56 protein-coding genes (2 of these 56 cut by a window edge) are annotated in these 57,671 nt (G+C 48.3%); 23 read left to right on the plus strand and 33 right to left on the minus strand.

Features of this window, described 5'->3' with window-relative positions; all coding sequences use genetic code 11:
- From P397_RS0116160 to P397_RS0116170, 3 genes are all read left to right on the plus strand, one after another.
- Nucleotides 1-1,583, plus strand: the 3' portion of a protein-coding gene (locus tag P397_RS0116160; protein ID WP_233550710.1) for a CDP-glycerol glycerophosphotransferase family protein. The gene continues 184 nt to the left of window position 1, outside the view; 1,583 of the gene's 1,767 nt are visible here — the last part of the coding sequence; its start codon lies off the left edge, out of view; its stop codon occupies nucleotides 1,581-1,583.
- Nucleotides 1,580-2,638, plus strand: coding sequence for an acyltransferase family protein (locus P397_RS0116165; protein ID WP_028107191.1), 1,059 nt, complete (start codon nucleotides 1,580-1,582; stop codon nucleotides 2,636-2,638). Before P397_RS0116160 ends, P397_RS0116165 begins: the two co-directional genes overlap by 4 nt.
- 167 nt (nucleotides 2,639-2,805) lie before the next feature.
- Nucleotides 2,806-4,002, plus strand: coding sequence for an MFS transporter (locus P397_RS0116170; protein ID WP_026834231.1), 1,197 nt, complete (start codon nucleotides 2,806-2,808; stop codon nucleotides 4,000-4,002).
- 55 nt (nucleotides 4,003-4,057) lie between these two features.
- Here the strand turns inward: P397_RS0116170 and P397_RS0116175 are convergent, their stop codons facing one another.
- Genes P397_RS0116175 through P397_RS0116185 form a run of 3 tightly spaced genes read right to left on the minus strand, consistent with a single transcriptional unit; the run spans nucleotide 4,058 to nucleotide 5,758 of the window.
- Entirely contained in the window at nucleotides 4,058-4,591 is a 534-nt protein-coding gene (locus P397_RS0116175) for a DM13 domain-containing protein (RefSeq protein WP_235184013.1), read from the minus strand.
- A 45-nt stretch (nucleotides 4,592-4,636) separates the two neighbouring features.
- The gene (locus tag P397_RS0116180) at nucleotides 4,637-5,089 is read right to left on the minus strand and encodes a DUF4385 domain-containing protein (RefSeq protein WP_028107193.1); all 453 of its coding nucleotides are present in this window, start codon (nucleotides 5,087-5,089) and stop codon (nucleotides 4,637-4,639) included.
- A 45-nt stretch (nucleotides 5,090-5,134) separates the two neighbouring features.
- Nucleotides 5,135-5,758 carry a TetR/AcrR family transcriptional regulator gene (locus P397_RS0116185; protein ID WP_026834234.1) on the minus strand — a complete coding sequence of 208 codons (624 nt, stop codon included), beginning with the start codon at nucleotides 5,756-5,758 and terminating at the stop codon, nucleotides 5,135-5,137.
- 111 nt (nucleotides 5,759-5,869) lie between these two features.
- Here P397_RS0116185 and kynU point away from each other — a divergent pair, with 111 nt between their 5' ends.
- The 4 genes from kynU to kynB are packed head-to-tail and all read left to right on the plus strand — an operon-like array spanning nucleotide 5,870 to nucleotide 10,036.
- Nucleotides 5,870-7,147, plus strand: a complete 1,278-nt coding sequence (gene kynU, locus P397_RS0116190) for a kynureninase (RefSeq protein WP_028107194.1) — start codon at nucleotides 5,870-5,872, stop codon at nucleotides 7,145-7,147.
- 9 nt (nucleotides 7,148-7,156) lie between these two features.
- Nucleotides 7,157-8,539: an amino acid permease gene (locus P397_RS0116195; protein ID WP_028107195.1), complete on the plus strand. Its 1,383-nt coding sequence runs from the start codon at nucleotides 7,157-7,159 to the stop codon at nucleotides 8,537-8,539.
- Between the two features lie 20 nt (nucleotides 8,540-8,559).
- Complete coding sequence (kynA, locus tag P397_RS0116200; RefSeq protein WP_028107196.1) at nucleotides 8,560-9,399, plus strand: tryptophan 2,3-dioxygenase; 840 nt, start codon at nucleotides 8,560-8,562, stop codon at nucleotides 9,397-9,399.
- A gap of 13 nt (nucleotides 9,400-9,412) precedes the next feature.
- Nucleotides 9,413-10,036 (plus strand): arylformamidase, encoded by a 624-nt coding sequence (gene kynB, locus P397_RS0116205; protein WP_028107197.1) that lies wholly within the window; start codon nucleotides 9,413-9,415, stop codon nucleotides 10,034-10,036.
- 44 nt (nucleotides 10,037-10,080) lie between these two features.
- Here kynB and P397_RS0116210 read toward each other — a convergent pair whose 3' ends face one another.
- Nucleotides 10,081-10,731: a cyclase gene (locus P397_RS0116210; protein ID WP_028107198.1), complete on the minus strand. Its 651-nt coding sequence runs from the start codon at nucleotides 10,729-10,731 to the stop codon at nucleotides 10,081-10,083.
- Nucleotides 10,732-10,882: 151 nt separating this feature from the next.
- On the opposite strand from P397_RS0116210, the gene P397_RS0116215 reads away from it, so the two are divergent.
- The gene (locus P397_RS0116215; protein WP_028107199.1) at nucleotides 10,883-11,374 is read left to right on the plus strand and encodes a hypothetical protein; all 492 of its coding nucleotides are present in this window, start codon (nucleotides 10,883-10,885) and stop codon (nucleotides 11,372-11,374) included.
- A 69-nt stretch (nucleotides 11,375-11,443) separates the two neighbouring features.
- On the opposite strand, the gene cydC is transcribed toward P397_RS0116215, so the two are convergent.
- Both cydC and cydD read right to left on the minus strand, forming a co-directional pair.
- Nucleotides 11,444-13,162 carry a thiol reductant ABC exporter subunit CydC gene (gene cydC, locus P397_RS0116220; protein WP_028107200.1) on the minus strand — a complete coding sequence of 573 codons (1,719 nt, stop codon included), beginning with the start codon at nucleotides 13,160-13,162 and terminating at the stop codon, nucleotides 11,444-11,446.
- Nucleotides 13,159-14,889, minus strand: a complete 1,731-nt coding sequence (gene cydD, locus P397_RS0116225; RefSeq protein WP_028107201.1) for a thiol reductant ABC exporter subunit CydD — start codon at nucleotides 14,887-14,889, stop codon at nucleotides 13,159-13,161. The genes cydC and cydD overlap by 4 nt, the downstream gene beginning before the upstream one ends.
- Nucleotides 14,890-15,100: 211 nt before the next feature.
- Here cydD and P397_RS0116230 point away from each other — a divergent pair, with 211 nt between their 5' ends.
- Together P397_RS0116230 and P397_RS0116235 are read left to right on the plus strand one after the other, a co-directional pair.
- A complete protein-coding gene (locus tag P397_RS0116230; RefSeq protein WP_028107202.1) occupies nucleotides 15,101-15,583 on the plus strand; it encodes an RrF2 family transcriptional regulator in 483 nt (160 codons plus the stop codon).
- A gap of 15 nt (nucleotides 15,584-15,598) precedes the next feature.
- Nucleotides 15,599-15,988, plus strand: coding sequence for a nuclear transport factor 2 family protein (locus P397_RS0116235; RefSeq protein WP_028107203.1), 390 nt, complete (start codon nucleotides 15,599-15,601; stop codon nucleotides 15,986-15,988).
- 48 nt (nucleotides 15,989-16,036) lie between these two features.
- On the opposite strand, the gene ypfJ is transcribed toward P397_RS0116235, so the two are convergent.
- Complete coding sequence (gene ypfJ / locus P397_RS0116240; RefSeq protein ID WP_028107204.1) at nucleotides 16,037-16,882, minus strand: KPN_02809 family neutral zinc metallopeptidase; 846 nt, start codon at nucleotides 16,880-16,882, stop codon at nucleotides 16,037-16,039.
- 204 nt (nucleotides 16,883-17,086) lie between these two features.
- Between ypfJ and P397_RS0116245 the strand changes: the two genes are divergently transcribed.
- Complete coding sequence (locus P397_RS0116245) at nucleotides 17,087-18,613, plus strand: methyl-accepting chemotaxis protein (RefSeq protein ID WP_028107205.1); 1,527 nt, start codon at nucleotides 17,087-17,089, stop codon at nucleotides 18,611-18,613.
- A gap of 140 nt (nucleotides 18,614-18,753) precedes the next feature.
- Nucleotides 18,754-23,214, plus strand: coding sequence for an MFS transporter (locus P397_RS17490; RefSeq protein WP_051524071.1), 4,461 nt, complete (start codon nucleotides 18,754-18,756; stop codon nucleotides 23,212-23,214).
- 47 nt (nucleotides 23,215-23,261) lie between these two features.
- Here P397_RS17490 and P397_RS0116255 read toward each other — a convergent pair whose 3' ends face one another.
- Nucleotides 23,262-24,416, minus strand: coding sequence for a glycosyltransferase (locus tag P397_RS0116255; protein WP_035414293.1), 1,155 nt, complete (start codon nucleotides 24,414-24,416; stop codon nucleotides 23,262-23,264).
- Between the two features lie 50 nt (nucleotides 24,417-24,466).
- On the opposite strand from P397_RS0116255, the gene P397_RS0116260 reads away from it, so the two are divergent.
- From P397_RS0116260 to P397_RS0116270, 3 genes are read left to right on the plus strand one after another with little or no spacing between them, the layout of a single operon-like run.
- Nucleotides 24,467-25,654 (plus strand): lipopolysaccharide biosynthesis protein, encoded by a 1,188-nt coding sequence (locus P397_RS0116260; protein ID WP_028107207.1) that lies wholly within the window; start codon nucleotides 24,467-24,469, stop codon nucleotides 25,652-25,654.
- Nucleotides 25,651-26,790 carry a glycosyltransferase family 4 protein gene (locus P397_RS0116265; protein WP_028107208.1) on the plus strand — a complete coding sequence of 380 codons (1,140 nt, stop codon included), beginning with the start codon at nucleotides 25,651-25,653 and terminating at the stop codon, nucleotides 26,788-26,790. Before P397_RS0116260 ends, P397_RS0116265 begins: the two co-directional genes overlap by 4 nt.
- Nucleotides 26,787-27,653 carry a glycosyltransferase family 2 protein gene (locus P397_RS0116270; RefSeq protein WP_028107209.1) on the plus strand — a complete coding sequence of 289 codons (867 nt, stop codon included), beginning with the start codon at nucleotides 26,787-26,789 and terminating at the stop codon, nucleotides 27,651-27,653. Before P397_RS0116265 ends, P397_RS0116270 begins: the two co-directional genes overlap by 4 nt.
- Here the strand turns inward: P397_RS0116270 and P397_RS0116275 are convergent.
- A complete protein-coding gene (locus tag P397_RS0116275; RefSeq protein ID WP_026834250.1) occupies nucleotides 27,637-28,248 on the minus strand; it encodes a response regulator in 612 nt (203 codons plus the stop codon). The genes P397_RS0116270 and P397_RS0116275 overlap by 17 nt on opposite strands.
- A gap of 35 nt (nucleotides 28,249-28,283) precedes the next feature.
- Between P397_RS0116275 and P397_RS0116280 the strand changes: the two genes are divergently transcribed.
- Nucleotides 28,284-29,615 carry a sugar phosphate nucleotidyltransferase gene (locus P397_RS0116280; RefSeq protein ID WP_028107210.1) on the plus strand — a complete coding sequence of 444 codons (1,332 nt, stop codon included), beginning with the start codon at nucleotides 28,284-28,286 and terminating at the stop codon, nucleotides 29,613-29,615.
- Between the two features lie 33 nt (nucleotides 29,616-29,648).
- Here the strand turns inward: P397_RS0116280 and P397_RS0116285 are convergent, their stop codons facing one another.
- From P397_RS0116285 to P397_RS0116295, 3 genes are all read right to left on the minus strand, one after another.
- Nucleotides 29,649-30,608, minus strand: coding sequence for a type I phosphomannose isomerase catalytic subunit (locus P397_RS0116285; RefSeq protein WP_028107211.1), 960 nt, complete (start codon nucleotides 30,606-30,608; stop codon nucleotides 29,649-29,651).
- 170 nt (nucleotides 30,609-30,778) lie between these two features.
- Nucleotides 30,779-31,414, minus strand: coding sequence for a peroxiredoxin-like family protein (locus P397_RS0116290; protein WP_026834253.1), 636 nt, complete (start codon nucleotides 31,412-31,414; stop codon nucleotides 30,779-30,781).
- A gap of 54 nt (nucleotides 31,415-31,468) precedes the next feature.
- Complete coding sequence (locus P397_RS0116295; RefSeq protein ID WP_026834254.1) at nucleotides 31,469-32,521, minus strand: YcjF family protein; 1,053 nt, start codon at nucleotides 32,519-32,521, stop codon at nucleotides 31,469-31,471.
- Nucleotides 32,522-32,645: 124 nt separating this feature from the next.
- Here P397_RS0116295 and P397_RS0116300 point away from each other — a divergent pair, with 124 nt between their 5' ends.
- On the plus strand, nucleotides 32,646-33,248 hold the full coding sequence (locus P397_RS0116300; RefSeq protein ID WP_028107212.1) for a hypothetical protein: 603 nt from the start codon (nucleotides 32,646-32,648) through the stop codon (nucleotides 33,246-33,248).
- 78 nt (nucleotides 33,249-33,326) lie between these two features.
- Nucleotides 33,327-33,884 (plus strand): hypothetical protein, encoded by a 558-nt coding sequence (locus tag P397_RS0116305; RefSeq protein ID WP_028107213.1) that lies wholly within the window; start codon nucleotides 33,327-33,329, stop codon nucleotides 33,882-33,884.
- Nucleotides 33,885-33,963: 79 nt separating this feature from the next.
- Here P397_RS0116305 and P397_RS0116310 read toward each other — a convergent pair whose 3' ends face one another.
- From P397_RS0116310 to P397_RS0116355, 10 genes are all read right to left on the minus strand, one after another.
- A complete protein-coding gene (locus tag P397_RS0116310; RefSeq protein WP_028107214.1) occupies nucleotides 33,964-34,443 on the minus strand; it encodes a GNAT family N-acetyltransferase in 480 nt (159 codons plus the stop codon).
- 63 nt (nucleotides 34,444-34,506) lie between these two features.
- A complete protein-coding gene (locus P397_RS0116315; RefSeq protein WP_028107215.1) occupies nucleotides 34,507-35,868 on the minus strand; it encodes a DUF4179 domain-containing protein in 1,362 nt (453 codons plus the stop codon).
- The gene (locus P397_RS0116320; RefSeq protein ID WP_028107216.1) at nucleotides 35,843-36,382 is read right to left on the minus strand and encodes a sigma-70 family RNA polymerase sigma factor; all 540 of its coding nucleotides are present in this window, start codon (nucleotides 36,380-36,382) and stop codon (nucleotides 35,843-35,845) included. The genes P397_RS0116315 and P397_RS0116320 overlap by 26 nt, the downstream gene beginning before the upstream one ends.
- Before the next feature lie 104 nt (nucleotides 36,383-36,486).
- A complete protein-coding gene (locus P397_RS0116325) occupies nucleotides 36,487-36,927 on the minus strand; it encodes a GNAT family N-acetyltransferase (protein WP_028107217.1) in 441 nt (146 codons plus the stop codon).
- Between the two features lie 109 nt (nucleotides 36,928-37,036).
- The gene (locus P397_RS0116330) at nucleotides 37,037-38,008 is read right to left on the minus strand and encodes a Gfo/Idh/MocA family protein (RefSeq protein WP_028107218.1); all 972 of its coding nucleotides are present in this window, start codon (nucleotides 38,006-38,008) and stop codon (nucleotides 37,037-37,039) included.
- Nucleotides 38,005-38,706, minus strand: a complete 702-nt coding sequence (locus P397_RS0116335; protein ID WP_028107219.1) for a YjjG family noncanonical pyrimidine nucleotidase — start codon at nucleotides 38,704-38,706, stop codon at nucleotides 38,005-38,007. The genes P397_RS0116330 and P397_RS0116335 overlap by 4 nt, the downstream gene beginning before the upstream one ends.
- A 3-nt stretch (nucleotides 38,707-38,709) precedes the next feature.
- The gene (locus P397_RS0116340; RefSeq protein ID WP_028107220.1) at nucleotides 38,710-39,180 is read right to left on the minus strand and encodes a DMT family transporter; all 471 of its coding nucleotides are present in this window, start codon (nucleotides 39,178-39,180) and stop codon (nucleotides 38,710-38,712) included.
- 12 nt (nucleotides 39,181-39,192) lie between these two features.
- Nucleotides 39,193-39,861 carry a Crp/Fnr family transcriptional regulator gene (locus tag P397_RS0116345; RefSeq protein WP_026834263.1) on the minus strand — a complete coding sequence of 223 codons (669 nt, stop codon included), beginning with the start codon at nucleotides 39,859-39,861 and terminating at the stop codon, nucleotides 39,193-39,195.
- 12 nt (nucleotides 39,862-39,873) lie between these two features.
- The gene (locus tag P397_RS0116350; protein ID WP_026829591.1) at nucleotides 39,874-40,299 is read right to left on the minus strand and encodes a DMT family transporter; all 426 of its coding nucleotides are present in this window, start codon (nucleotides 40,297-40,299) and stop codon (nucleotides 39,874-39,876) included.
- 127 nt (nucleotides 40,300-40,426) lie between these two features.
- Nucleotides 40,427-41,044, minus strand: a complete 618-nt coding sequence (locus P397_RS0116355) for a GntR family transcriptional regulator (protein WP_028107221.1) — start codon at nucleotides 41,042-41,044, stop codon at nucleotides 40,427-40,429.
- Nucleotides 41,045-41,230: 186 nt separating this feature from the next.
- Here P397_RS0116355 and garR point away from each other — a divergent pair, with 186 nt between their 5' ends.
- From garR to P397_RS0116370, 3 genes are all read left to right on the plus strand, one after another.
- Nucleotides 41,231-42,121 carry a 2-hydroxy-3-oxopropionate reductase gene (garR, locus tag P397_RS0116360; protein WP_028107222.1) on the plus strand — a complete coding sequence of 297 codons (891 nt, stop codon included), beginning with the start codon at nucleotides 41,231-41,233 and terminating at the stop codon, nucleotides 42,119-42,121.
- Between the two features lie 3 nt (nucleotides 42,122-42,124).
- Nucleotides 42,125-43,564 carry a four-carbon acid sugar kinase family protein gene (locus tag P397_RS0116365; protein WP_035414296.1) on the plus strand — a complete coding sequence of 480 codons (1,440 nt, stop codon included), beginning with the start codon at nucleotides 42,125-42,127 and terminating at the stop codon, nucleotides 43,562-43,564.
- 86 nt (nucleotides 43,565-43,650) lie between these two features.
- On the plus strand, nucleotides 43,651-44,994 hold the full coding sequence (locus P397_RS0116370) for a GntP family permease (protein WP_026834267.1): 1,344 nt from the start codon (nucleotides 43,651-43,653) through the stop codon (nucleotides 44,992-44,994).
- A gap of 42 nt (nucleotides 44,995-45,036) precedes the next feature.
- Here P397_RS0116370 and P397_RS0116375 read toward each other — a convergent pair whose 3' ends face one another.
- From P397_RS0116375 to P397_RS0116385, 3 genes are all read right to left on the minus strand, one after another.
- Nucleotides 45,037-45,375 (minus strand): zinc ribbon domain-containing protein YjdM, encoded by a 339-nt coding sequence (locus P397_RS0116375; protein ID WP_028107224.1) that lies wholly within the window; start codon nucleotides 45,373-45,375, stop codon nucleotides 45,037-45,039.
- A gap of 152 nt (nucleotides 45,376-45,527) precedes the next feature.
- A complete protein-coding gene (locus tag P397_RS0116380; protein WP_026834269.1) occupies nucleotides 45,528-46,379 on the minus strand; it encodes a PPK2 family polyphosphate kinase in 852 nt (283 codons plus the stop codon).
- Nucleotides 46,380-46,453: 74 nt separating this feature from the next.
- On the minus strand, nucleotides 46,454-47,311 hold the full coding sequence (locus P397_RS0116385) for an SDR family oxidoreductase (RefSeq protein ID WP_028107225.1): 858 nt from the start codon (nucleotides 47,309-47,311) through the stop codon (nucleotides 46,454-46,456).
- Between the two features lie 125 nt (nucleotides 47,312-47,436).
- On the opposite strand from P397_RS0116385, the gene P397_RS0116390 reads away from it, so the two are divergent.
- A complete protein-coding gene (locus tag P397_RS0116390) occupies nucleotides 47,437-47,790 on the plus strand; it encodes a winged helix-turn-helix transcriptional regulator (protein ID WP_028107226.1) in 354 nt (117 codons plus the stop codon).
- 48 nt (nucleotides 47,791-47,838) lie between these two features.
- Here the strand turns inward: P397_RS0116390 and P397_RS0116395 are convergent, their stop codons facing one another.
- The 6 genes from P397_RS0116395 to P397_RS0116425 form a co-directional block, all read right to left on the minus strand.
- A complete protein-coding gene (locus tag P397_RS0116395) occupies nucleotides 47,839-48,831 on the minus strand; it encodes an NAD(P)/FAD-dependent oxidoreductase (protein WP_026829596.1) in 993 nt (330 codons plus the stop codon).
- A 65-nt stretch (nucleotides 48,832-48,896) separates the two neighbouring features.
- The gene (locus P397_RS17665) at nucleotides 48,897-49,793 is read right to left on the minus strand and encodes a phosphotransferase enzyme family protein (RefSeq protein ID WP_051524074.1); all 897 of its coding nucleotides are present in this window, start codon (nucleotides 49,791-49,793) and stop codon (nucleotides 48,897-48,899) included.
- The gene (locus tag P397_RS0116405; protein ID WP_028107227.1) at nucleotides 49,790-50,272 is read right to left on the minus strand and encodes a GNAT family N-acetyltransferase; all 483 of its coding nucleotides are present in this window, start codon (nucleotides 50,270-50,272) and stop codon (nucleotides 49,790-49,792) included. Before P397_RS0116405 ends, P397_RS17665 begins: the two co-directional genes overlap by 4 nt.
- 13 nt (nucleotides 50,273-50,285) lie before the next feature.
- Entirely contained in the window at nucleotides 50,286-50,846 is a 561-nt protein-coding gene (locus P397_RS0116410; RefSeq protein ID WP_028107228.1) for an isochorismatase family protein, read from the minus strand.
- A gap of 372 nt (nucleotides 50,847-51,218) precedes the next feature.
- Nucleotides 51,219-51,818, minus strand: coding sequence for a short chain dehydrogenase (locus tag P397_RS0116420; protein WP_028107230.1), 600 nt, complete (start codon nucleotides 51,816-51,818; stop codon nucleotides 51,219-51,221).
- Nucleotides 51,819-51,879: 61 nt separating this feature from the next.
- The gene (locus P397_RS0116425; protein ID WP_028107231.1) at nucleotides 51,880-52,452 is read right to left on the minus strand and encodes a hypothetical protein; all 573 of its coding nucleotides are present in this window, start codon (nucleotides 52,450-52,452) and stop codon (nucleotides 51,880-51,882) included.
- Between the two features lie 119 nt (nucleotides 52,453-52,571).
- On the opposite strand from P397_RS0116425, the gene P397_RS0116430 reads away from it, so the two are divergent.
- Entirely contained in the window at nucleotides 52,572-53,834 is a 1,263-nt protein-coding gene (locus P397_RS0116430; protein WP_028107232.1) for a hypothetical protein, read from the plus strand.
- Nucleotides 53,835-53,987: 153 nt separating this feature from the next.
- Here the strand turns inward: P397_RS0116430 and P397_RS0116435 are convergent, their stop codons facing one another.
- A complete protein-coding gene (locus P397_RS0116435) occupies nucleotides 53,988-56,549 on the minus strand; it encodes an AAA family ATPase (RefSeq protein ID WP_028107233.1) in 2,562 nt (853 codons plus the stop codon).
- Nucleotides 56,550-56,911: 362 nt separating this feature from the next.
- Nucleotides 56,912-57,671 carry the 3' portion of a glutamine--fructose-6-phosphate transaminase (isomerizing) gene (gene glmS, locus P397_RS0116440; RefSeq protein ID WP_026834279.1) on the minus strand. The gene runs 1,037 nt beyond the window's last position, so only the last 760 of its 1,797 coding nucleotides appear in the window; its start codon lies beyond the right edge, outside the window; its stop codon occupies nucleotides 56,912-56,914.

The following is a 57,671-nucleotide window of genomic DNA, read 5'->3' on the forward strand; positions in this document are numbered from 1 at the left end:
ACATCCAGTCCGAAGCCGCAGAGGAGCCGATTCCGCTCGAGCGGGCTGTCATTTTCCGCAACAAACGAAACAAACGGACGTTTATCCTCCGTTTCCCGTTTGAAGGAGATTGGACAGAAGAAACATTCCGTGGTGAACTTGACCTCAATCACATTACTCCGACCGGTCGTCCGTTGCCAATGGGTTATTTTGATGCCTTTTTTGCCATTGTCCAAGGCAAATCGATCTTACATGAAGCACCATTTGGTGATACACGCGCCTTGATTCCGGTCATCTACCGCGTGGACACAAAACATAGCAACGCTCTGCTCAAACTGGAGTATGAACTGGTCGTCCAGTATTCGGAATACAGTAATACTTTAGGTTTCCATTCCCTTAAGCAAGGGGAGACGAAACGTTTTGTCCGATTGATTGAAAAATACAACAAGTCGAAAAAAAATTGGCGGAAACGGGCTTTTAAATTCCGTCGGTTTACCTTCAAGACGATTTACAATGTGACGAAATGGACGCAACCAATCCAAGACAATAAAGTTATTTTTGCTTCTGATTCAAGAAGTGATGTCAGCGGGAACTTCGCCTACATCTTGAACGAGATCGAACGACGTGACTTGAACCTCGATGTCAAAACGTTTTTCAAACCGAACCTTCAATCGAGACGTGATTGGCGTGATAAATTTACGTTACCATATCATCTCGCGACGGCGAAGACGATCTTAGTGGATGATTTTTATCCGATGATCTATCCGCTTAATATCCGCAAAGGCAGTGATCTGGTCCAAGTCTGGCATGCCGTCGGCGCCTTTAAGACATTCGGCTACAGCCGTCTCGGAAAACCGGGTGGTCCAAGTGCCAACTCACTCAGTCACCGGAACTACACGAAAGCCATCGTCAGCTCGCATCATGTCGCCCGTCATTACGCTGAAGGGTTTGGGCTGCGGGAAGACCAAGTCATCGCAACCGGTATTCCGCGAACGGACATGTTCTTTGATCAAGATTACATCGCAGCTGCCAAGGAGCGGATTTATGAAGAATATCCGATCTTTAAAACAAAAAAAGTCATTATGTTTGCACCGACATTCCGTGGAAACGGCGCAAAGAGCGCACACTACGATTTCAGCCAACTGGACTTGGATGCGCTTTATGAAGCCTTCCACGAGGACTATGTCTTCGTCTTGAAGATGCACCCGTTCGTCCGTCGACGCCTCGAGATTCCTGAAGTCTACGCCGACTTTTTCCTTGATTTGACCGATCACCGGGAAATCAACGAGTTGCTGTTCGTTTCTGATATTCTGATCACGGACTATTCGTCCACTTGTTTTGAATTCTCACTGCTCGACCGCCCGATGTTGTTCTTCGCGTACGACTTGGAAGACTACATCTCAAAACGAGACTTCTATTATGACTTCGAAGAATTTGTTCCGGGTCCAATCGTTCGAACATCCGAAGAATTGATTGAACGGATTAAAAACGAAGACTTCGAGATGCAAAACGTCAAAGCATTTGCCGAATACTTCTTTGAACATCAGGACGGGAAGTCAAGCGAGCGCTTCGTCGACCAAATCATTCTTGGAGAAAACAAATGAATCCAACACCAAAACCAGTGACCGCTTCTTATGATCATTGGCTCGGGAACTATAAAGTCTTACTAATTTTCATGGTCGTTTTTGGTCATCTGATCGAGACGTTCCGTAATCTGGATGGAAATGATTCCGTTCAAGTCGTCTACAACATCATCTATCTGTTGCATATGCCGGCTTTCATCTTCATGAGCGGTTACTTCTTTAAAGAAGTGCGGCCGAAACGGATCATTTCGTTTGTTGTCCTCTATCTCATCTGGCAATCGATTCATGAAGTGTATCTCGCTTATGTCAATGATAAGGGGTTCGACGGTCTCATTGACGGATTGCTTCATCCGCTCGTCCCGAGCTGGACGCTGTGGTATCTGCTCGGAATCATCATCTGGCAAATCGTGACGCCCGGTTTCCTGGCATTACGTTATCCGTTGTTGATCAGTGTGGCGTTCGCCTTACTCATCAATGCCAATCCGGGGTCGATCACGAACTTCCTGTCACTCCAAAAAGTCGTCAGTTTTTACCCGTTTTTCTTGATGGGTTACCTTGTCAAAACACAGGGATGGCTTGCAACGGGTCTGATCCGGGAACGCTTGACGTCACCGATCGGTCGATTGACCGGACTGATTGTCTCCGTTTCGATTGCCGTCGCGATGGCCGTGTGGACGAAAAATGGTTTTGATACCGTCTGGCTGTTTTACCGCGATACGTACGGTGAGTTTGACGTGCCGCTTGTAAAAGGGGCATTGATCCAACTCTTTTTGTACGCGGTCAGTACCGTGATGATCTTTTCCGTCCTGATGCTCGTGCCACATCGGTCATTCGGGGAACGATTTGATCAGATCGGAATTCAGACCTTGGCGATTTACTTGTTACACTCGTTCATCGTCCGCCTGTTCCGGGATTCTGTTCCGCCATGGATCGTCGAGTCGCCCCTGCTGTTAATCGGCTTATCTTTCTTGCTCGCCCTGTTCTTCGTCTGGATTTTATCGAGTCGTCCGGTTGTTCGACTGTTTCGACCGTTATTATCACCAAACGTCAACTGGCTGTTCAAGAAAACATCGTAAACTTTTCTTCCCAAAAAGCACCTGATACCAGGACCAGATCTCGCTTCTTGAGATTTGGTTCTTTTTTGAGGGGGCGATAAAATTGACAGGATCTTTCCCTTGAAACTAAGATAGTAGAGGTTGCCACAATAAACGCTTACACAAGCGTGCAGAAAGAAGGGATCCCCTTGCAAGCGGATCAACGTAAAAAATTAACGGTCCTGATGATCAATATGTTCATCGCCGTCGGGAGCTTCGGGATCATCATTCCGATTCTGCCCGCTTATCTAGCCTCAATCGGTCAAGGCGGTACCGCCGCCGGTTTGATGATCGCCATCTTTGCCGGAGCACAGCTCGTCATGTCACCGGTTGCCGGAAAATGGGCTGACCAGTACGGTCGCCGCAAGATGATCATTTACGGTTTGATCGGATTGACCTTATCGATGTTCGTCTTTTATTTTTCAAATTCCGTCACCATCCTCTACATCTCACGGGCGATTGGCGGTGTTGGTGCAGCACTGTTGATTCCGGCGATTTTTGCTTATGTCGCGGATATCACGACGATGGATCAGCGGGCAAAAGGAAACAGTTACGTGTCTGCTGCCATGTCGCTCGGAATCGTCATCGGTCCCGGGATCGGCGGCTTCCTCGCCGAGTTTGATCTGAAGCTGCCGTTACTTGTTTCGGCACTCGTCTCGCTTCTGGCCGTCTTATTCAGTGTCATCCTTCTTCAAGAAAGTGACGTTCATGACGCGACGGCGATGGCACCCGACGAAGGGTCGATGTGGAGCAAGCTCGGCGCGTCGTTCCATAAACCGTACTTCGTCCCGCTCGTCATCACACTGGTCATGAGTTTTGGTTTGATGGCATATGAGTCCGTTCTTGGTCTGTTCGTCGACAATCAATTTGGCGCCTCTCCAAAAGACATCGCCATCATGGTGACGTCGACCGGAATCATCAGTGTCATCGCTCAGATTTTCGTCGTCGATAAACTGTCCCGCAGTCTCGGCGAAGGTAAAGTCTTGAACATCTTCCTGTTGATTGCGACGCTTGGCTTCTTGTTGTCACTCCTGACAGCAAGTTACGGCGGCTTCTTCGCCGTCACACTCGTCATCTTCCTTGCGACGTCGATCCTGCGTCCTGTTTTGAACACGATGATTTCAAAACTCGCCGGAAACGAACAAGGATTTGCGATGGGGATGAACAACGCCTACATGAGCATCGGAAACGTCCTCGGTCCGACACTGGCCGGACTGTTATATGATGTCAACATTCTTTATCCGTTCATGCTCGGACTTGTCTTCTTGGCTGTGACTTTGATTGGTTCTGTCATCTGGCAACGCCGCCAATCCCGGCTGATCAAAAAAATCGAACAAACGTCTTAATACCAGACAAAAAGCAACTTGCTTCCAGTAGCACATACGGAAGCAAGTTGCTTTTTTATTTACCTGTTGCTTTTAAATCCCCCGTGCCAAAATCAGCATCAAAGGCGCGACACCAGATGACGACACGACTGTATTTCATCAAATCGACGTTTTTCGGGAGGACGTAGTTTTGGTCTCCCTGATTCCCTTTTAGCGCTCCGAGCCGGATCCCGTCTGCTGTCTCCTTACCTGGCTCGACCAAGTAAACAAACAAGTCCGGTCCGTTCGTCGTTTGAAAATCTTCGAACCGTAGATACACCGCATCGTCTGCCGGTACCGTTTTAATGTTTCCGGACGTTTGATAATTTTTTTCACCGTCCACGAACGTTCCGGAGAAGTCAGCCGGTGCTTCTTCGGGAGCCGGTGTTGTAGGTTCCGACTGGTCCGTCTCGGATGCTGGTGTCTCCTCTTCTTGTTTTACCGTCGAAGAACTCGGCGGCAACTCTTCGTCCACGGCTTGATTCAAGAACAATGGCGACACGAGCCACCAACTCAACGCCAATACACAGACAACCACGATTGCCAATATGATTTTTGATCCGTTTCGCACCGTCTTCACTCCATTCCTTCACTTGAAGAATCCCTGACCGTTCGTTTAGCCGTATTGTTTCTGATGGGCTTTTTTTAACGCTAAATATTCTTCATCCGCCCGAATCAAATCCCACTTTTCTTGAAAAATCTCAGCTGACTTTGCTTTTTCGGGATCAATTTTCCGCTCGTTTAATTCACCGGTCGCTTTGTTTTTATATTTGCGTCCGCCTTTGTAATTCGTGTACCGGCGCGCCCGTGTGTGTCCCATCTGAATGAACTTCCGCGCCATGTCCATTCCGACGAAGTCTCCGGCCGCTTTATAATCGAGATACATCTGATAGATTTTTTCAGAAGATTCCTTCGCAATCTCCGGCGTCTTGAATCGCCAGTGCGGCAAAATTTCTCCTTTATAGGGTTCAACGAGCAGGACACCCTGCTCCCCCCGTCCGACCCGATACTTGTCCGGTTCTTTCCGAAAATCCGTCGTCTCAAAATCCAAATCGTAATCAAATGCCATGCGCATCGCTCCCTTTCCCTAAAGGATTCCCGGGAACAGCCCGCTTTAATCGTGTGGATACAGTCCGGTCGTATAAACAGCCGTCAAGGTTTTCGCAATCTCGTCAATCGTCGCTGTCGTCTCTTCCCGGATGACTTCAAACAGATACATTTCGTTCGCAAAAAACCACCCGCGGGCAACGAGTGTCGGATTGAGGTCCGAACGGGCGAGTCCTGTCGCTTGCGCATAACGAATGTCCCGACTGATCCGTTCAATGAAGCGTTCGCGGATTTGTTTCCACTTGGTCCGGATCGCATACGATACGCCGATTGCCTGTTCGACGATCCGGAGCAGCTCGCGTTCTTGTTCGGCAAGCTGTAAGAAAGCCGTCGCCTGCTGTTCGATTTGCTCCCGTGCTTCCTCGGCGGTTCGGGGCTCAAACGGCTGTTCTGCGACCTGATGGAACTGATCCATCACGGTTTCAATCAAAACGATCAGCAGTTCATCCTTCCCTTCAAAGTGAACGTAGGCCGTTCCGTAGCCTACTCCGGCCCGCTTAATGATTTGTGAAATCGTCGTCGTTTGAAAGTCGTTTTCAAGAAAAACTTCCCGGGCTGCCACCAACAGTTTTTCCCGCGTCCGGATCGTCCGAAGATGCCGTTTATCGATTTTCATGTCGTCTGAGTTCATGATTTTCCCCACCTCTCCTGCTTCTCTATCCGATAATATTGACACAATGTCAATTTGTTTGCTACGCTTTTGTCAAAATTGATTACTGATTCATTTTAAGGAGGAACGGACATGCCATTGACCGCTAAGCGTGAAGAAGCAATCGAACGAGACGAACAGGATCGACTGGCCCCTTACCGGAACGAATTTTATCTGCAGGAGGGCTCGATTTACATGGACGGCAATTCACTTGGATTGTTGTCAAAACGTGCGGAAGCGACGTTGCTGGAATCGCTCGCCGATTGGCGGGAACTTGGGATTGACGGTTGGATGAAAGGACGCCATCCGTGGTTTGAACTGTCGGAAAAACTGGCTGCCTTAAACGCACCGCTCGTCGGTGGAAGCGCGGATGAAGTCATGGTGACCGGTTCGACGACGGTCAATCTGCATCAACTCGTGGCAACGTTTTTTGCCCCGTCCGGACAACGGACAAAGATTTTAGCCGACAGCTTAACATTCCCGTCTGATATTTATGCGCTCCAAAGCCAGTTGCGGTTGCGCGGACTCGATCCGGCAGAACATCTCGTCCAAGCCGAGAGTCGTGACGGACGATTTCTCGATGAAGCGGATATCATTGCCGCGATGACGGAAGAGATTGCGTTGATCGTCTTACCGACCGTCCTGTACCGGAGTGGTCAGATTTTAGATATGGAACGTTTGACACGGGAAGCCCATGCCCGCGGTATCTTGATCGGCTTTGACGGCTGTCATTCCGTCGGTGCGATTCCGCATGCCTTTCATGACTGGGGCGTCGACTTTGCCTACTGGTGCAACTACAAACATTTAAACGGCGGTCCGGGAACGGTCGGCGGACTCTTTGTCCATGAACGCCATTTCGGCACGTTGCCGGGTCTGACCGGCTGGTTCGGCTCCCGTAAAGATAAACAGTTTGATATGGATCATACGATGACTCCCGCCGAAAACGCCGGTGCCTTCCAGATCGGAACGCCGCACGTCTTGAGCCTTGCCCCGCAAATCGGTGCACTCGAGCTGTTTGCAGAAGTCGGGATTGAAGCGGTCCGGACAAAGTCACTCGCACTGACGGACTACATGATGACGCTCGTCGATCAGGAATTGACGCCGTATGGCTTTGTGATCGGGAATCCGCGTGACGACAAACGGCGTGGTGCTCACTTGAGTCTCGAACATCCGGAAGCGGCACGGATCTGTAAAGCATTGAAGGCACATCACGTCATTCCTGATTTCCGGGCACCGAATATTGTCCGCCTGGCCCCTGTTGCCTTGTATAATAAGTTTGAAGATGTCTATGAGGTCGTCTCAATTTTGAAAACGATCATGGATGAAAAACAATATGAACAATTTAAGAACGAACGCGAAGTCGTCGCGTAAGGAGGAATTATGAAAGAACACCCTACTGAACTACGGCGTGATTTAAAAACACGCCAACTGACGATGATTGCGATGGGTTGTGCGATTGGAACAGGACTCTTTCTCGGAAGCGGTCTCGCCATCAGTCTCGCCGGACCAAGCGTCCTCGTCAGTTATGCGATCGGCGCCTTCATCGTCCTGCTGTTGATGGGTTGCCTCGCAGAAATGACCGTCGCCCACCCGACCTCCGGCTCATTCGGAACGATTGCCGAACAATACATCAGTCCGTATGCCGGATTTCTTGTCCGCTACTCCTACTGGGTGGCAAACGTCCTGGCGATCGGCGTTGAAGTCAGTGCGATCGCCATCTATATGAAATATTGGTTCCCGGATGTTCCCGGGTACGTCTGGATTTTAGTCTTTGCGGTAGCCTTGATTTATATCAACGCCACGACCGTCAATACGTTTGCGACGTTTGAATACTGGTTCTCCGTCATTAAGATCAGTGCGATTTTAATGTTCATGATTCTCGGTGCCTATCTGGTCTTCGGCAGCAACTCACCGGACATCGGACCACAAAACTTCACGAACGACGGCGGATTCCTGCCGTTTGGTTTTTCCGGTCTCTGGATTGCCGTCTTCATCTCGTTGTTTAGTTTTCTCGGAACGGAACTGATTGCCGTCACGGCCGGCGAAGCGAAAGATCCGGACGTCGCGGTCCCAAAAGCGCTGAAGGCCACCGTCTTCCGCTTATCGACGTTTTATGTCATCACGATTGCCTTGATGCTGATGATCGTGCCGTGGCAACAGGCGGGCGGCGTTGATCAAAGCCCGTTCGTCAAAGTGATGGAGATGTTATCGATTCCCGGAGCTGCCGGCATCATGAACTTCATCATCCTGACGGCTGCCTTGTCCGCGATGAACAGTCAGTTGTATGCGTCGACACGCATGATGTACTCGTTGTCGAAAGCAACGTACGCACCGCGGATTTTCAGCCGCTTGAATACGAAAGGTGTTCCCTTGTTTGCGCTTGCCGTCTCGACACTGGGGATTTTCCTCGCCGCTGTCATCAGTAGCCAGTCGAGCGTGTCTTATCCGTTCATGATGGGGATTTCGATGTTCGGAGCAATCTTCACCTGGTTCATGATTTTCATCTCCCACCTCTATTTCCGGAAAGCCTGGGAACGGGATGGTGGGCGGAAACTGCCGGTCCGCATGATGGGCTATCCGTACTTGACGGCACTCGGGGCCATCCTGCTGTTTGCCCTCGTCATCACGACCTGGTTCACGGATTTCCAAATCGTCTTGAAATTCGGAGTTCCATGGTTACTGTTCTTGACGATTGCCTATGTTTTTTGGAAACGCAACAATCCGCCGCAAGCGGATCAAACGAACCGTTCACAATCACTTTGATGTAAAGGGGATCGATTGGAATGAAACAGACGGATGCGACACAAATTGAAGAAACGATTCAAACCGACTTCAAAAAAGATATGTCTTACGGGGATTATTTACAGCTCGACTCACTTTTGATGAGCCAGCAACGCTTATCGGACCACCATGATGAGATGCTGTTCATCGTCATCCATCAGACAAGCGAGCTGTGGATGAAGTTGATTTTGCATGAGATGACGGCCGCCACTAAAGCGATTGCCGACGATCAGCTCGAGCGGTCGTTTAAGATGCTCGCCCGAATCTCGAAAATTCAACAACAACTGATTCAATCATGGAGTGTCCTGTCGACGCTGACACCGGCTGAGTATCTGGAGTTCCGTGATTCGCTTGGACATTCGTCGGGATTCCAGTCGTACCAAAACCGGCAAATCGAGTTTGCCCTCGGCTTTAAGAATGCACAGATGCTTCGGGTCTATGAGCATGAAACGGCGCTGTTCGCTCAATTGACGGCAGACTTGAAGACACCAAGCATCTATGACGAGACCGTGCGGGCGATGAAACGACGCGGCTTGCCGATTGATGCGGCGATCCTCAACCGGGATGTCACGCAAGACTGGGAAGCCGACGCGAGTGTTGAAGCGGCCTGGGCCATCGTCTATCAAGACGTCGAACAGTACTGGGATTTATATGAACTTGGTGAAAAGTTACTCGATATCGGCAGTCAGCAACAAATGTGGCGCTTTAACCACATGAGCACCGTCGAACGGATCATCGGTCAAAAACCGGGCACAGGCGGTTCATCCGGTGTCAGTTACCTGCGCCGGGTGCTCGACCACCGGTTCTTCCCGGAACTCTGGTCGGTCCGGACAAAACTTTGAGGAGGAATGTGAAATGAACCGTTGGATTGATGTCTCACAACCGTTAACCTCGTCGATTACGACATGGCCGGGCGATACGAAGTTCAATTACACGATCAATTGGAGTAAAGCCGACACCGGTTCCGTCAACGTCGGTCAAGTCACGATGAGTCTGCATACCGGCACCCACATCGACGCACCGTTTCACTTTGACGATTCCGGTCAAAAAGTGATTGATCTTGATCCGGACCTCTATATCGGCCATGCCCGCGTCATCTATCTGCCCGGTCGAACAGAGATTATCGCAAGTGACCTTGATGCGTTTGATTTAACCGATGTCCGCCGACTGATCATCAAAACGGACGGCTGGGTCGATAAGTCGATTTTCCCGGAAACGATTCCGGTCCTGACACCGAGTCTTGCCGAACGTCTCGGAGCACTCGGCATCGAATTGATTGGACTTGATTTGCCGTCTGTTGACGCGATCGACAGTAAAGAGATGAGTGCCCACCATGCCCTCGCAGCACACGGTGTCCACATCCTGGAGGGGCTCGTGCTCGATGCGATCACACCGGGTGACTATCATCTAAACGCCGTTCCGCTTCCGCTCGTCGACGGTGACGGCAGTCCTGTCCGTGCGTTGATGCGACCGTATTAAAAAAACCGACAGAATTCTCTTCCAAGAGCTTTCTGTCGGTTTTTTCAGTTTTCCTTAACCGATACGGGGAATAAAACTTCTTCCGTCCGTTGCATCATCTGTCCGAGTACTTGAAGGGACGGACCGACCTCAAAATCGAGATCAAGGGAATGATTGGCCCCCTTGATTTTTTCTAGTACGAGGTTCGAGCTGCGACAACGTTCAAATGCTTCCGGACTGTACTGATGATCCTGATCCCCGATGACCAGTAACCCGGGCTGCCGGCTGTTCGCAATCGCTTCGACGATTGCCGGATCTTTTAACAAGGGTGTCAGCAAAACGATTGTCGCATCCGGAAAAAGTCCCCGCCGGATCAAGGAAACCAGAGGTACTGTTCCAAGTGATTTGGCAATGAAGTGAATCGTTTTATATGTACGTGGCCGTAACACCTCATCGATGACCGCTTCAATCCGCCGACTCATCTCCGCATCTCCCTGCTCGTCCGGCAAACTGAACAGGTCGTCCGAGACATACTGAATCTCGATCACGTTGACTCCCCGCTTTAGTAACATCATCCGACTGAAGTAAAAGTACGGATGGTCATAGGCATAGCCTGCGCCGGACAACATAAAACAGACCTCGTTCGAATCGGAATAATAATGATTATAGGCAATCGCTTGATCCCCCACTTGTGTCTGACAGCGGCGAATTTCCATTGGTGCTCCCCCTTTAAATTTTTCCTTACTTTACCATCAGATACTTAAATCGTCCATTAAAATCCCATTTCCCTATCGTCCTAGCTTTTGCCCTTGTCCGGTCAGGCAATCGAGTACACTAAAACTACTACATCTTTTCCAGGAGGTTCTCATGCCGATTCGCTATTTTTCACGCCTCTCGATTGGTTTACTGTTGCTTGCAGCCGGTTGCTTTTGTTTTGGTTATGTCATGACACCCTATCCGCATCAATCGTCCGGCAATGGCAATCCCGCTCTCCTGTTGATTCCGCTTCTCCTGGTACTGGCTATATTTACTACAATTACGATGGCACGTCTGTTCCTGCACCTTGCGTTTCGTCCGATTTGGCTGATGTTTATGACGCTGCTAAGCGGACTGTACCTCATCGGCGGTTCGTTGTATCAAATCATCCGGTACCAAGCTTATCAAGAAGAGCTGATCCGGATCGTCGTAGAGAACACGGATGATTTTGAGTATGCCGAGTCCCTCACCGACGCATTTAGTATCTTCATGAATGCTCAAGTGTTTAATCTCAATACTTTTTTCTTGTATGTTTGTCTGATTGTCATCTTAAGCAGCCTGACTGTTGGATCAAAGCGTCTGTTATCAAAACTCCGTTTTTAAATAGCCAGCTATGATTCCACAAAAAAAGCCACATCCCACGCTGACAAAGCGAAGGATGTGGCTTTTGGTTCAGCGGACCAGTTGATCCGGTGTAAAGACTGACTGTTCAACTTGTTTTAAAGCATAAAAAGCACCTTGTCGTGCCATCAAATCGGCATACGTGCCAACTTCGACGACTTGACCTTGCTCCATGACAACGATTTGGTCCATCTCCTCGAGTCCTGCGAGACGGTGACTGACCAGCAACAACGTTGCATCCGCCGCACGTGCGAACAAGTGCTGTAAGATGGTCTGTTCCGTCAAGGCATCGACCGATGAGGTCGGTTCGTCGAGCAGGTAGAGCGGAGCTTGTCGTAAGAAAATCCGGGCAATCGCCAGCCGTTGTTTTTCACCGCCGGACAGGTTTTCCCCTTTTTCGAGCACCCGGTCGTCTAGAGCGAGCAACGAAAGACCCACTTGATTCAGTGCTTCAATCATCTGATCATCCGTTGCCTCGCTACTGGCCAGCTTCAAATTGTCGCGGATCGTTCCATAAAAGAAATGGTTTTGTTGCAAGACGACATTCGACTGTCGCCATACTGCTTCCGGATCAATCTCTTGACCTGGCGTTCCTTCAATCCGGATCCCGTCTGCCGGATACATGCGCAACAACAGTTGCAGTAAGGTCGATTTCCCAGAGCCGCTCGCTCCGACGACTGCTGTTTTGCTGCCGGCAGGAAACGTCACGCTGACGTCTCGTAAGACCGGACGTTCCTGATCGGGAAACGCAAACGTGACCTGTTCGGCCCGGAGTTCCGGTGCCCGCGTCAGCTCAAACGGACGATAGTTCGGTTCAACCGTCGCTTCGACCACATCATCGAGCCGTCGCGCCGCGTGGCGGCTGTCTTCAAAGAAGCCCGGCAAAATCGCCATTGGGGCTGCATTTTCAAACACCGTCAACGAGGTCATGACGAGTAAGGCCAGGAAAACACCTTCGAGCTGACCGTCAGCGACCAGATAAGCACCAAGACCAAGGACAATCCAGGAAATGATCAAGGTGGCAAGTGTGTTCCATGCAAGATTCGAGACGGCGTGCAGACCGTTACGTTTTTCTTCCGCGACGTATCGCGCTGCGACAGCATTCAGTTCTGCTTCCTTGTTTCCGAGTTGTTGGTAAATCTTTAAGTCCCGGTATCCTTGGAAGAGTTCCGTCACTTCCGTCGACAGTTCCCCGCGCCGTGCCCGAACGGACCGCGCAAAGCGTTGTTCCCGGTAGGCAAACCAGCCGGGAATGATGAATCCCGTCAACAGAAGACCGATCACGAGGACAAGCGCAACACTGAGCGAAAAGAAGCTGACGAAAAAGATCGTACAAAGAAAAACGAGCACTAAGATGATCGGTGGATAAACAACACGTAGAAACGTATTTTGCAGACTTTCGACATCTCCGACGATTCGTGCGAGCAAGTCGCCGCTCCGGTACTTGGCAAAGATGCCTGGTGCGAGCGGTTCAAGTCGTTTATAAAACGTCGTTCGTAAATCACTGAGAATCGTAAACGTCGCCCGGTGCGAATAATAGCGTTCGGCGTAACGACTCGCCGCCCGCGTCAAGCTGGACAGTTTCTGTAAGGCAATCAAGACAGCCAGTGTCTGGATCGGTGGCAACAGTGCTGCTTTCGAGATTAAAAATCCACTTGCCGCAAACAACCCGACCGCTGTGACTCCAGCCAGAACACCGAAGAAAATCGAGAAGACGATGTCTCGTTTTTGGTGCAACATCAAGCGAAAAATTCCCATCAACTCTTTCATCGTGTCTCCTCCCCTCGTTGAACGGCACGCATCATCGCATACTCCGATTCACGTCCCATCAACTCTTCATGTGTCCCTCGGTCGACAATCCGTCCTGCTTCCAGAATGACGATTTGATCCGATTGTTCAATCGTATGCAACCGATGGGCGACCGTGATGACGGTCGCTTCACGTCCTAAAACCGTGATTGCTTCCTGCAACAACCGTTCCGTCTTGACGTCAAGACCGGTCGTCGGTTCATCAAACAAGATGATGTTTGGTCGTTTTAAGAACGCACGCGCCAAAGCGACGCGCTGCTTTTCTCCGCCGGATAATCCGCGTCCGCCTTCCCCAATCACCGTATCGAGTCCGTTCGGCAACTGTCCGATCAGTTCCGTCAGACCGGCGTCAGATGCGGCCTGTTCAATCGCTGAACGGGATGCTTCACGCAATTCACCAATCGCGATATTTTCCGCAAGTGTCCCGGCATACAAATACGGATGCTGGGAGATATAGCTCAGTTGGCGGAACCAACTTGCTTCGGTGATCATCTGACGGGGTTGACCGTCAAGTAACAGTTGTCCGTCCTGCGGATCGGCGAGACCCGCGAGCAACTGAAGGACCGTCGATTTACCGGCACCGCTGCGACCGATCAACGCGACCTTCTGATGCGGTTCGATTGCAAGATTCAGTTCGGTCATCGCAAACCGGGCATCGCGGTACGAAAAAGCGACGTCCTTTAATTCGATCTGTGGTGGACGGGCTGCCGGCAGTTCCGTCTGTCCGAAGACGACGCTCCGGTCATCTTCCGTCAGTTCCGCCGCAATCTGTTTCGCAGCCGCGACACTGCCCCGTCCTGTATGGAACGCTGCGCCCATTTCCTTTAACGCCAGATAGTATTCCGGCGCCAATACCAACATCAAAAAGGCCGGGACAAAGGTGATGCTTTGGAACAGAATCAAACGTAAGCTGACTTCAAGCGCAATCATTCCCATACTGAGCATCGAGATGAATTCGAGCATCAATGATGACAAGAAGGCAAGTTTCAGCACCGTCAACGTCGCATCCCGAAAGTCGAGGCTGCTCCGTTCGATGACGTCCTGTTGGGCCTTCGCCCGACCAAATAATTTCAACGTCGTCAGTCCCTGTAACGTATCCAGAAATGTTCCGGAGAAAGCATTCATCTTCTCCAGCTGCGTATCGGCCCGATTTTGGGTCATGATTCCGATGACGATGTAAAACAACGGAATGAACGGGGCTGTAATCATCATGACGAGTCCCGTGACCCAGTCATAGCTGAAGGCTGCGATCAGCACCATCAGCGGGACGATTGACGTCTGGATGACTTTCGGCATGTACTGACTGTAATAACTGTCCATCTCATCGACGGAATCCAGCAAGACACTGACCTTTTTTCCGGATTGTCCTTCGAGCATCGATTCAACGGAGTTTTTCGTATATTTCGCAACAAGTGCCTGGCGTAAGTCCTGTTTGACCCGTGCCGCAAGATTCGTCCCGAGACGTCCGTTCCAGTACGTGACGCCGACACGCAGGACAAGCATCCCGAGCAGGACACCAAGCAACGGAATGACTGCCGCGAACGGATCCCCTTGCAGGAAAATCCGATCGACGATGATGACGATCAAATAGGATTGACCGATGACGGCAACACCCATTAAGACGGCCGCCAGCATCAGTTGTATTAAAATTGAACGTGGAATCGTGATGATTCCTTTAAGTGGATTCATAATCAAACGCCCTTTCACAAAGTGTGAACGACTTTTAGTGAATATTTTCACATATCGTACATTCAGTATACCGAATCCATTCTATTGATGCCACGGGTATGCTGTCGAAAAGGTGTGACGGTTTTGTGAGAGACATTTTACTGGACAATCCATTGATCCGGTTGTATCGTGGACAATAGTTATCCACGTTATACAAAAAGGAGAATGTCTTATGCAAATGAAGACCGGTGTTGAGCAATCCATCTATGCCATGCTGTTATTGACGTTTTTACCGGATAAAGGGGTCCTGCCGGGCGAATTCATCAGCCAACAACTCGGTGCTTCCCCGACCTACTTTCAAAAACTGCTCCGCAAGCTTGTTCATGCGGATCTGCTGATGTCCGTTCCCGGAGCCAAAGGCGGGTTCCGGCTGAAAGCTTCGCCGGAACAAATTCGTGTGTTTGATGTCTACGAAGCAATTGAAGGCAAACAATCTTTGTATGCGTCAAGCGGAGTCTTTGAAGATTTGATGGGGATCCAAAATCAAAACATCTGCTTATTGTCCGACTTGATGGCGGAAGCCGAACAGTCGTGGCAATCGACGCTCAAACGCGAGACGATCGATTCGATCCGCCGTGAAATTTATTTGAACTGTCCGCCCGACCATCTGACAAAACTGCAAAGCTTAATCGAAGAAAAAATGATTCGCAATTAAAAGGAGATTATTATGATGAACACTACTACACTCGACCGCTATTTTGATTTATTTGATGCTTCCCGGACCGACGAACAAGCTTTCACTGATCTTGTTTCCCTGTTCTCGGACGATATCACCTTCGTCTTAAACGGACAGGAACAACACGGGATCGACGCCTGGAAACAGTTTGTCCGGATGGTCTTTACCGCCAATCAGGACATCAAGCACATGTATGCGGGATGGTTGCCTTCCGAAACAGGCGATACGATGGAAACACGCTGGGCCGTTTGCGGTAAGCGGGCGGACGGATCGGTCTTCACGCAAGACGGAACGGATATCGCCCGATTGGATGCAGACGGAAAAATCGTCTACCTCGCTAATGTCCCGGATGATACTACGATGTTCAACCAATACAACGATTAATCTAAAACAGGCATCACTTCTTTATGAAGTGGTGCCTGTTGCTCATGCTTATAAGTTCTTCGCTTTGAAGGTGTCGCCGCCTTCAATCGTTCCGTTGTCAAATCCTTTTTGGAACCAACGTTCCCGCTGCGCAGACGTCCCGTGCGTAAAGCTTTCCGGCACGACATAGCCTTGTCCTTTCTCCTGTAACGTATCGTCGCCGACGGCATTCGCGGCACCAAGCGCCTCTTCCAAATCGCCTTCTTCCAGCAGATTTTGTCCTTGCGCGTGATGCGCCCAGACGCCCGCATAATAATCCGCCTGCAGTTCAAAACGAACGAGATACTTGTTAAATTTCTCTTCGCTCATCTTTTGACGAAGCGGCATGATTTCGTCTGATGTTCCGAGCAAGGTCTGGACATGGTGCCCGACTTCATGGGCGATGACATACGCCATCGCAAAATCACCCGGTGCGCCGTATTTCGTTTGCAACTCGTCATAAAAACTTAAATCGATGTATAATTTCTGATCCCCCGGACAATAAAAAGGCCCGACAGACTTCCCGGCTTCTCCACATGCGGAACTGACTTGATCCGTATAGAGGACAAGTGTCGGTTCTTGATAGGTCATGCCGTCCTGCTTAAACTCTTTTGTCCAGACTTTTTCCGTGTCCGCCAAGACAACGGAAACGAAATCAGCCGCTTCTTTTTCTTCAGCCGTTTCCTGGTATTCCGTCTGATTCCCGTTCTCTGATTCTGTTAATCCCCCTAACAGATCAGCCGGATTGCCTCCCATCAAGGTCACGACAATCAGAATGATGATTCCGAGTCCGCCGCCGATTCCGGCGACTCCTTTTCCACCCATCCCCCGCCGGTCTTCAACGTTCGAACTTCTTTCTCTGCCCTTCCATTTCATACACGTTCCTCCTACAAGTCTCAATGCATTTCTATACCCCATATCGTAGTCGTTTAGCCGTAAAATCAGATTTTAACATTTAATTTTGTTTTAAGTATCTTGAAGCTAAACAATCTGAATTCCTCGACCGATAGTGGTATACGTTTAGCATGTTTACTCGTGATTTGTTTCACTTTTAACTAAAAAATGGGGGAATTTTATTTTATGAAACGTCGAAATCAACTTATGCTTGGAATCAGCCTTTTTGTCGTCGTCTTGTCATTGATCATTCATGGTTTACACCGCTTCACAGCATTTGCGGACGGATATCAAATCATCCGTGGAAACGTCAGTGCCGCCTCACCAATCATGCTGACTTGGATTGCTTTGTTACCGGTGTTCTGTTTGCTTGCTGCTGCAGTCCTGTACCGGATGCACCCGCGCAGTAAACACGTACCGCTTTTGTTGACGCTGACGTTAACTTTTTCCAGTATGTCGATGATCGCTGGCGGAAACGGGCTCGTCGAATACCATTTCTCGATTTTTATGGTGTTGGCCTTGATTGCCTACTTCCGTCGGATTGATTTGATTCTTGTCAGTACCGTTCTGTTTGCCATTCAACATTTTGCCGGCTTCTTTTTTGCACCGGCGTTGATTTGCGGGACGACCGGTTATCCGTTCAGCATTCTGATGATTCATGCCGTCTTCCTGATTTTGACGAGTGCTGCGCTCATCATTCAAATCAGTGTTCAGAATAAGGAACGTCAAGCGGCGTCACGTCGTGAAGCGGAGGCAACGACGCTGATCACGAATGTCAGTCAACAGATTGAATCCCTGGTCGGTAGTTTGAAGACCAATACGATGCATTTACAACAGGCCGCTGTCCAATCGGTTGAAGCGACCAATCAAATCGCGACTGCCATTGCGCCGATCGTCCATTCTGCCGACGGCCAACACCAATCGATGCAACAAGGAACGGATCAGTTGCATCAGATTAATGCCGCTATCGCAACGATTCAGGCGAAAATGGCGCGGACGGCCACGACGACGGAAAATATGACGAAAACCGCTTTGACCGGAAACGAAGAAATGCATCTGATGGACCGCCGGGTGGAAGCGATGGTCGAATCGACGAACGGTCTGCATACTTCTGTTACAGCAATGGCCAGCCGATCGGATAAAATCCAAAAAATCCTTGCCAGTCTGGAAGCGATTGCCGGCCAGACCAACTTGCTGGCGTTAAACGCCGCCATCGAAGCCGCACGTGCCGGTGACGCCGGGCGTGGCTTTGCCGTCGTCGCGACGGAAGTTGGTCACCTCGCGGTCCAGTCCCGCAGCTATGCCAATGAAGTGACGGAAGTTTTACAGGCATTGATTGCCGATACCGATCAAATCAAGGAAACGGCAGCCAGTTATACGACGACACTGTCGGAAAACCAGCAGATGACCAAGCGTGTCCGGCAAACGTTTGCCGACATCACGCAACTGGTCCAGGAGGTCGAACAAAGCATCAGCTCGATTCAAACAGCCCGTCAAGGGGTCGGGGTCCAGATGCTTGATATCGAACAGCGGATGGAGACGACCCGAACTGCCTCGCTGGAAGTCCGCCATGGCATTGAATCGACCGCCGCCTCACTCGAACAACAAACGACCGTCCAACACGAATTTGAAACGATGACCCAGTCACTCGGTCAGATGACAAGTTCTTTGGAACAATTGGTTGATGAATTGACCAATCACATCGAACGGTAATGTAAACCATGCAGGCTCCTCCTTCAGACGGAGGAGTCTGTTGTCATTTTTGTTAAAATTAAGTGAAGCTGTTCTAGGAATCATCCCGGTACATCCCGAATAGTAAAAGAATTGACCTTTTTTAAGAGAGGAGTTCTTTGATGCAGACCTCACTACAATCACTACTCGATGCTGCCCGCAGATTTGGTCGAACCTACCGCAAAGATGCTCTCGTGTTAACCGGCGTTCTCGTTTTGATTGTTCTGTACGGCGCCCCCCTGCTGAAACCGGGAATGGTCGTCTTCAGTGATATGTCATTTGGTCTCTCGTCCAATCGGTATCTCGAGGAAATTTTTGGCGCCTGGAACAACCGGTGGAGTACGACGACCTTGTTGAACGTCGCCCGTCTGATTTACATCTTTCCTTTTTATCTGCTCAGTCTGCTGTTTGGTGCGTCCGGTCCGATTCTGATCAAGTCGTTTATTTTTGGCTTGTTGATCGTGTCCGCTGTTTCGATGTTCGCTTTGACGAAACGGTTGCATTCGGTCTACGTCTCACCTCACTTCTCTTTTTTATCACTCGTCGCCTTTGGTCTCGCCGCTTTGTTTTATGCCTTGAATCCATGGGTCATCACGCGGATCCAGCACATCTATCTCTTATGTGGCTACTCCGTCTTTCCACTTGCCTTGTTGTTGTTTTTTAATATATTTGATCCCAAGTTCCGCGAACAGCTGAATCCGAACTTTTCCTTATCCGACCGGCTGTCGCGCCGGACATGGATCGACATTACCGGACTGTCCGTTGTCTTTGCTTTCATGGCGGCCGGCATCCATTACTTTTTCTTCTCCTTGATCTACATGGGGATCATGGTCGCCCTGATTTTTGCGAAGACCTTCTGGACACGTCGAAAGGAGCAAATCATTCAACCGTTGATCGGTTTTTATGTCCGCTCCACGATTGCCTTTTCGCTTGTTTTCCTGTTGTTTAATTCATACTGGTTTTTCATGTATGTCGGTTCCATCTTGACCGGATCACAAGCTTCGCAACATAACATCAATGTCTCCGATACGTTGATGTTGTTCAGTCGTCATTCTTCATGGACGAATGTATTTTATTTAACGAGCTACTGGTGGCCGATGTTTGATCTGACGACGTTACCACTCAGTTTCTGGTTAGGCGGCGGTGTTATTCTGTTATTGATTTCGCTTGGTGCGTTCGTCTCCTATCGTCAGCCGATCCTGTTATTCTTCAGCGGGCTCAGCATCCCGTTGATTGTGTTTGCGACAGGGACGCACGAGCAGGTCGCCGACCTCTTTGTCTTGTTCGTCACGAAGACGCCGCTGATCGGCGCCATGTTTCGGGACCCTAACAAGTTAGTCGGATTGCTGATGGTGAGCTATAGTTTGTTGCTCGCTTCAAGTCTCGCAACCGTATTCAACCGCCCTTCCAAAACGTTGCCGCTCCCGATTTACCGCCTGCTTGCAATCGGGACGACGGTCATCGCTCTCGGTTTGTTTTTCTGGCCGTACCGCGCCGTTTACATGGAAGGTTTTTATCATCCGGTGAAGATGCCGAAAGAATATACCGCCGTTCAAAAACTGATTGACGGGAAATGGCTTCAGTTTCCGATTGCGGATGAAATGACACAACCGAGTACCGGGGTCGCGACACCGACCTGGAATAAAAATCCGCATCCGGACGGCGAAACCAAAGCAACCGGCGATGTCCACGTCTACGGTTCGCAGGCAAACACCGTCTTTCACCACGAAGGTACCACCCAGACGGTCCGCTACATGATGACGTTCATGCAGTATTTGCTCGATACGGGTCGCTCCGATCAAGCCGGACAAATTGCACAGGCGTTTGGCCTGCAACAGTTCGCGTACCGGACGGAGTATACGGGCATGAAGGAGCGTCAAGCCTTCAACAAAAAGATTCTCGCCACCCAACATGATCTACTCGCGACGAAACAAGTGGGTCTGTTTACGTTATTCGATTTAATCGAACCACTCGACAGTCGGACCGTTCCGCAACTGATTTTGACACCGTACGGACTTGAACGGTCGGTTACATTCTCCACATTGGACGACTACGCCCTCGGTCCCCAGTCGATTTTATATGCGACGCAAGCTCATCAGGACGGGTTATCCTGGTTGAAACAAGATGACATCATCGAAATGGCGGAAGAAAACGATGTGTTGCTGAGCCAGGTTCCGGAACAGTACTACTGGAAACCGTTTGAGGCAATCGACTCCGCCAACTCGTTCCTGAACTGGGGCAAAACCTTTTTGGCAAACAGTGATTGGCGCTGGTATTTACGGACACAGGGGATCGCAAATCCGTCGTTTGATCTCGACTTCGGGGATGGAATCGGGTTGTCTTTCGCCTCGGCCAAGATCAATGCCCCCGTCTATAAACTTGATCAGTTGAAGACAAAACAAGTCGCGTCGTTCAACTCAATGCTTGAGGACGAGACGTTTTTCAAAGCGGATAATCCGGACATCGTCGACTTGTCGCCGAATCCCTTATCAAAAGAAAACAATCTGCCTGTCCTGCACGCAGAAGTCGCAGAAGGCGATCCGAAATACATTTGGCAAGTCGCAAAATCCGGCAAGCTGGACGCCTTACCGAACAATGCGTACCGGTTTGATATCACGGCGTCCGGTCGTGGCGTCGACCGGTTGCATGTCAAAGTCCGGTTTTATGATGCACAGGAGCGTGAGCTGAATCAGACGTATGTCGTCGCCCCACGCGATTCCGGTGACCTTGACGCGATCCATCTGCAAGGCGAATATGTCACCCCGAAAGACGCCAAGACGATGCGGATCGATTTGCTGAGTTTTCAGCGTCCGGAGCGGAAAACGTACTGGTGGGTCCACGACATCAAGATTTTCAGTTTCGAGGACTACATGGTACCGAACACGATTGAGATGACAAAAGAGACTACCCGCGGTCGTTATGCCGGTTACGCACGTGTCTTATTGAACCAAAACGGCGGCCAGCTTGACTTTGAATTCAACGATCAAACATTCTCGGTCAAGACGAAGCAAGCGGCAGGGGCAAAACTCGTTTGGGTGCCGCTTGGAAACCTCATCGCAGAAAACAGCAGTTCGACACTCCGGATCACGAATACGGCCGGCTTTAATGCCGTCCAAAATATCGTCTTGATTCCGAAAGCAGAATGGACGAAAGTTCAGGAACGACTGGACGAGAAGCTCGCCATCACCAAAACGTTGATGGTGCTCGAAGCAGAAACCGCCTTTGATTACGAGGGACATCTTCAATCCGAACGCAACTATCCCGGATTCAGTTTCGGAAAGGGTGTGGCTGCTCAAAACGGTGCGTTGCGTCGAACGATTGATGTACGTGAAGACGGCACTTACGACATCCAACTGAAGGCGACACGACCGACGAATCCAAAAGGACGTCTGACCGTCTTGCTGCGTGATGGAAAAGAAACAATCTACCGGCGTGTCTTGACAGCGCAGGATTTCAAGACGGCAGACATCCGAAAACAAGCGATTGGTCAAGAAACGGTGACCTTCGATCCGTTGCACCGGGATTTTCCGTATCAACTCGAATCCTTGCCGGATGTCTACTCGGCACTTCATCAGATTACGCTGGAAGACATTCCGTTGACGGGCGGTCGTTATGAAGTTGAACTGGTGTATGCGAGTGCCGTTCCGTCACTCGTTACGATGGACGATCTGCATCAATTTGATCCGAATGAAATCGTCACCGACAAGCCGCTTACGGAACCGGAAGCAGCCGCCAATTGTGCGACGTGTGTCTCGATCACGGACGATATGTTCAGCGGGAGCGAAAAAGACGGTACGTATCGCATGGAATATGAAGCAACTTGTTCGTGTGACTGGTATATCTTCGCCTCTCAAAAAATCAAGGCACGTCCGAATCATGAATACTTGCTGCAGTTTGATGCGGTCAGTAAAAATGTCCGGCAACGCCACTTGAAAGTTTTTTATCTGGATGAAAAAGACCGTGTCATCGGGACTGATTTCATCAATGAAGTCGAGGAAGACAAAAAGAGCCGCTGGAATCATTACGAACAGATGATCATTCCTCCGAAAAAAACGGTCCGGATGCAGCTCCATATCTGGACACGCGGCAACGAAAAAAAGGCGGGCAGCTTACAGCTTAAAAATCTGGAGTTTCTCCCTTACGATCAACTGATCCTCGTCGACCAGTTCGTGATGGCAGAACAGACCGGAAAACCGCTGTTTGCCAAAACACCGGCCGAGAAACTCGGCATCACTCCATCCTTGATGAATCGACACATCACAAGTGATGCGTCCCTTGGTCGTTTTACAGTCAACGATTCGCCGACACCGCTCTTTGAGTTACGGGACGGCGTAGAACCGATGCGGGGCAACATCGCGCTGAACGGCGTCAGCCAACTGTACCGCTCGACTCAATCAACGGCCGATGTCACCGTCGTCTTACGTCCCGTCTATTACGTCGGACTGACGGTCCTATTGCTCGCATTCCCCTTGAGCGGGTTGCTGATCTGGTGGATGACGGGTCACCGGTTCGTAGCGGTTCGTCAACGGTTCCGCGCAAAACTGTCCTCAACGATTCGTCGCCCTAAAAAAACGAAGACATGACAAATACCCTGTACCGACCCGTTGCATAGCGAGCCGGTACAGGGTATTTAACGATGGCGTCGATACAAAGCAATCATCGTCTTTAAAAAAGCAATCGAGTCCTTGACCAGATTGACGTGTGATCCTTCCCGCTCGATACAGGTCACAGGCTGTTGGAACACACGCAACCGCTCTTTTTTCGCGGCATACATCAATTCCAGATCAATCGCCAGACCACTCTCGACGTTTAAATACGGCAGGATCCGCGGGACGACACGACGATTGATGATTTTTAGACCGGTCTGTGAATCCGTCACCCCTTTTGGTAAAAAGGTCCGTGTCAGATTCCGTTTGGCAAAACTGAGCAAACGCCGGACAAGACCGCGGTCTTCGATCGTCAGGTCCTTCGTTCCGATGACGATATCATAATAATCGTTTTGGGCAATCGTCAACAGACGGGCGATGTCTTCTGTCTTAAACGAATTGTCGGCATCGACGAACACGTAATAATCACTCGAGATATTTTTCATCCCTTCGATGAAAAGTCCCGCTTTCCGAGTATTCCGTTCCACCTGATGGACTTCCAGATATCCGACTGTAAACAGTGTATCCGTCGCTTCCATGACGATGGACCGGTAGTCATGTAACAACGCCTTTGAACGGTCGGAAGAGGCATCATCAAAGAAGTTGATCGAGGCATGAATGTAATCTTCACTGATCAGCTCTGCCAAGGCTTCTAAAAATTGTTTTACATGCATAAAACGTTTCTCTTCGTTAAATATTGGTAATATAAAGGCTATAGTGTCTTTTAAAATGGGATATTCAGGATGGATGATATGTTGGATTTCAGCAAACAGTTCATTCGGGTAGCCCGCCCGGTAGGAAAAGGTGCGTAAAATGCCGTCCCCTTTTACTGCTTCGTAGGGGAAATCCCCTTTCATCCGCACGACATCTTTGATCAGCAGAATTTTGGCGCGCGAACGGATACTGCGGATTTGATTCACGATTTTCAACTCGTCTTCACGCGTCTGATAGTCGACGACATACAACTTGATATCATGTTCACCTTCCGCACTCTGCACTTCTGTAATGGCAATTTGTTCAAATGAAGCAGGACATTTACCAGGTTGTGTATAAAAGAGTACAGGATAATAGGAAATCAGGGTTTCGTAAGGAATGTTCCGTCCGTGGTCCGTAAAGACTGCGATATGACCTTGATTCATACTGATTCATCCTTTCCGTATCATTCAAACGATTGATGGGAGGTGTTCCGATGACTGGTTTTCTAAACCGTCATGCGGTAATTTTGATTTTTCCGGTTCTCGATATTTTATTGAACATCGTCAACTATGCCTATCACTTGTTGTTAGCCCGTCAATTATCAAGTGTCGACTATGGATTTTTAAACGGTTATCTCGCTTTACTGGGTCTGCTTCTGATCATCGGAAGCGCCTTGCAGTGGACGGTCACACGCGATCTCAGTCAACATTTAACGAATCATTATCGTGTTTTACGAAACCGGTTGTTGGCTGTCGTCGGAGTCATTTTACTTATCTTACTGTATGTCTTACCTAACCTTCTACCTTTTACCAGAATAAACCTTCTTCTTGTTGTGCTTACAGTCTTCTTCCATATCTTATTATCTTTCCGGCGTGGTGTCATTCAAGCGCAAGAACGTTTTTACGCCCTGAACCTTTCGTATTATGTTGAATCGTTAACAAAAGTGATGGCCACCTGGTTCTTGCTTCAGTATACGAATGTGACGCTTGCCTTAACCTTTATCTTGATCGGGATGCTGATGGCTTATCTTGTCAGCCTGCTTCAGACACCGTTCCCAGAGAGTACCGGTCCAACCCGGTGGCACGGTTTGACACATATGATTCACACCCAAGTCGTCATGACCCTCTTCTTTACACTCGACAGCCTGCTCGTGACACGGTTTTTCCCGACATTTGCCGGCGACTATTCCGTCGCCTTGCGGTTCGGTCAGTTGTTGTTGTTTGTCGCCCTTTCCTTATCGCAGCTTCTTTTACCGCGCCTTAGCAGCCTTAATCACCAACAGTCCTTTCACATTTGGGAACGTAAGTTGTACCTGTTTCTATTAAGTGGTCTTGCCTGTGCCGTCCTCTTTTACGTCACAGTGGTCCCGTATCTCATTCCCTGGTTATTCGGATCCGGTTATGACTTAGCCGGACAGTATGTCAAATACATGGTGCTCGTCTACGCCGGCATCACCCTGATCCAGTACGAAGCACTTGTCCAATTTTCGCTGCACCGGACAAGCTATCTGAAATGGTTCTGGGGGATTCTCGTCTTATTGGTCCTCTCCCTTATGTTCGTCCGCCAAACGGTTGAAATTTGGTTGACCGGGCAAGCGGTCGTCTTGTTAGGAAGTGCCTTTGTCCTGAGATTCATTTTGCCAAAACAGCGATTGATTGCGAAAAAGGAGGAGCATTTATGAAACCCCATCTCTTATTTTTATCGTGGCGTGACATCAAACACCCGAAGGCCGGTGGTGCCGAGGTCTTTACACACGAAATGCTTCGCCGTGTCGCGGATGACTATACGATCACGCACATTTCCCCCGCCTTTGAAGGGGGACATGACGTCGAATTTTTGGACGGCATCACGTATGTCCGCCACGGTACACTCGCAACCGTCATTCCGTATGCGGCTTCTTACTATTACAAACACGCTTCATCGATCGATCTCGTCGTCGATCAGGTCAACACCCATCAGTTCTTCACGCCGTTGTATGTTCCACGTGCCAAGCGTGCTTTGTTCATTCATCAGTTCACGCGTGAAATCTGGCAAATCAACGTCAAGCGCCCGTATGCCTGGCTCGGCGAACAGACCGAGACGCCCCGGCTCCAGTTGTATCGTCACGGACGCGCCTTGACGGTCAGTCAGTCGACGGCGGATGACTTACGCTCCATCGGCTTCTCCAAACAACAGATCACGATTCTGCCCGAAGGACTCGATTTTGTTCCCTGGAAAGAAGACGCCTGGCAGCCGAAAGAGGCGGTCCCGACCTTTTTATACGTCGGACGGATGTCTGCTTATAAAGGAATCGACGATGCCATTCAGGCCTTCGTCATCCTAAAACAAGAATTTCCGACAGCGAAGTTTTGGGTCATCGGTAAAAAAGATGAGCGCTATATCCAACAGCAGCTGGACCCGCTTGTCCCGGAAGAGATTCGGGGAGACATTACGTACTTCGGCTTTGTCAGCGCAGAGGAAAAGCTAGAACGAATGAGTCGGGCGACCGCCCTTCTCTTCCCTTCCAAACGGGAAGGCTGGGGATTGACGGTCAGTGAAGCGGCCGCTGTCGGCACACCGACGATCGTTTATGACGCCCCCGGTTTACGAGATGCCGTCCAGTACGGGATGGCGGGTTATATGACTGTCGCCCAGTCGCCCGGTGCGCTCGCTTCCGAAATGCGTTCCTGCATTCAAGACACCGAACAATACGACACGATTCGTTATGCTGCCTATCGCTTCGCCCAGACGTTGCACTGGGATAACACCGGTCAACATTTTCGAAACTGGCTCCAGAACGAACTTCCACTACCTGATGTGAAGGAGGAGTATGTATGATTGGAATCGCGATGTCGACGTATCAAAATGAAGCCATTATCGAAGAAACGATTCGTTCTCTCCAAGCCCAAGCTTCACCTTTTCGTTGTATCATTGCCGACGATGGATCGACTGATCAAACGGTCGAGACAATCAGACGGTTAACACAACACGATGAACGCTTTGAGGTCATCGCGTTGCCGCATGGCGAACGCGGGATTGCGCGAAAGACGGCCATCGATCGTCTAAAAGCACTCGACGTCGATTATCTGTATATCATCGATTCGGATATGGTGCTGTCGGATGACCTCTTGAAGAGTTGTCTGTTGTACCTCGAAGCCCATCCGGATATCGGAGCACTTGTCATCCCGGAACAGGCATACAGCGACCATTCGAATTTTTTCAGCCAGGTCAAAGTGTTCGAACGGAACCTGTTTAACATTCCGACCGATCAGCTTGATGCCAATTCGATCGAAGCCGCCCGTTTTTGGCGGCTCGACGCCTATGTGACTTCGGGTGAAATTGATCCGACACAAATCAGTTTTGAGGAAACCCAACCCACCATCCGTTACCTGGAGCAAGGAGGGCAAATCCGGCGGGCGACCTTCACTTTCGTCCGGCACAATGAAAAACAGGTCGAACTGACCGACCTGCTCCAAAAGAAACGCTATTACTTTGACGTCATGCCGACGACGCTTCAAAACGAAGACGGCGGACTGGCAAAGGCGTTGCAACGCTGGTACTTTTTCCGACCTGTTTTGTATCATAAAACGAATCTCAAAAAATACGTGCGTCATCCGCTTCTCGCTGCCGGTGTGATCTACATGTACATCCGCCTCAGCTTCATCGGAGTCGAGTCGCTTGTCTTCAAACGTGTTTCATGACCGTTCCATTCATTGATTGGTACAAGATATAGGTTCCGAATTGCGTCGGAAACTCAAAACGGTGCAAGCCGTTCATTTCATCATCCGGCGCTTCTTGATTCGGAATTTCCAGCGCACGGCGACCAACAATCGTTCCATCCTCAAAAAATAAACAATAAGGACGATTGGCATTGGTTAAAATCCCGTTAAACATGACACCGATATTGTTTTTCCGGTGTTTCGTCTCCACCACTTCCGCTCCGATTTTTTTCATGATCCGAAGAATCGTTTCGTCAACTTTCAACGGTTTCGTCATCAAGCGGCTGATGTTGCCCGAATTGACGGCAGCGAGCAACGTATGCAATTGCATGTAATCCGTCAGAACAATTTGTTTGGTCAACGGGTACAAGCGCGTGACCTTTTTCAGCAGTTCAACCCCATCGAGTTGCGGCAAGCGTAATTCAGTCACGATGACATCCACGTCTTGTGCTTCGAGGACCGATAAAGCTTCTTCTGCCGAGGCGGCTTCTGCTACTTCTTGATTCTGTTCCAGTAACTTCCGTTGCAAAATCTTTCTTGTCGGCTCGTGCGCATCAACTAATAAGTACAGTGCCATCTTTAAAACCTCCAGTTCAGAAAGGGTGTTGGATGATGTATATTCTCTTATTATCAGGTGGATCCGGAAAACGACTTTGGCCGCTGTCGAACGATTTGAATTCCAAACAGTTCCTGCGCATTCTTGAAGATGCCGATGGACACAAACAATCAATGATGGAACGGGTGTTTCAACAGTTAGAAGCGAGCGGTTTAGCGGACCGGACCGTCATCACGACGACGGAAGCCCAACTCGATGCGATTGAACATCAACTCGGCACCAAGGTGTCCGTCATCCATGAACCGTCTCGGCGGGATACGTTCCCGGCCATCATGCTCGCAACGAGTTATCTGGCAGAACGGATTGATCCAACGGAAACGATCATCGTCATGCCGGTTGATCCTTACGTCGACGCTTCCTTTTTCCAGCGGTTTTCTGCGCTCGATGCGGCCGTCCAGGCCCACCCTGACGCGCTTCATTTAATGGGAGTCGAACCGCTTCATCCAACTTCTAAATACGGCTATATCATTCCTGAATCGACAAGCACGATGTCTCCGGTCCAACAATTTCGTGAAAAACCCTCCTTGGAGACTGCAGTCGAGTTGATTGATCAAGGAGCGTTGTGGAATTGCGGGGTCTTCGCCTGCCGGCTTGACTTCTTGACGGAACGACTGAACGAGCAACAGGTGCCTGTTACGTATCAGGCATTACGAACGGCGTATGATTCGCTTGAGAAAACATCGTTTGATTATGCCGTCGTCGAGAAAACAACCAACTTATTTGTTCATCGGTATGAAGGATACTGGAAAGATCTCGGGACGTGGAATACGCTGACGGAAGAAATGCCGAGTTCGATTCATGGCAATGCGCGGTTGATCCATTCCACCAATACGCATATCGTCAATGAATTACAAGTTCCTGTCCTCGGAATCGGTTTGACCGACTTAATCGTTTCAGTCAGTCCCGATGGTGTGCTCGTTTCGTCAAAGAAGGAAACGCCCCATCTTAAAGATTATCTTGTTGATCAAGAACTGCCTCCGCAATTTGAATGGAAACGCTGGGGGTATGCGACGATTCTTCATCAACAACAATTGGACGACGGGCGATATGCCGTGACACGCCGGCTGCATATCCAAGCCAACCATCAGATCAGCCATCATTACCATGCTCAGACAGACTCGACGTGGAGCATTCTTCAAGGACAAGCCGAAGCAATCATCGATGGGAAACATCAATTGCTTGGTCCGACTTCCGTCGTCCACATTCCACGCGAGGTGCCGCATACATTAAAGACATTGAGTGACTTGATCATGATCGAAATCAAATACTCCATCGACTGGACGGAGGAAGACAACTATCCGCTTCCGATTTCACTCGGTTCGAATTAACGGTGGCACGTATCGCAAAGGCGATACGTGCTTTTAACTTGGAAACACCTCACTGGTCACGCACGCCAGCTGTCCGGAGATCCGGTATTCTCCTGCCGAACAGGGAATGAAATACTGATCGCCTTTTTGTAACTGGCGTTGTTCGGAACCGTCAGCTGCACATACTTCACCTTGACCTGACACGACGGTCAGCAATCGAAACGTCGGGCTGTCGGATAAGCAGTACTCCGTCCCCTTGATGTCATGATGGATGACCGTGAAGAAAGGGACTTCCAACAATGTCGTTTTCGTTCCGGAAGCCGTTGTCTCTCGAATCGGTCGGATGGTCAACGGTTCATCCGGAATCGTCGTAACGGCGATTGCTTTTTCGAGGTGCAGCTCACGGCGGTTTCCATCGGCGTCGAGACGGTCATAATCATACAGTCGATACGTCCGGTCACTCATTTGTTGAATTTCGAGCAACACGATTCCCGGTCCAAGGGCATGAATCGTTCCACTCGGAATGTAAATGAAATCCCCTTTTTGGACAGATTGATGACGAAGGCAGGCATCCCACTCCTTCCGCTCTGCACACGTCACGAGTTCTTCGCGACAAGACAGATGGTGACCAACAATGACTTCCGCTCCTTCCTCCGCCTCGAGGATATACCAACATTCATTTTTTCCGTACGGTTCGCCTTCCAACCGTTTCGCATCTTCATCATTCGGATGGACTTGAACGGACAAATACGAGGAAGAATCGAGCAGCTTAACGTGTAAAGGAAACGCCTCCAGTGCGTATGGACCAAATAAACTTGTCCGGTGGGTCTGCCACAATTGATCGAGCGTCTGTCCTTGATAAGGACCGTCCACTAAAGGAGTTCGTCCGCTCGGATGTGCCGAAACCGTCCAGCATTCTCCGATTGATCCTGCCGGTAAATCGAAATGAAACAACTCTTCAAGACGACGACCACCCCAAATCCGTTCTTTGAATACTGGCTCGATTTTATACATAGACACAGCGAACTCCTTGATTGAAAAAGGAGTAACGCCCACCTCCATTTCTTCAATTCGTTACCTTTCTATACCCATTTATATACATTTATCAACAAAAGAATGGCACACTACGACAAAAAATCCCGCCTCGATGATAGACGGGATTTCGTTCTTGTTTCATGCGATTTTTACAACGCTTCGATGATCGTCAGCGGATCTGTCCGTTTTGTATAATCAGCCGGGACGTCCGCAAATGAAACTTTACCAGACGGCTGAATGATGAACGTTGCTGGTTTTGGCAACTGCCAGTCCTCGTTGCCGTTATGACCGGCAACGTCAAGACCGGATGCCTTGTACACGTCAATTAAATAGTCGGGCATATCAAACACAAGGTCGAACTGACGGGCGACGACGTTATCGACATCACTCAACACCTGAAAGGCCAGGTCATTTTTTTCCTGTGTCGAGAGCGAATGATCCGGTGTTTCCGGACTGATCGCCACAAGCGTCGCTCCTTTTGCCTCAATTTTTTCTAATTCCCGTTGGTAGGCCCGGAGCTCCAAATTACAATATGGGCACCAACCGCCGCGATAAAACGTCACGATGACGGGACCGTCTTGCAGCAGCTCCTCTAACGACACCGACTGACCGGATGCATTCGGCAATGTGAAGCGGGGTGCCTCATCTCCGACAGTCAATCCTTTGGCGCCGTCTGATGCGGCTAACTCATTTGTCGCTTGTGCCATCAACCGTTGCTTTTCCTGCGGCGCTTTTTGACGAAACTGTTCTTGATACGCGCGGATTTCTTCTAATAGTGTTGACATGACTTTCCCTCCCTGCTTTCGTCCTAGCATAGCAGGGAGGGGAAAATCTGTCCGTTATTTTGCTCCGTCTGATTTTTTGCGGAACTTTTTGATGAAGCCCATCAAGCTTTCCGGCGTCAGTTCTAATTTATTTTCGTAAGCGTACTTCGTCCCGTATCCGAGTGCAAGTGTCGCCGTCGAGGCGACGCCGGCTCCGATGACGGCCCCGTACCCGGGAACCATCTTCGCCAGTTGCCGGAACGCCGTTTTTCCGGAGTTGCCGACAATCGTCACGACCAGCAACTCCTTTGCACTTTCCTTCGAAAGATTCCGCTCGTACAAGTTCGACAGTTTCAGCATCAGCCCGATTTGAATCGATGTCAACGGAATGATGTCGGCTCCCGGAAACGGGACGGCCCCAATCGCTCCTGCCGCGGTCCCTGCTCCGACGATCCAGTTGTTCGCGATTTTCCCCCGCAACGCCGGATCGATCTCGCGAACAAACAGATTATCCTTGTTGAACTTTTTTAGGATGTCGAGCACCTCTCGCCGCAGACGGTCAATGTTCGTCCCGTCCATCGCGGAGACCGGCACGACTTTGGGTCCCGGTAACTTCGATTCGATATGCGTCAGAATCGTCGTGAGGTCATTCGTCGCATCGATTTTCGTGACGACGATGACGATGTTTTTATTGTGGGCATAAATCTTCTTGAAGTTTTTTGTTTCCGTTTCCGATAAGACGGTTCCGGCGGCGTTCAAGAAGTAGAGGATGACATCCGCACTTTGGTAAAACTTCCATGTCGTGTCCGAGTTTAAGCTGTTCGCATCGTTCAGTCCCGGCGTATCGACGAAGACGACCTTATCTTCCGGATGTTGCCGGATTTGATCAATCCGCGTCGTTTCCCCCGGCTTTGCTCCAACGGTCGCCACTTCCCGACCAAGGATCGCATTCAGCGTCGAGGATTTGCCCGCATTGACGTCCCCGATCAAGGCGACGGTCACTTCCTGTTCAAGTGACTGGTTAAAGTCGCGGCGTTCCGACTCAAACGATTGGTCAAACACTTCTTCGAGTTTTCGTTTTCGTTTCTGCTCATTGGTCTCAAGACCTTCTCCAAAAAAATCATCCATCTTTATCCCTCCTGAAAATACCTGCTGTCGGTCTTTTCCCGTTCTCCATTGAAATCATCCCCCAAAAGCGATACGATTAATTATGGATAATGTTACCAAAAAAAGATGAAATGAGGCGTTTTTCATGAAGAAATGGCTTTACATACCACTTGCGGCGCTTGTCTTGACCGGATGTAATCAAGAACAGGCACAAGAATCCGTTCCAAAAAAAGCAGCATCGGCTGACTACACATCGAGTCTGACGATTTCTCCCGTCCCCATCACCGAAGGCGAAGAAAAATTTGCGGCGCTTGGCAATCAACAGATCGGCAGCGTCCAGTTAAAAGGAAAGTTGACGAAGACACACTGGCTTAAAGGGGTCGAATACCTGCCGAATAAAAAAGAACGGTCTCTCTTTACACTCGAGCTTGAACCCAAAAGCTATGACACACAAGTCCGCTTTGCCCAGTCTTTCTCCGACGATAAGATCCACCTTGGCATCGACGTGGATGACACGACAGTCCAAGGGGACCATACCTTTAAACAGCTTGATGATTACATGGTGCGTGGTGCTGATTTCCGATCCGGTCCTTCTGCCGCTACCCCGTACAATCTGTTGATGGTCTATCACATGACAAAAAATAATGGGATTCGCGGCTTTAATTTAAACGAGGTCACCCGTCCGGCTGACGTCCCGCTTAAAAAGGGTGAACGGATTTTCGGGATCGTCTTATCGAATCACAAGTAATGATATCCGCGTCTTGTCTTTCTCGACAAGACGTTTTTTGTTTGTTACCGTAATCCTTTAAGAAAGGATGCTTTTTCCATGAGAAAATTTTGGATCGTCTGTTTATTATCTGCTTTTTCCCTCAGCGGCTGCCTTGCTCCCAAAAATGAAACACTAACGGTCACACCGCTCGAATTGAAAGCCGGTGAAAAAGCCTTTGCGCAAATCAATGATCAGGATATTGTTGCCTTTCATTTGGAAGGTAAATTAAAAAAACCATACGTCCTGAAAGGTGTCGAATACTTACCAAACCATAAAGAGCGGACTCTCTTTTCAATGGAGATTCCGCCTAAAACATACGACTCGACGTTGCGGATCGTGCAATCTTCTTCGGCCAAATACACTTGGTTCGGCGCTAATTTGAATGGTGTGAGCCTGCGTTCACACGAAGCGTTGAAAATAAAACCGGATGCCGTCAACACACAAAATCCGTCAAGTGAGTTCACGCTGGAAGATTACAATGTCCTGTTCCTCCGTCAGTTGTCCGCAAGCGGAAACCTCTCGTCGAATCCATTTAACGATATTCATGGTCCTGAGAACATCACGATGAAAAAAGGTGAACAGATTTTTGCCTTTGTTCTGACCAAAAAGAACTGATGATGTTAAAACAGCCCTCACCACACAAAAAGGGAAGACGGATGTGACATCCGTCTTCCCTTTTTCCTCTCATCTGCTTTTACATCTGACTTCTGCGTTCCAGTAAAATCGTATCCCGCCAGACACCCGCCAATTGTCCGATCCGTTCCCGCCGGCCGACTTCCCGGAAACCAAACCGTTGGTGCAGCTTTAAACTCGCAGTGTTTTCCGGAAATATTTGCGAGTGCAACGTCCAAATGCCCGCCGCTTCACTCGCTTCAATAACAGCATGCATCAATGCGGTCCCGATGCCTTTGCCGCGTGCGTCTTCGTCAATATAAAGACTGACTTCCGCCACCCCCTGATAGGCGGGAATCGACGAAAACGGACTGATGGCGACCCATCCGAGCACCTTCCCGTCTTCTTCCGCCACAATCCGGCTGTGTATGTGATGATGGGCATCCCAGTAGTCAAACGGCGGTACTTCCGTTCGAAACGTCGCATTCTGCGTCTCGATGCCCTGTTGGTAAATCCGGCCGACTTCCGGATAATCTGCTGCGGTCATTGCCCGTATCTTCATACTCTCCCACTCCTTATTCAATCGTCATCCGTTTGGAGTTCGACGCCCGGTCCGGTTTTCCTGTTAGTTAACCGTAAACGGAATCGGGCGTAACTCAAGTGGTGTATTAACGAGGGTATTGCTGTAGCCGGTTTCGAGATAATATTCTTCCCGCGTGTGTTCGGATGGTTCCGGCAGGCGGAACGTCGACCGGAACGTCTGTTTTTCGGCATCAAGAACGGTGACTTTCGGCTTGATTTCCCGACCGTCCGGCGGTTCTGTTCCTTCAAGCAATCGCATAGACCTTGATATATTAAGCTTCATGTCCGATTGTGACGAGCTGGATTTCTTCGAAAATTCAACGACGACTTGCTCGGGTGTTGTCTCAATTGACGTGATGGTCATTTCGAGCGGATGCGTTTCCGACTGTTGACGGTACGGCAACGGCTCGGTTAACGGAATCGGTTGTGTGTTGATATCGATGGATAGGGACGGTTGCAACAGATAGCTCCCTTTTGGAATCACATAGTTCCCGAGGATTAACCGCGACTGCTCGATGGCTGCCGTTCCAGTTTTCGTCCGTTTGACGGACTGAGTCGAATTTGTCCAGTTGTGAATGATTTCCTTGGCGGATGAATCGAGCAATGTCATCTCAACACGGGCGCGTTCTTTTTTCGGTGAACGTGTTGTGTAGTCGAACGACGTGCTCCCTTTGCCCTGAATCAACTTATCCAATGTGACTTCCGTTTGATAGATTGGATTTTTGACCGTTGTGCCGTAGACTTGTTCGACGACCGGAAGCCGTTTGACCGGAACGTTAAACGCCCAATTTCCTTTGACGCCGAATACGTCCGTCAACACGACCGGAACCCGCATCGTATCTTGCAGTTTGGTTTCACCGAGCGTGTATTCAATTCGTCCTTGCCAGACACCTTTGACCTGCTTGAAATGAACCAGTTCCATGGTCTCCGTCCCTTCAAACCGTTTATCCCCTTTGAACAGTTCATATAATCCTGACCGCGCTTCCGCTTTCACATTTGGGACACCGGTCGCCGTCAGATTCATACCGATTGTTGCCCCGTCGTAGTAGGCATCGATGACTTGGATGTCGATCCCGTTGTCACTTGCGACTTGATTGATTTTCGTTGCGAGTTGTTTCTGACTAATGGCGGTGCCGGTGTTTTCCTGTTCGAGGAATGGTCGGTACATCTGACCGAGTAATGGAACTTTTGCCATCGCCGTCGCAAAGGACGGGATGACGAATGTCGATGTGATCAACAGTGACGCCGCCAGTCCCGTCGAAACAACCAGGCGTCGCAGACGTTTCGGCCGTTTGATTTGTTGCTCCCGCTTTCCCTGCTCCATTCCTTGACGAATCCGCTCCTGTAAGGCGGCCTGCGGCACAGGAATCTGGTTATAGTCATTTTGAAGATCGTGCTTCGACATAATCAAGTCCTCCCAACTGTTTCTTCAATTCTGCCCGTCCCCGTTTGAGATATGTCTTGACCGTATTCAGGGTGATGCCGATAAAAGAAGCAATCTCCTTCATCGGGACATCGTGAAAATAAAAGAGTACCAAAACATCCCGGTATTCTTTTCGCAGGTGCGACAAGGCATCAATCAAGTCCAGATGTTCTTCCCGCGAAGATTCCATCACCGGAATCTGTTCAATGAGATCCGCTACCGCGGTCTGTTGGTTCAGGACACGGTAACAGTTCCGAATCAGAATTTTCGTCAACCAGGTCACGAAATATTTGGGTTCTTTGACCTGTCCGATGGAAATGAAGGCTTTGTAGACCGTTTCCTGGACGACGTCGAGCGCATCCTGTTCGTTTTTCACATAGACGTAGGCCGTCCGGTAGAGCTGTTCACTATGTAGGAGAATCAATTGTTCAAAGGCTGCCTCGTCTTGCTTGATGGCACGCCGGACAAGCTCCGTGTGCTCCGTTCGTAAGTCCAATTCCGTTCCCTCCTTTTACTGATTAGAGCACTCGGTCGTTCAAAAAGTTTCAAGAAATATCCATTCCACTAAAAAAGACCTTAGCGAGGCTAAGATCTTACTCCTTAAAACGTGTATCGGACTGCCATCTCTTTTCCGAACCGGTCCCCGTGATCGATAAATCCGAGTCGTTCATACAGACGGTGCGCTGCTTGATTGTCCGGACGGTAACCGACGACGATACACGTCGCTTCCGGAAGCTGTTGCATCTCTCCGAGCAACAACCGCATCGCTTCCCGGCCGACTCCTGACCCTTGATGGCGTTGGTCGACCATCAGTCGATAAATCCAGTAGCTATCCAGTTCTTCCCGTTCCGAATTGTACACCAAAAATCCGACCAACTCATCCGCTGCATAAATCGCCCGCATGACGAGCGTCGGCTCAAAACCAGCCTGCGCAATCGAGTAGACGTTCGGTTCTAAAAATCCCTGTTGTTCCGCCGTCAATTCAAGCGCACAGCAGGCTTCCCAGTTCTCGTTCGTGACTGGGCGTAATTCAATCTGCATATCCATTCCCCCGTTTTTTTAAGAAAAGCGGGTTACGCGTCGCGCCCCGTTTCCTGTTTTGTTTGCGTCATGTTCACCATGATCGCCCCCTTTCGTGATCTTTTACCTATTATCGGACGGTATCGAGAATATCTTGAATCAATTGCATCGTTTTGATGTTGTCCCGAAAATCGGAGTGGGATACGACATCGCCTTGAACCGCTGCTTGAAAATGTTTCATCTCGCCGACGAATCCGCGCAAATACAAATCTTTCATCCCACCGGACATCGTCGACATCGGGGACCGGTAATACATCTGCCGTTCTTCGAGCTCCTGCCAGGATGTCGGTGCTTGTTTTTCCTCGATGATCAAATGCTCCATTTCCTCGACTTGGCACACGGCCCGTTCAAAGCGCAGCGTCAGCTCCTCGACTTCTCTTGTATAGAGCGGAGAGTTTATCAAGGTCACCTGTCCGACTGCCCCGTTTGTCATCCGAAGTGACAGCTGCAGGTGCAACTCACCGTCCGCTTCAAGCGACACACCGGTGATTTCCGCGACTTCGCCCGCCAAGAAGCGGATCAAATCGAGTTGATGAATCGCAGCGAGTGATAAAAAGTCGGCTCGGTCGTGACAGAAGCCGGACGCATCACAGGCAAACCGTAATTCGAACGAACGAAGATCGCCGTATGTGTTTTGGACCAGTACTTGCTTCAGTTTCGTATAAACCGGCGCATACCGTTTCATGAAGCCGACGCTTGTCACCTGATCCGTAACGAGTTCAGCCAGCTCTTTCGCCTGTCCAACCGATAAGCCGAGCGGTTTTTCGACGTAGACGGCACAGCCCGCTGCCAGACACGACCGGACAACCTCGACCTGATCCGCCGGTTGAAGACAAATGAGGACTGCATCCATCTGTTCCTCTGCAAGCATCTGCGTGTAGTCCATATAGGCGCGGCCTGTACTGCCGATGTCGCGTAACGCCCGTTCCGCACTTTCAAGACGGCGTGTCGTCACCGCAACAATCTCAAAATCGGCTTCTTTCATTGCCGGAAATAAGTTCGTCCGGGCATGGAACCCGGCACCGATCAACGCCACTCTCATCGGACTTCCTCCTTTGTTTTCAGTACTGCCGTGAGCTGATCGAGCCGATCAATCGTATAAGTGGGTGTCAGTTCCACAGGTACTGCGGCATGACCGGGATTAAACCAACACGTCGCAATTCCTGCCGAGATGCCGCCCTGGATGTCTGCTGTCAACGAGTCGCCGATGATCAACGTCTGATCGCGCGTCGCATCCGGGATCCGGTCAAACACGTAATCAAAAAAGGCTGGCATCGGTTTTTGATAGCCGGTTTCTTCCGAGACAAAAATCCCGTCAAAATAAGGCGCCAGGCCAGATCCTTTGAGTCGTGCATGTTGCGTCGCCGCGACACCGTTCGTCACGACATACAGCCGATACTTCCCCTTGAGCGATTCGAGCAGCTCGATTGCCCCTGCAATCAGTTCCGTCCCTTGACTCAAGTACGCACGGTAACGAGTATCCATTCGACTGCCGTCGACCGTCCGGCCCTGCTCGGCAAAAAACGCCACAAAACGTGACGTAATCACTTCCTGCCGTGTTACCTCTCCCCGTTCAAGTGCCTGCCATAAGGAGCGGTTGATCGTCCGGTAACGGGCTTCCCGTTCGTCCGTCCACTCGAGTTGTTCCTCTTCAAACAATTGCCGTAACGCCGCGCGTTCCGTCGCATCAAAATCAAGCAAAGTATGATCGATATCAAATAATAATGTCGTGTAATTCATCCGTCAGGCTCCTTTTCGTAACATCCGTCGTTCGGTTAACTTGCCGCCGAGTTGGAATAATAAAACACCGCCGCCAATCAGGACAACACCGACGGCTTTCGTCCACGTAAATGCCACTTGATCGAGACCAAACCACCCGAGCGTATCCCACAGCAAGGCAAACAGGATTTGTGAGACCATGACGATTGAAATCGCATAACTCGGTCCGAGCTGTTGCACCCCTTGCGTTACGCACAAAACAACACCGACTCCGATGATGCCGCTGAACCAAAACCATGGTTGCATCCCACTCGTTGAAAAAAGACCACCGCCTTCAACAAGCAGTCCGATCGTCAGTGAGGCCAGGAATCCGAGTCCGAGGACAAGCGTCGTCGTCGCCCATGCGCCGACACGTTCCTTGACCTTGGCATTAAACGTATTCTGAATACAGACCATCATGCCGCCGAATAAAGCCAGAACTATTCCAAGTGTCATCTTCTTTCCTCCTCACTCATAGATACTTTCGCCGACCCGTTCCGTCAAGCCGTCCCGGTCCACGATCGTAATCGTCCGGTTCGTCCGCTCAATCAAGCCGTCCTGACTGAACTGTCGCAGGACACGGTTCAGGTGACGGTAACTCGTGCCGATCAGATCCGCCGCATCGACGAGATCACTGACCGGTAACGTCGGTGTTTCCGGTGTCATCGACAAGAGGTAACTGGCGAGTCGGACTTCGACCGGATACAGCAGATTAAAGCTCATCGAATGCGACTTCAGCTCAAACTTCATCGTAATCGTCTCGAGTAAAAAGCGGAGCAGTGCCGGATTATCGGCTCCGTTTTGTTCCAGTGCCGCATAGGAAATACTGACCGCTTTGACCGGTGTGACTGCTTCGACCGTATTCATCAACGGTGTCCGGCGGACGTATTCGATGTCGCCGACCAGATCAAACGGATGTTTAAACGATAAGACGAGCCGTTTTCCGGTCGCTGACATATGGGTAATCTTCAGCTTCCCCTCGAGCAACAAGTACATTCGGTCCGCTGCGTCTCCTTGACGACACAGCCAATCTCCGGCTTGAAAAGCGACCGGTTGTAAATGCTCCCGCAACCCGCCGGCAAACACTTCCGTCAATTGAAACCGCGCCAAGTACTCATCCAGTTGTGCTTGTTCCACGTTTTTTCCCCCTTACCATTTCAAGATCAGCACGCCGCCGATCATCATTAAAATGCCGATTACTTGCGGTAGCTGTAACCGCCGCTTGATCATTCCGAACCATCCGTTCCAATCAATCACCAGTGCCAAGCCGAGCTGGGCAATCAGGAATAAAGAGATTGTCAACGTCACACCCATCAAATGAACGGCTGTCATGTTACTGAATAAGACGGCAGCGGCCAATGCTCCTCCGGATAAATAAAGCAGCTTAACCTCTTTCATCTGCCGGAACGTCCGGTCACGCAGGATCAACGTGATCAATAAGGCGACGACAAAACCGGTCATCTGGGTCAAGGTCGCTGCTTGCCACGTCCCGATGCTGTTGCTGATTCGGGCATTGGCGACACTTTGAAGTGTCAGAAAAAAACCGCCGCTGATTGCAAAAAGAATGCCACGCATCGTTGTCCCTCCTCTTCTTGATTTTCATACTTCCATTTAAACGAAGCCTCCCTGAATGATAAAGGACATTTGTCCTGAAGAGAAGAATCCACTCTATAAAAAAAGGATAAACGACGTTTCCCGTCGTTTATCCTTTCATCCAGTTCAAACAAAATTCTAAATCCAGTTGTAAATGCGCCTTCATCAATCGTTCCGCTTCTTCCGGCTGATGTTGCAAAATGGCTTGATAAATATCATCGTGTTCTTCAATCAACAACGGTCTTTTATGAAGGACCACCGTTTTGCGGAACAAGTAGATGATTGACTGCATACGGTCGATGATGTCAATCATGACGGGGTTATTTGTCGCACCGACGATAAGATCATGAAATTCTTTGTTCGCTGCCATTACCTCTTCGAGTTCACCGGTTCGTCCGATTTCGACACAACGTTTCAATTTTTGCAAATCCTCGTCCTTCATGTATGTCGCGCAATGGCTCGCGGCAAATCCTTCAAGCAGCATCCGAACTTGAAAAAGATCACGTAAATCCATATCTGTTGGATTTACCACCCGTTTTTGTTTAATCAAACCTTCCTGCTCTAACTTTCGAATCGAGTCCCGAACCGGCGTCCGACTGATGCCCATTTCTTCCGCCAATCGTTCTTCCACTAATTTTGTCCCACGCTCCAGCTCTCCGCTTAATATGCGGTCGCGTATATATTCATATGCTTGTACATATGCCAATTGCGTTGTTTTTTTCCCCACTAGAATCGTCTCCTACATTCGTTTTTCCTCTTATATCAAAGTATAAGTTTAATACTGGAAATAGAAAAGGAACTTATTTTGTATACATTTTAAAATAAATTGTATACAAAATTGAACAAAGTGTGTACACTTCGATTAAAGGCTTATGAAAGCGCTATCTTTTATCTAAAAAGGAGTTTTGATGATATGACAACTCGTATTGGATTTATCGGCTTAGGCATCATGGGGAAACCTATGGCATTGAATATATTGCAGGCAGGCTATAATGTGACCGTCAATGATTTGAACGCGGACAGTGTACAGGCATTAATCGAGGCAGGCGCAACTTCAGGAACACCTGCTGACATGGGGGCGACATGTGATGTCATCATTACGATGTTGCCGGCTTCGCATCACGTCGAGCAGGTTGTACTCGGAGAAAACGGTATTTTGCACACTGCTACACCCGGCACCATCCTGATTGATATGAGTTCCATCTCTCCCGTTGCCTCTGTTGAAATCGCGAATCAAGCCGCTCTGCGTGGTGTTGAAATGTTGGATGCCCCGGTCAGTGGCGGTGAACCAAAAGCAATCGACGGAACACTCTCCATCATGGTCGGTGGAAAAGAAGACATCTTCAATTCCGTCAAGCCATTGCTTGATGTCATCGGTGCCAGTGTCACACTCGTCGGGAAAAACGGAAGCGGTGTAACCGCCAAACTCGCCAATCAAATCATCGTTAATTTGAACATCGCTGCCATGTCAGAAGCTCTGACGCTTGCCGCGAAAGCCGGAATCGATGTTGAGAAAATGTATCATGCCATCCGCGGTGGTCTTGCCGGCAGTGCTGTCCTCGATGCGAAAGTCCCTTTGATTCTTGAACGAAACTTCGTCGCCGGCGGACGCATCGACATCAATTTAAAAGATATGACAAATGTCATGGAAACCGCTCATGAAATCGGTGTCCCGCTCCCGCTCTCCAGTCAGCTTGTCGAAATTTTTCATGCTTTGAAGATTGATGGTAAAGCGGCGGATGACCATGGCGGCATCATTCAATATTATGAAAAATTAGCACATGTTGAAGTAAGGAAGGTGTAACAGATGATTTCAACATTTCGAACATTACCGGCCGCTGAAACGTTGGCCAATCTTCCGGCACTCCCGGATGCACAAGTAGTGGATGGCCTACTTTTCGAAGAGTTGCGACAGTTTAAACACAAGATTATCGTTCTCGACGATGATCCGACAGGTGTTCAGACCGTCCACGGTGTTTCCGTCTACACGGATTGGACAGCCGAAAGCATTGAAGCCGGTTTTAAGGAAGAACAGCCGATGTTCTTCATTTTGACGAATTCACGGGGATTCACAAGTGAAGAAACGCGACAGGTTCATGAAGACATTGCGGCAACCATTCAACAGGTTTCCGATCAACTTCATCAGCCGTTCATTTTAATCAGTCGCGGCGATTCCACACTCCGTGGTCATTATCCTCTTGAAACCGAGGTTCTGCGACAAACGCTCGAACAACAGTCAAATCGCTACCATGATGGAGAAATCATCATGCCGTTTTTCCAAGAAGGCGGTCGTTACACGATCGAAAATGTCCATTATGTTCTTGAAGAAGAGACATTGGTCCCCGCTGGTCAAACCGAGTTCGCCAAGGATCGAACGTTCGGCTACGCTGCGTCACATCTGGGCGAATGGGCCGAAGAAAAATCAAATGGTGTGTTCCAGGCAGACGATGTCGTTTCCTTATCTCTTGCGGATTTGCGACAGCTGAATCTTGATCAGTTGGTCGATCAACTCATGAACGTCCATGATTTTAATAAAATTATCATCAACGCGACGGATTATGTGGATGTCAAAGTCGCGACGATTGCACTGATTCGCGCCATGAATGCCGGAAAACGGTTTATGTTCCGAACAGCTGCTGCTTTTACAAAGGTCATCGGCGGGGTAACCAATCGTCCGTTGCTGACAAAAAAAGAATTGATTTCCGGCAACGGTCACGGTGGTTTAATCATGATTGGTTCTCACGTCAAAAAGACGACGGAACAATTAGAGGAATTAAAGACATGTCCCTTTATCCACTTCATTGAATTTGATGTCCATCTTGTTCTGTTCCCCGATAAGTTTCGGGAAGAAATCAAGCGGATCATCACAACAACGGAACGATTGATTCAATCGGGTCAGACGGTAGCGGTCTATACAAAACGGGAACGCCTCGATTTAGGGGACAACCAACAGGAAAATGAACTGAAGCTTTCGATTCAGATTTCTGATGCCGTAACCAGTATCGTTAGCCGATTACACGTACGTCCCAGTTACATCATCGCCAAAGGCGGCATTACCTCAAGTGATATCGGCACGACCGGACTTCAAGTCAAACGTGCCACTGTTGCTGGTCAAATCAAACCAGGAATTCCTGTCTGGATTACAGGGGAAGAAAGTAAATTCCCGAATCTGACGTATGTCATCTTCCCGGGAAACGTCGGTTCAAAGACGACCTTGAGGGAAGTAGCTGAAACACTTCACACCTGATAATTTTGTAAGCGGATACATCCGTGGTGGTCAATCTTCTGATTGGATCACCTGATATGAATTCATGACATGAAGGAGAGATTTTCATGGTTACGGGTAATCTATTGGTCGTCATTTTTATTCTGTCACTCGCTTTACTGTTCTTTTCCATCCTGAAACTTAAGATTGAGCCATTCCTTGCCCTTGTTGCCATTTCCATCTTGACGGCTTTAGCAATCGGCATGCCGGTCAAAGAAGTGGCTTCTGTCGTCACGACCGGCTTCGGGAATACCTTGGCTGGTGTCGGCATCCTGATCGGACTCGGCGTCATCTTCGGTCAGTTTCTTGGTGCTTCCGGGGCCGTCGAAAAAATTGCTCAAGCTGTCTTGAATGTCTTCGGGACTAAAAAATCGTCCGCTGGTCTCGCTTTAACGGGTACCGCTGTTTCGATTCCGGTCTTTTTTGATGCAGCCTTCGTTATTTTAAGTGGTTTGATCCGGTCTCTCTCTTCAAAAACAGGGATCTCCGTCGTCAGTTTCGTCACTGCGCTTGGTGTCGGCTTGATTGTCTCCCACAACATGATTGCCCCGACACCGGGACCACTGGTCGTCGCAGAAAATACAGGATCCGAACTCGGCTTCTTTATTTTGTACGGTATCATCGTTGCGATTCCGGCTACATTAGTCGGAGGTTACTTATACGGCATGTTCATCGGCAAACGCATCAAACATTCCGGCGACATCGAAGAGCTTTCCGTTGATCCGGCCGATTTACCGAAAAAAGAAATCGGTACAGGGCTGAGCTTCTTCATGTTGGCTTTACCCATCGTCTTGATTTTACTGAATACAGTCTCACAGTTACTTTTTCCGGGCACCTCCATCGCCAGCTTCTTTGGATTCATCGGTGAAAAAAATGTTGCCTTGTTAATCAGTGTATTTGCTGCTGTCATCCTATTGCGTCCTTACATCTCGATTCCCAATACCCGCTTGTATTCAGAAGCCATCAGTTCAGCCGGGATCATCATCTTGATTACCGGAGCCGGTGGCGCATTCGGAGCTGTCATTAACAACAGTGGCATCGGTGATCACTTGATTACGACCATGCAAGACTGGAGCATTCCGGTCCTCCTGCTTGCCTTCATCTTTTCACAAATTTTGCGGGCGTCACTCGGGTCCGCCACCGTCGCCCTTGTCACAACGTCAAGTATCCTTGGGCCGATGGTCGGAGAGCTTGGGGTCTCGCCGATTCTTCTTGGTCTTGCGATTTGTGCCGGCGGAATCGGACTCTCCTTGCCAAATGACTCGGGCTTTTGGGTCGTCAACCGGTTCGGTAAGCTGACGATCACACAAACCTTGCTGGCATGGACAGGCGGCGGTTTCATCGCCGGACTGACCGCACTCGCCACTGTATTTATCCTGAGTCTCTTCACCGGAATTTTACCGGGACTCTAAATCAAAAGACCACCGTTTGAAATTCAACGGTGGTCTTTTGATTTAGATTTTCTTTACAAACTCCGACTTCAACTTCATCGCACCAAGTCCATCAATCTTGCAATCGATGTCATGATCCCCGTCGACGAGACGGATCCCTTTGACGCGTGTCCCTTGTTTAACGACAAGCGACGTGCCCTTCACTTTTAAGTCCTTGATGACCGTGATCGTATCACCGTCGTTCAGTACATTACCGTTCGCATCCCGGATGACGTTGGCTTCTTCTGCCGCTGCCGTATCGGCGGCCGTCCATTCATGGGCACATTCCGGACACACCAATACATTGCCGTCTTCGTATGTATACGCTGAGCCACAGTTCGGACAGTTCGGGTATTCATTCATGCTGATTCCTCCAGTACTTGATCGATTCTTCCCTTTGATTATAACAGCGATCCTGCAAAAGAAAGCCGTTTTTCCGCACAACAAAGGAGACAGATGTTAAAGTCTGTCTCCCGTTGTCATCTGAAAACTGACTGCTGCGTCAGTTCGCACACTTATTCATTTTCTAATTTTTTAATCGCTTCATCGAGTTTTTCCTGATCCTCGTCCGTCAGCTTCGGATACTGCGGGTCGATTTCACGCAGGACGTCATTCATGACCTCCGTCACGATGTAACGCGTGAACCATTCGTCATCGGCCGGCAGGACATGCCACGGTGCGTGTTCCGTTGACGTGTGCGAAACGAGCTCGGCAAAGATGTCCTGATACTCATCCCAATGCTCCCGTTCTTCCACATCGCTGAACGAAAACTCAAAGTTTTTCTTAGGATCTTTGATCCGTTCGAGCAATCGTTTTTTCTGCTCGTCTTTTGAGACGTTAAACAGAAACTTGACGACGCGGAAGCCGTTTTCAACAAGATAACGCTCAAAGTCATTGATTTGGCGGTAACGCATCTTCCAGACATCTTGATCGTCCGGCACTTCCTCTTCTTCCAGCAAGTCATGAATCCGTGGTGCGATGACCTCTTCGTAATACGACCGGTTCAAAATGCCGACTTCGCCTTTTTCCGGCAAGCCTTCGTGAATCCGCCAGAGATAGTCATGCTTTTGCTCCGTATCGGACGGTTTTTTGACGGAAAGCGTCCGTAACCCTTGGGCGTTGAGATTCGAGAAGATATAGCTGATGGCTTCATCTTTTCCGCCGGCATCAATCGCCTGTAAAATCACGAGAACTCCGTTTTTTTCTTCGGCATGCAGACGCCAATGCAATTCTTTTAATTCCTCGACACTTTTCGGAATGTGCTGATCCAGTAACTCGTCTTCTGCAATCCGGTTTTCATCCGACGTCGGATAATCGGATAATCGGATTGATTCCCCTGGTGTCACACGGTATTTTTTAATGTTCATGGTAATCCCCCTCGTTTTTATGTACGTAAGGGATATTTACCCAAAGCCCTTCAGAAGGAAACGTTCAGGTGAACTTATCTTTGAACAAGTTGTCGTAAGCCGTCTTCAAGAGAAACCGGTGGCCGGCCGAGAATCTCTTCAAAATCCTGGCTCTCAACCGCCAGCGTTCCAGCCGCAATCCCTTCTTGAATCGCCTGTAGCATCGGCAGCAAAAATTCCGGGACTCCCGCTTGTTCCAAAATTGCCGTGTAGGTCACAGCATCGACCTGATTCACATGCACCGGGCGACCGAGGACCTGTCCGAGTGCTCCTGCAATCTCTTGTTGCGTATGGAGAGGACCGGACAGTTCATAAATTGATTTTGTCGGCTTCGGATCAACCAAGACCGTCGCGATGGCTTCGGCATAATCTTCCTGGAGCGCCCAACCAACTTTACCGTTTCCGGCACTCGTCAGCCAGTCTTGTCCGGCTTGGACCGCATCGATCGTCGACTGTTCGTTCTCCAAGTACCAGTTATTCCGGAAGAACAAAAACGGAATTCTCGTATCACGGATTAACTGTTCCGTCACCTGATGCGTTCGGGCCAAGAAATTTTGACTGGCTTCCGCGTTGGCGATACTCGTATAGGCAATCAAGCCGACTCCGGCTGCTTTAGCTGCCTCAACTGCTGCCGTATGTTGACGGATCCGCGTCGCTTCTTCGCCGTCGGTCGAGATGAGCAAGAGCCGGTCGACGCCCGCAAACGTTTCTTGCAGCGTACCGGGTTTATCAAAATCACCATGACGCACTTCAACACCGCGCGATGCTAAATCCGATGCTTTTTTCGGATCACGGACGCTGACAATCAGATCTTCTGCTGCGATTTTCGTTAAGAGATGCTCGACAATTTTGGTTCCTAATTTTCCGGTTGCTCCGGTTACAAGTAATTTCATATACGTAAGCTCCTTTTCTAATCAGTTTCTACCTGTATCCAATTATATTACAGGTGATACACTATGAGGAGTAGGCACTTTTTCGATACCAGGTCATACAAACCGAACTATAGGAGGAATTCCCGATGAATCAAGCTTCGACAACTGACTCCCCTCTTTCCCAGCGGACGGCGTGCCCTGTTACCCGAGCCCAGAACATCATCGCCGGCAAGTGGAAAATCGTGTTGCTTTGGCATCTCAGTACCGGAACAAAACGATTTCACGAACTCGAACACCTGTTGCCGGGGATTTCAAAAGGCATTTTGACACGACAATTACGGGAACTGGAAGCGGACGAAATGATCGACCGGAAAGTCTACCGGGAAGTCCCACCGAAAGTCGAATACTCCTTAACCGACACCGGACACAGCTTTCTTCCGATCCTCGATCAGATGGCTGCTTGGAGCAACCGCCATTTTCCACCCGAATCCAAATCGTGATACTTAAAAGGGCGACTTCCATTGTTGGAAATCACCCTTTTTTACGGCTTATTGTTCTGTTACGACCGCTTTGAAGTGCGCATCCATTGCCGCTGCAACACGCAGTCCGGAAATGACGGCACTCTCGACCCGTGTCCGTCCGGACGTATCTTTCGGATCGAGAAAGGCATCTCCCGCAAGCCAGAGCGGATGTTGATCGAGCTTCAGGTAAGGCGTGCGGAAGACGTCGCGCGCCTGCGCATACCGCCAACGTTTGAGTTGGCGGGAGATGATCGTGACCGGTCCGAGTTGCTCCTGCAGTAACCGTTCGATTTCCGCAAGCGTCGCGTCTTCCCCTTTGTCATACCAGGATTCACTCCAGTCTCCTGCCATATAGACACTCAGAAGCGGGGTCGCCGACACTTCTTTTTGCGCATTGTTGACGATTTTCAACATTCCGGTTGCGAGACCTTCATCAAGTAGACCGACCTCACCAATTTCGAGCGTTTCCTGAATCTCGAACAAACCGACGAACGTCGGCTCGAACGTCACTTTCCCAAGACGGGCGTGATCGGATTCAACTAACGTCAACGGAGATGCTTCCAGTAAGTCATAAGCTTGCGGCACCGGTGCCGTCAGCAGGATGGCATCATACGTCCGTGTTTCTTCAGAGGCGATGGTTTGAAGTCCGGGTGCATCCGACACAATCCGTTCGACCTGTTCATTTAGATGCACCGGAATCCCGCGAGCTATCGATTGAACCAGCTGATTCATCCCGTTGACCGCAATGTAGCGGGGAAAGTCATCCCCGAACCATTTTCGGATCAGTCCCTGTTCCAGCCATTCGTCCACTTCTTGCGCCAACTCGTCCGTCCTAACCGTAAAGAAGACAGCCCCATGATCCGCTGTTCCCTGGTCGATCCGTCTCGTCGCCATCCGTCCCCCGACACTTTGGCTTTTTTCAATGACCTCGACCGCATATCCTTCCGTCACCAATTGACGTGCCGCAAAAATTCCGGCGAGCCCGCCCCCAATAATCCCAATCCGTTTCTGTTGTTCCATCCAAATTCCCCCTCTACTTGCTTCATTTCCACAAGTATAGCGGTTCGCTCGTCAAACGACGCCTTTTAACGTTCTTCGAATATGCTCGTCCGTTCCAACTCGACCAGTACACGGGCATAGTTGTGATTGAAAAACTGTTGGTGATGCTCCAGTCCGCGCTGGACACACCAACCGATTCCCGTCAGTGCTTCAAACAGACGGTAATACGGCAAATAGACTTCAATCGGTTCCGGTGTCCTGACTTGCCCGTAACCTTTTTGGTAGGCGTCAAGTAACCCGGATTCGCTCTGGAAGACATCGCGATCGAGTTTCGTGAAGTCGATCTCCGTCGCTCCGAAACGTGAGGTTTCAAAGTCAATCAATCCAGTGAGGTTCCCCCCGTCTGCGAGCAAGTTACCCAGCCGGAAGTCCAAATGGACGGCGACAGGTCGAGAGGGCTCCGGTAACTCACGTTCACGCCGCTTCAATTCTGTAAAGGCGGCTTGATAGAGTGCAGGTGACAACACCTGTTGAATCGCCGGCTCAAATGAGGTCATCTTCGCATTTCGGAAAACACGCCAGTCCTGGGAGGTAAAGGCGGTGAAGCCCTTCTCCTCAAAATCGCCGTACGCCTCACTCGTACACGTATGGAGTGTTGCATGCAATTGTCCGATTTGCGCGGCGAGCGCCGGTGTGACCGTCTCAATCGTTGAACCGGAAAGTGCTTCGAGCACAAACGCACCCGTCGTCTGCCCGGTCGGTTGCGCCTCCATGAGAATCTTCGGCACAGCAACACGACTGGCTAAATACGTTAACCAGCCGTGTTCCCGGTACCATTTGTCTGCCGTATACGGACGCTTTAAAAACACAGTCCGTCCATCGCGCAGTACCAGGCGGTCGACATCCGAACTGTACGAGTCAGTGACGGAAAAGATATCCGCGACGTCCAGATCAAACGATTGAATCCACTCTTCCCGCGTCATGAAGATTCCCCCAATCGTTTTTCGAGAATTTCACCAGGCAACCCGTCAATCGGTCCAACGTACGTCGAGTGGAATCCAAGATTCGTCAAAATCTTTCGCGACGCCAGATGATTCGGATCAATCGTTGCCGTGACGACGGTCAATTCATGTTCCGTTGCCAGTTCGAGCAATCGTGAGGCGAGTAATGATCCGTAACCGTGACCCCACTGTTCCGGCAACAACATGTAGCCGAGTTCCGCTTCAAACGGTTGCCGTGTATCCCGCGTGACATGACCGATGCCAATCCATGTCGCGTCCTGATAGACGAGGTATGATCCGAGACGGTCATGCCGCTGTTGCTCGATGATCGACGCGAACCGCCGCTTGGCTTCTGTTTCGGTTAAGGGATGTTCTGTGATATAGCGCATGACCCGCTCATCCGTGACGAGTGTCGCATAGGCGGGATAATCCGCTTCTTCCACTTTTCGTAGTTCAATCATGAGGTCGCTCCTTTTACGTTCTATAGTGATTGTGGATGGGTTCAAACAACTTCTCCGTTGAGGGACGGACCACCGCAAAATGTTCGACATTGTAGTGTCCGTGCAAGACTTGATTGTGATGGGCAATCATCTGCTCTGCCGATAAGACATCGGAACCGTTCGTCGTATGTCCATCAGCAACGAGCGTCACATCAAATCCGTTGACGGTTGCACTGCGGACAGCCGTATCGATACAGTGTTCCGTCTTGCAGCCGAGGATGACGATATGTCCGACCTGTTGCTCTTTCAGATGACTGAGCAACGGCGTGCCGTGAAATGAATTGGTGGCGGCTTTGTCGAACGTGACCGCCTGATCCGGAATCTGAATCGAGGAGTGCACCGCAAAGCCGGCTCCTTGTCCATTCGCGACATCAAGATCCCGGATGAAGACAATCGTATGATCATGATCGCGGGCTTCTTGCACCACTTGATTGATGACTCCGATGACAGATTCCTTCGCATACACACCGGATTCTTCGGGTGTTCCTTCGACGAGATCCTGTTGAAAATCGATGACGAGTACCGCTTGTCGCATCTGAATGTCCCTCCTTTTGGTTTCTTTACTTTCTTCTTTCCCTTCCCTACTGGAAAATCCTGTTTTTCACAAGAGATTTTAAGCCTTTACGAAACTTTTAATCGGATGGATGCGTTGAATAAAACGATGGAAAGGATGTTATGTATGGAATTGTTGCCGCTCTTTTTTGTAACTTTCACTATCGTCTTGGCTGTGAATCTATTTCTCGACAAGATGATCATGAACCGTGAGATGACACGACCTGTTTTTTTAACTAATCTCTTTATCTGCTTTTTGATTTCGCTGGTTCTGACAAATATCTTTTATTTACAATCTTTGATGAGCTGAACAATAAGACCGCCCACTTGATCCGAGTGAGCGGTCTTATTGGCTTCAATAGACTTCGTAGTTTTGTCCGGTCTGTGCCCCTTCGACACTTTTCTCGAACGCTGTCGCGACACGCGATGCCGGAACGGCTTCGAATCCGCGGAAAAATGGTCCATACTTCTCGAGTGACTCAATCAAAACGTTTGGACTGACACTGTTGATCCGGATACCACGTGGCATCTCGATCGCCGCGGCATGGACAAATGCTTTGATTCCACCATTTGCAAGGGCCGCTGACGCGCCTTGCCGAATCGGATCGTCCATCATGATACCGGTCGTTAATGTAAAGCTGCCCCCATCCCGAACCGTCTCCAAACCAAGCAGGACGAGATTGACCTGCCCCTTCAACTTACTGTCGATTCCGATCTGGTTTAACGCCGGTGTCAAATCGGTCAGCGGTCCGAAGTGTGCCCCGCCAGTCGCACTGACGACAGCATCGACCGGACCGACCGCTTCGTACATCGAACGGATGCTGGCTTCCGACGTGATGTCGACTTGGACGTCCGCTGCTGTCCGTCCGGCCCGGATAATCTCATGCCGCTCCCCTAATTGTGCGACGACGGTTTGCCCGATTGTCCCGCTCGCACCGACTACTAAAATTCTCATCTCTTTATCCCCCTTCTGATCTGGACTACGTGTTCAGCCTACCGCAAATCTGAAGTTTTTTTCAAGAATGAGCACGATACGTGCGATAGAACTGAGCAATCCGAAAGCCGACATAGGTCGAATCCCATAGCACCGGATAGGTCGTCCTTTGATATACATCCCAATAGCTGATAATCCGTCGTTCGACTCGTTGCAGATAAAGGTCGTTTGCTGCGGCAAAAGTTCTCAGCTGTTCTTCGGACCATGTCTGCAACATCGGTTCGATCCGTTCTAGAATCTCGCGGACGTATTCGCCTGTCAGTTCAATTAAATAAAGCAGTACCCAGTCTGCTTTTGCCTGTTCCTGTTTTAGTCGTTGAACATATTTTTCACGGATGTATCCGTCGTGATGACGGGTATACATGCAGTACAATATCCACCGTTGACGATCCGTCAGAGTTTGCATTTTTTCTTCTTTTACTTCATTTAAATACAGGCGTGATGGAAAAATTAATGATTCCCCAAAAAACATGACATCAATCGTTCCCCAGGTCACCGTTCTAAAGAGCCGGCGCGGTAGGAGAAGTGTCACGACTCGAACATCATCCGTACAAGATTGTGGAAACGCGCCTGCCCAGTTCCATTTTCTGTTCACGTGTTGTTTCCTCCTTCATACATCGTTTCTGTCTTTTATCAACTTATCATTTTAACGACAGAATGAGTTACTATATATTTACAGGTTACATTCAAACTATCGCTGAGAGGTGGGTTATCATGGATAACGCTTTAGGAATCATAACTGTAATTATCATATTACTTCTCTTTAGTTATTTGCTTTTTCGTAAATTCAGTCGTCGTGGTGCTGTAACGGATTCGTTGCTTCCAGCCATTACTTCGCAAACAACCGTTCAGGAACTTCATGCCGATGAACTTCCTTGGGAAATTGAGTCGTATGATTTAACTGATAAGACCTCTTATCATCATTCCGAATCATTAATCGTAACAAAACGTCTAAAAGACCAGGTCGGTAATATTATAAAACTTTCACCACATGCCAAAGATCTCATCCAAAAAGAACAGAGAGTCATCATCAAATTCAGTGAAGAAGCTCTTACCAAGCTTACATCCGGTGAATTACGAATCATGAAGGCAAAGGGGTCGGTGGATCAATTCAGAGCACTTGCCGTTGATCATAAAAATAGAATCAGACATCACGGAAAGTTCGAAATCCAAGATATTAAACAAATCAATCCCGCTCAATTGGCGAATTTAGCTCTTGGAGTCGCGACCATGGTCACTGCCCAAGAACACTTGGACCGGATTAATCAACAACTTACATCTTTGAATCGAAAGGTCGACACATTAATTCGTCAATCTAAAAATGATAAAGCCGGCATCATCAAAGGTCATATCAAATATCTGCTTTCGATTCTGCCAAGCATCCCTGATGAAGAAGAACGATATTCAATAAAATTAGAAGACATGGCAGTCATCTCTTATCAAGAGCTGGAATCGATTTTACCGGAGTTGGATTTTTTAGTCAGAAGCGCTAACGAAATTGAAGAAAAAACAACATTCAAATTGGATAAAACGGTTGATGAGATAAAAGAACTCGCCGCATCATTTGAACAAACTGTCCTGATTGGATACGGAAACTTAGAAGTCATGTCGATTTGCTTAAAAATTATGAATGACTGGAATCAGGATTCACAGACAAATGCGACGAGGTTATCGGATATCGAAAAATATCACCAACAAATCACCGAGTTCCATCACAATTTTGAAAAAATACTAAACGATAAACATATTAGTCTTGATGCGACCTTCAGAAGAAATAAAACAATCACCAGCAAAAAAGAAGATATCGATAAACAGCTAACCTATCATCAAGAAAAAATACGCTCTAGTAAATTGATCGTTACCGAGCACATCGATCAACTGAAAGGACAGGATTACAGCTCAATTCCTGAACCCGTGGATTTGAGCATAGATTTTTATGAGACCGGCGGTATTCATACGATTCATCGATTAAAATAAGCCAATCTGAAAATTTAAACAGAACGTTATGTTCTTATTTTCAGATTGGCTTTATTTATTCTTTTTAAAAAATCTTTTCCTAAAACGTTGTATTTTTTCTGTTTTTCCCACATAAGGTAAAATAAGCGCTGACAAAGGAACATTAATATCTAATCAATTTGATTTATACTGTTCACTAATTTTTAATATATATTCCATATCTTCATTAAATGATTCCTTAGAAGCACTACTGTTCTGACTTTCTACAGATTGACTATGTCCTGCCATCCAACGACAAGATTTTTCAAACAGATCACTTACTTGTTCTAATTCATTTACGAAACTACCATTGATGTCCTTAACCTTCGAGAACATAATATTAGGCTCATGACGTCTGATTATTTTTTTCAAAAAGCCCTCTTCAACAATTAATTCGCACCAAGTTCGTATGTCTGAATATGCCTTTTTAAGAAGCTGTTCCAACTCATCTCCGTAACATTTTTTTGAGTTTATACTTTGTTTTTGATCTTTTAATCTTTTCGTAATTCCACTTAAATTTTCTAACTTACCGTTGAAGGATTCTGATACAAGTCCTTTATTCATCTTATCTAACTCATCTACTTTAAAGAATTTATTTTCTTTATTCGTTGTCTTTTCACTTATGTTATAAAGCATATAATAAAACATAATATTGTGAGTGAATACAAGGATTTGTCTATCCTTTGATAACTTATATATTAGATTAACAATTGACTCTGTTCTTTTATAATCTAATGATGTAACCGGGTCATCGAAAAGAATAGTATTAAAATCATTTCTCATCGTTAAATCAGTAGCAAATTCAACCATTGCTATTGCTTTCTGTTCTCCCTCACTCATTATTTGAGTCACTTTATATTTCTCAGAGGCAACAAACTTTTTACGAAGAGTTTCTCCTTTTTTCGGAATAAGTTTTAAATCTACGTTCGGTACTTTCAAATCCTTTGAAAAATCTTCAAATGTTTTAATATATTCTTCCTGTACAATAATCTTAAATGCTTCAGCTTGTTTATTGGTTAATGTATTTGTAGAGAATTTACCTTTTATCTTTTTATATCTTTCTATTTCTTCTTGTAGGAAAATCCATTTTTCGAGTTGCTCAGTTAGAGTATGAAGTTTCTCGTTTTTTTGTACACTTAACTTTGAATTTTTAAGTGAAACGATAAGCTTTCCTGTCTCGTCTTTAGATTTACTGAGATTTTCAATTCGATTGTTTAAAGCATCAAATTCTGTATTGATTGTTTCTATCACATCCGTCACATCTAAAATCACTTCAGCACCTATAGTTTTCTTTGCTTTAAGGTTTGTATTAAAAATATCTATATTACGATTTAATAATTGCATCGTGGATTTAATCTTTTCTATAAATTTCTCACTTTCAAATAGTGCTTCTTCCTCTTTTACTAACAGCTTGATCATATTCGTAATATCATGATTTTGTATTTCTTTTTCAATAGAGTTTAATGTTTCCCTATTACTATTACTGATTTGTTTCATGTAACTATCTATCAAAGTTGCACTAGTTGAGTTGAGAGGAGTGCTACAAAAAATGCAAGGTTCATTTAAGTTAATTTGCTTTTTATTAATGGAGTCGAAATAGTGTTTACCAGCTTTAATAAACTCTAACCACTCATTATTTACTACTTCTAAAAACGAAACTCTCTTTTTGAAAGACAGATTAAACTTATGTTCTTCAATAAGTTTATTTTCAAAATCTACAATGAGTTTATTAACTTTTTTTAAATTTTCTTGGTTTAGTAAGACTGATAAGTTCTCAATTGATTTCACGATTGTGAAAAGCTTTGTTTTCTGTGCATTTAAAATTTTAATTTTATCAATTGGATTTGATGATTCAAGCTCATTTATTTGAAAATCAATTTCTTTAATAACTTCATCATATTCATCACTTTTAGGATAATTACTTTCAAGATAACTTTTCAGTTTTCCAGTGGTTTTTACGTTTCCAAGTATATTTTCGATATCTTCCCGAATAAAATTATGAGAAGAATCTATAAATATTTTATCTCTGCTTTCATTCATGTGATTTATAGCTTTTAAAGTCTCAATTCTAAGTATATCCAACAAATTTGATGTGATTTGAAAATTTTCGAATCCTTTGGGTAATATACTAAAGCTAAGGTCATTATTAATCAAAGGAACAATTGAATCGGTATCAAATATATTTATTTTACAAAGTACATTGTGTCTTTGATTTATATTAACTATTTCTTTTTTCTTTTGTTCACCTAATGAGTAGGTTGTTTCAACCACTTGCTCCATTGTCTTTTTAGTTAATTGCTCCATATAGACATTTGGAATTATTGTTAAATCTTTTTCTGAAGTAAAGTAGTTATCGGCAAATTTCCGAAACATACGAACGTATGAAGATTTCCCTGAACCATTTTCTCCGTAGAACACATTAAGTTTTTTTCCTAATGAAAAGTTAATATCACTCGATAAAGCATTGATATTTCTTGGGGAGCTTATTTCGTCTATAGTCAACACCTGTTTTTCCATATCATTTCTGTCTACATCAGAGACTTTGTCAGGTATTTCTCTACTTTTCATTAAATAAAGTACGTCTTTTAATAATTGCTCAGAGTCAGTCTTACTCTTTGCTAATACTTTATTAAGTATATATACTTTCCAAGCTTCTCCCTCTGCCCATTCTGACAAAAAATGTACTGCTGTCTTCAAATTAATCTCTCCAATTCAATTTATTATTTTCAACTATCAAATGAACAAGTAATATGATGTCATTGTCACCTTATTTCCATTTGAATTCAAATAAATTTTCCTGTAAATAACAAAAATGTTTATATGAAGGAGTACTAACATAAAACGATGAAATATATTCTTTTCATCTTACTTATATTTATTCTGCTTTTTCACACCTTGCTTCATACTTTGTCTCTGTTTTATCTAAAAAAAAACACGAGGAAAATCGGATGAGGATTCCGATTTTCGCTCGTGTAAGGTAGCGTTTTATTTTAAAAAATACAATTTGTTTTGCTAAGGTAGAAATTAATTTGCTAATAAAACGTATACAAATTATTTTTTTACTCAACCGTTACTGACTTCGCCAAGTTACGTGGCTTGTCGACGTCGCAATCACGGCCGAGTGCCGCATAGTACGAGATCAACTGAAGCGGTAAAACAGACAAGAGTGGTGACAAGAGCGGCTCGACTGCTGGGATGACGAATGCATCTGTTGGCAATTCAAGACCTTCCGCTGCGATGACACACGCGTTAGCGCCACGTGCGACGACTTCCTTGACGTTGCCTCGGTTGTTGAGGTGAACGTGTGGTTGTGTCACGAGGGCGATGACCGGTGTGTTGTCTTCGATCAAAGCGATTGGACCGTGTTTCAATTCGCCGCCGGCATAACCTTCTGCTTGGATGTACGAAATTTCTTTGAGCTTGAGGGCCCCTTCCATTCCGACATACGCATCTTGACCACGACCGATGAAGAACGCATTGCGTGATTCAGACAAGTATTCTGAAGCGATTTCTTGGAACCGTTCTTTTTGTGACATGACGGACTCCATTGCGCTTGAGATTTTCCCGAGTTCTTTCATGAGATCGAAGTTCACGTCGACACCTTTTGCTTGAGCAAGGTCAAACGCAAGGACTGCGAGAACAGCGATTTGCGCTGTGTACGCTTTTGTTGACGCTACGGCGATTTCAGGACCTGCATGCAACAAGAGTGTTGCGTTTGCTTCACGTGACAACGTTGATCCTGCGACGTTCGTGATTGTCAGTGCCGGGTGACCGAGTTTTTTCGCTTCGACAAGAACTGCACGGCTGTCCGCTGTTTCA

The organism is Exiguobacterium undae DSM 14481, from assembly GCF_000620805.1.
In the GTDB taxonomy this organism is placed as follows: domain Bacteria; phylum Bacillota; class Bacilli; order Exiguobacteriales; family Exiguobacteriaceae; genus Exiguobacterium_A; species Exiguobacterium_A undae.

Bases quoted from the DNA above. Each gene is read 5' to 3' on its own strand.
- kynB (WP_028107197.1), top strand. From the start codon at position 9,413: ATGAACCGTTGGATTGATGTCTCACAACCGTTAACCTCGTCGATTACG.
- cydD (WP_028107201.1), bottom strand. From the start codon at position 14,889: ATGAATCCACTTAAAGGAATCATCACGATTCCACGTTCAATTTTAATA.
- P397_RS0116410 (WP_028107228.1), bottom strand. From the start codon at position 50,846: ATGCGACAAGCGGTACTCGTCATCGATTTTCAACAGGATCTCGTCGAA.
- P397_RS0116330 (WP_028107218.1), bottom strand. From the start codon at position 38,008: ATGAGAGTGGCGTTGATCGGTGCCGGGTTCCATGCCCGGACGAACTTA.
- P397_RS0116380 (WP_026834269.1), bottom strand. From the start codon at position 46,379: ATGAACATTAAAAAATACCGTGTGACACCAGGGGAATCAATCCGATTA.
- P397_RS0116385 (WP_028107225.1), bottom strand. From the start codon at position 47,311: ATGAAATTACTTGTAACCGGAGCAACCGGAAAATTAGGAACCAAAATT.
- P397_RS0116325 (WP_028107217.1), bottom strand. From the start codon at position 36,927: ATGCAGATTGAATTACGCCCAGTCACGAACGAGAACTGGGAAGCCTGC.
- P397_RS0116195 (WP_028107195.1), top strand. From the start codon at position 7,157: ATGAAAGAACACCCTACTGAACTACGGCGTGATTTAAAAACACGCCAA.
- P397_RS0116350 (WP_026829591.1), bottom strand. From the start codon at position 40,299: ATGCGTGGCATTCTTTTTGCAATCAGCGGCGGTTTTTTTCTGACACTT.
- P397_RS0116210 (WP_028107198.1), bottom strand. From the start codon at position 10,731: ATGGAAATTCGCCGCTGTCAGACACAAGTGGGGGATCAAGCGATTGCC.
- P397_RS0116265 (WP_028107208.1), top strand. From the start codon at position 25,651: ATGAAACCCCATCTCTTATTTTTATCGTGGCGTGACATCAAACACCCG.
- P397_RS0116270 (WP_028107209.1), top strand. From the start codon at position 26,787: ATGATTGGAATCGCGATGTCGACGTATCAAAATGAAGCCATTATCGAA.
- kynU (WP_028107194.1), top strand. From the start codon at position 5,870: ATGCCATTGACCGCTAAGCGTGAAGAAGCAATCGAACGAGACGAACAG.
- P397_RS17490 (WP_051524071.1), top strand. From the start codon at position 18,754: ATGCAGACCTCACTACAATCACTACTCGATGCTGCCCGCAGATTTGGT.
- P397_RS0116235 (WP_028107203.1), top strand. From the start codon at position 15,599: ATGAACACTACTACACTCGACCGCTATTTTGATTTATTTGATGCTTCC.
- P397_RS0116295 (WP_026834254.1), bottom strand. From the start codon at position 32,521: ATGGATGATTTTTTTGGAGAAGGTCTTGAGACCAATGAGCAGAAACGA.
- garR (WP_028107222.1), top strand. From the start codon at position 41,231: ATGACAACTCGTATTGGATTTATCGGCTTAGGCATCATGGGGAAACCT.
- P397_RS0116280 (WP_028107210.1), top strand. From the start codon at position 28,284: ATGTATATTCTCTTATTATCAGGTGGATCCGGAAAACGACTTTGGCCG.
- P397_RS0116335 (WP_028107219.1), bottom strand. From the start codon at position 38,706: ATGAATTACACGACATTATTATTTGATATCGATCATACTTTGCTTGAT.
- cydC (WP_028107200.1), bottom strand. From the start codon at position 13,162: ATGAAAGAGTTGATGGGAATTTTTCGCTTGATGTTGCACCAAAAACGA.
- P397_RS0116275 (WP_026834250.1), bottom strand. From the start codon at position 28,248: ATGGCACTGTACTTATTAGTTGATGCGCACGAGCCGACAAGAAAGATT.
- P397_RS0116405 (WP_028107227.1), bottom strand. From the start codon at position 50,272: ATGATTGAACTACGAAAAGTGGAAGAAGCGGATTATCCCGCCTATGCG.
- P397_RS0116390 (WP_028107226.1), top strand. From the start codon at position 47,437: ATGAATCAAGCTTCGACAACTGACTCCCCTCTTTCCCAGCGGACGGCG.
- P397_RS0116285 (WP_028107211.1), bottom strand. From the start codon at position 30,608: ATGTATAAAATCGAGCCAGTATTCAAAGAACGGATTTGGGGTGGTCGT.
- P397_RS0116310 (WP_028107214.1), bottom strand. From the start codon at position 34,443: ATGAAGATACGGGCAATGACCGCAGCAGATTATCCGGAAGTCGGCCGG.
- P397_RS0116215 (WP_028107199.1), top strand. From the start codon at position 10,883: ATGCCGATTCGCTATTTTTCACGCCTCTCGATTGGTTTACTGTTGCTT.
- P397_RS0116245 (WP_028107205.1), top strand. From the start codon at position 17,087: ATGAAACGTCGAAATCAACTTATGCTTGGAATCAGCCTTTTTGTCGTC.
- P397_RS0116180 (WP_028107193.1), bottom strand. From the start codon at position 5,089: ATGGCATTTGATTACGATTTGGATTTTGAGACGACGGATTTTCGGAAA.
- P397_RS0116255 (WP_035414293.1), bottom strand. From the start codon at position 24,416: ATGAATCAAGGTCATATCGCAGTCTTTACGGACCACGGACGGAACATT.
- P397_RS0116420 (WP_028107230.1), bottom strand. From the start codon at position 51,818: ATGAGAATTTTAGTAGTCGGTGCGAGCGGGACAATCGGGCAAACCGTC.
- P397_RS0116290 (WP_026834253.1), bottom strand. From the start codon at position 31,414: ATGTCAACACTATTAGAAGAAATCCGCGCGTATCAAGAACAGTTTCGT.
- P397_RS0116375 (WP_028107224.1), bottom strand. From the start codon at position 45,375: ATGAATGAATACCCGAACTGTCCGAACTGTGGCTCAGCGTATACATAC.
- P397_RS0116370 (WP_026834267.1), top strand. From the start codon at position 43,651: ATGGTTACGGGTAATCTATTGGTCGTCATTTTTATTCTGTCACTCGCT.
- P397_RS0116165 (WP_028107191.1), top strand. From the start codon at position 1,580: ATGAATCCAACACCAAAACCAGTGACCGCTTCTTATGATCATTGGCTC.
- P397_RS0116260 (WP_028107207.1), top strand. From the start codon at position 24,467: ATGACTGGTTTTCTAAACCGTCATGCGGTAATTTTGATTTTTCCGGTT.
- P397_RS0116185 (WP_026834234.1), bottom strand. From the start codon at position 5,758: ATGAACTCAGACGACATGAAAATCGATAAACGGCATCTTCGGACGATC.
- P397_RS0116300 (WP_028107212.1), top strand. From the start codon at position 32,646: ATGAAGAAATGGCTTTACATACCACTTGCGGCGCTTGTCTTGACCGGA.
- P397_RS0116315 (WP_028107215.1), bottom strand. From the start codon at position 35,868: ATGTCGAAGCACGATCTTCAAAATGACTATAACCAGATTCCTGTGCCG.
- P397_RS0116230 (WP_028107202.1), top strand. From the start codon at position 15,101: ATGCAAATGAAGACCGGTGTTGAGCAATCCATCTATGCCATGCTGTTA.
- P397_RS0116305 (WP_028107213.1), top strand. From the start codon at position 33,327: ATGAGAAAATTTTGGATCGTCTGTTTATTATCTGCTTTTTCCCTCAGC.
- P397_RS0116395 (WP_026829596.1), bottom strand. From the start codon at position 48,831: ATGGAACAACAGAAACGGATTGGGATTATTGGGGGCGGGCTCGCCGGA.
- P397_RS0116365 (WP_035414296.1), top strand. From the start codon at position 42,125: ATGATTTCAACATTTCGAACATTACCGGCCGCTGAAACGTTGGCCAAT.
- ypfJ (WP_028107204.1), bottom strand. From the start codon at position 16,882: ATGAAATGGAAGGGCAGAGAAAGAAGTTCGAACGTTGAAGACCGGCGG.
- P397_RS0116340 (WP_028107220.1), bottom strand. From the start codon at position 39,180: ATGACACTTGGAATAGTTCTGGCTTTATTCGGCGGCATGATGGTCTGT.
- P397_RS17665 (WP_051524074.1), bottom strand. From the start codon at position 49,793: ATGACGCGGGAAGAGTGGATTCAATCGTTTGATCTGGACGTCGCGGAT.
- P397_RS0116430 (WP_028107232.1), top strand. From the start codon at position 52,572: ATGGATAACGCTTTAGGAATCATAACTGTAATTATCATATTACTTCTC.
- kynA (WP_028107196.1), top strand. From the start codon at position 8,560: ATGAAACAGACGGATGCGACACAAATTGAAGAAACGATTCAAACCGAC.